This window comes from Kitasatospora sp. NPDC085464 (genome assembly GCF_044541955.1).
Lineage (GTDB): Bacteria > Actinomycetota > Actinomycetes > Streptomycetales > Streptomycetaceae > Kitasatospora.
On the sequence record NZ_JBITTM010000056.1, the window covers coordinates 1 to 55982 of the forward strand.

Sequence of the window (55982 nt, forward strand, 5' to 3'; positions counted from 1 at the left end):
TGGGTTTGGTTGTGTTTCTCCCACAGCCTGGCTGGGCGCGGGGGGGGGGGGCGGGGGGGCGCGCCGCGGGGCGGGGGGGGGGGGGGGGGGGGGGGGGCCCCCCCCCCCCCCCCCCCGCCACCAGGGGGTTGTCAGTGGCCGCACCCGCAGTGTCGGAAGCCGAAGTCGAGGGTGTGGTCGTTCTCGCCGGGGCCGCCGGTGGTCAGGGCCCGTTCGGGATAGTGCTCTCCCGGCGGGGCGATGCCCTTGGAGTTGACGAAGGGATCGTCACCGACGTCGTGCCGGGTGGGCACCCAGCGGTGGAGCGGACCGCCCTCGGCGTAGTCGGACGGGTTGTCCAGCCGGATCGTGTACGCGGTGTGCGGTGCGAGGCCGCCGTCCACGTTCGAGTCGTCGAAGTAGTACTCGCCGCGTGCCGTCGTCGTCGTGGTTCCGACGAGCCCGCCCGACCGGTCGTACAGGTGGACGGTGACGCCCTGCGCGGGGAGTTGGCCGGGTTCCTGGATGCCTTCGCGCTCGGGGTCGTACCAGACCCGGTTGCCGATCTGCAGCGGCGCCCGGTCGCAGAGCACTTCGAGGTCGCCCATCGAGGCGCCCTTGCCGAACGGCGCCGGGACGTTCGCCGGGTTGAGGCGCAGTCCGAACGCCGGGTCCTGCTTGCCGTCCGCCCGCTGGAGGAACGACGTGCCGTAGCCGAAGGCGGTGCTGTTGGGGTCGAACCCGGAGATCCCGAGGGTGCTTTCGACCTTGGACAGCGCCATCCCGGCGTAGGCCGCGTTGTGGTGGAAGCCCATCCGGCTGGTGTCGAAGAAGCGGGTGCCCCGGGGCGAGAGTCCACAGCCGTTGTCGGTGTCCAGCACGTAGGTGCCGTTCACCGGGCAGGCCTTGTCCAGATCACCGCCCGACAGGACCTGCCCGACGGGGGCGCCCGCCGCCGCCTGGCCCGTCGCCCGGTCGGCGAAGCGGTCGCGGAAGGCCAGCAGCATCGAACCGTCCGCCTCGAAACCGACCTCGCCCAGCTCCGGCTCCGGCTGGGCGCGGAAGCCGGAGCAGGTCTGGCCGTTCTGCGCGGTGGGGTAGGTGTCCGTCCACGGGAACCAGCCGGCGCCGTCGCACGGGCCCGCGCCGACGGTCGACTGGCGAGGGTAGTCCAGCGGCTGGTCCAGCACGGCCGGGCGGAACCGGCCGGTGGCCGGGTCGAAGGGCAGCACGACCGCCCGCAGGTCCGACACCGCGCCCGTCGACTCGCCCGAGCAGACACCGCCGAGGTAGCCGGTCCCGTCCTGGAAGCCCAGGCCGAAGGGGCGCCAGTCACCAGCCGAGGGGCAGCCCGGGTCGGGGACGGGGTAGACGGCCTTCGGTGACGACGCGGTCGCCGCGGTGGCGTCGTAGCGGTACAGCCGGCGGTCGTTGAGGTTGACGACGAACAGGTCCCTGCCGTCGTCCGTCACCTTGAGCCCGCCGAGGCTCTCCTTGCCCGGCACCGTCAGGAACGCGTCGTCCGTCCCCGGCCCGTGCGCCGTGCTTCCGGCGTCCGGGACGGTGGTGAACAGCGTGGTCCGCCTCTGCGCCAGGTCGGTCACGTAGATCCCGCCGGAGCCGCCCGGGCCGTAGCCGGTGCTGCGCTTGGCCGCCGCCGAGGAGAACACCCGCCCGTCGGCCCTGTTCCACGCGATGCCGAACAGCGTGCCGGTCTCCGCGTCGGTGGCGATGTCCGTGACGGTCACGTCCACGCCGTCCTGGCCGCGCGCACCGTACGGGAAGGACACCAGCGTGCGCTGCGCGCCGCCCTCCCACGTGGTGTTCTGGCAGGTCGTCACCAGGGGGGCGTTCTTCTGGCAGTAGTCGCCGGGGCTCCACAGGCCCGTGGTGTACGAGACGTTCCGGCCGTCGGAGAGGTCGACGAACTCAAGGTTGGAGCTGAGCCGGTCGGGCGCCCCGTCCAGTCCCTCCCGCGAGGCGAAGGCGGGGAACAGCACGCCGGGCTTCGGATTCACCACCTGCACCCGGTACTTGCCGCCGCGGTCCCGGTTCCGCGGCGGTGCCAGCGTCACCGTCCCGTCGGCTGCGGTGGTGCCCTCGACGTGGACCCGGCTCCCGCCGGTCAGGGTCACCCGCACGCCCGCCAGGCCCGGTTCCAGCGCGGGCGTCCACGCACCCGTGGCGTCGACGGCCCGGACCACCCGGACCGTCACCGCTCCGTCCGCGCTCTGCGGGTACGCCGCGGGCGCCGTCAGCACCCCGCTGACGGTCAGCGCGACGGTGAGCACCGCGGCCCGCGCGACGCGCGTCCTTCGTCTTGTCATCCCCACCTGGGGCCTCACTCTCGTGGTCGGCGGGCGGACGCCCGATCCGGACAGGACCCCCAGGAGAGCGGCGACCGGTCGTACACGCCCCCGCTTCGGGGCTCGTTCACCGGTGGGTGTGACGGAGAACGGGCCGGAAATCGCATCAAGTTCGGACACGGACTCACAGGTTCGTAGGCAATCGGAGACGACGGGGTACCCCGCGTGCGCGCCGCCGGCCGCCCATCGCCCGACCGAAACCCCTCTGGCACAGCCGCGGCCCCGGCTGACACAGTGAGCACCGTGCACGAAACGGAAACCGAGGCAGCCGACCTGACGGCCCCGCAGGTGATGAGCGAACGGTGGGGGAGCGGCCTGCCGGACGAAGGGCTGCAGCAACGGTTCACCGAACCGGGCTGGACCTACCAGGAACAGCTGCCCCGCGCCCCGGCCGACGAAGGCCGCTCCCACGACGACCGTCCGTGACGGTCAGTCGCGGTCAGTTCGACGAGGTGAAGAGGAAGTCGTCCTTGCCGTAGTAGTTCGGTTGGTGGACGAGGGGGAGTCGGCCTTGGCCGGCCCGGGCCAGATGTCGCGGGGCCCGAGCAGGTGCTCGCCGTAGTCGCTGGATCCGACCGGTGGTGCGAAGCGGATGCGGAAGGCACCGGAGTCCTTGTCCGGAAGGACGGTCCAGAGCTGCTCCCGGCGGCCGGCGAGGCAGTCCCGCAGGACGGCGGCGACGGTGTTGCCCCCGCCGCTGGTCCCGTCCAGGCATCGCTCGTCGGCCGCGTGGCGGATCCGGTAGAGACCGTCCGCGTCGTCGCGGACGAGCCGCCAGCGCTGCGCGTCGCCGCCGGTGCAGGTCTCCAGGCGGACGCCGGATCCGTCACCGTCGCCGGGGGTGACGCAGAGGCCGCTGCGCAGGTTGACGAGGCGGAGCCCTGTCGTCCCGGCCGGCTGACCGGTGGGCGGCGCCCCGGAGGAGTCGGCCCGCGCCGACGGTCCGGGTGCGGCACCGGAGCGGCCCGGGGCCGCGGCGGTCGGCGATCCCGGGTGTGACGGTGACGGGGGAGGCGGCACCCCCGGGGAGGCGGGCGGCCGGGCCGGGGACGAGACCGACGGCGGGTTCGATGGCGGGCCCGACGGCGGGTTCGCAGGAGGAGCCGGGTGCGCGGCAGTATCGGGCGGGGCGGGCAGTTGGGGTGCGGCGGCCGCGGCCGCCGCCACGATCAGGACACCGAGGCCCAGCACGATGAGGCCGACCATGATGGTCCGGTCGGAAGGGCGCGGGCGGTGGCCGGCGGCAGCGGGACGGCGTCTTCGCGGAGAGGCCCGAGGGGCGCGGACGGACGTAGCCGGGTGCGACCCCTCCGGAGCCGACTGCGCGGCCGTCGCGGTCGACGGGCCCGGCGCGGGGCCACCGGTCCCCGGCAGTAGCGCGCGCTGGAGCGTGGTGCGCTGCCAGGCGTGGATGGCGGTGAGCTCGGTGCGGGTGCGGGTGCGGTCGCAGTCCGTGCACCGGGCCAGGTGGACTTCGAGGAGGTGGTCGTCCCGGTGGCCGCGCAGGACGGTGTCGCCGAGCCTGGCGACGAGTTGGCGGCAGTCGCGGCGGGGCGTGTGCAGTGCGTGGAACCGCAGGCGGGTGTCGTAGAACCGCCGTACGAGCCGGGGGTCGGGGACGGGGACGGGGACGGGGACGGGGACGATGCGGCCGTCGGCGGACGAGGTGCCGGGGTCCGCTTCGGTCGGCGCTTCGAGGTGTCGCGCCAGCTCGGCCCGGACGGCCTCGGGGAGCTGCCGGAAGGCCTGGAGGATCGGCGAGGCCTTCTCGGCGGTGTTCGCGGCCCGGGTACGGGGGGTGGTGTCACCCGGGCCGGGCGGGCCGTGCTCGCCGTGGTGGTGACGGGTCGTGAGTGCTCTGGCGGGCGACCGGCGGCTGTGCGCGGTGCCCGGGGGCGGGGCGGCGGCTGGTTCTGGCACGGATGGCCTCGATCCTGGGATGGGCGGTTGCTGATCCGCCCGGCGAAGGCTGCTTCGCCGGGGGAGTGGGGCCCGACGGCGGACCGGTGCCGGCCCCGGAGGGGCCGTGGCCGGGTTGCGGTCCGCCGCGGGTCTTCTCGGAGGGGAGGCCCGATCAGTGCTTGCGGTGCTGGGTGCGGCGCCGGCGCAGGAGGACCGCCGTGGTGCCGCCGGCCAGGACCAGCACGCTGCCGGCGAGGGCGGGGACGGTGACCTTGGCGCCGGTGTGGGCGAGCGAGTCGGTGCCGGTCGCGGTGGTGCCGGCGGGCGGCGTCGGCAGACCCGTGGTGCCGATGTCGGCGGCACCGTCGCCGGCGGTCGCGGTCGGGGAGGGTGCCCGGTGGGTGGGCGTCGGTACGGCGGTGCCCGTCGGGGTCGTCCCGGAGCCGGGCTTGGCGGTGGTGGTGCCCGGGGCGGGACCGGTGGGTGTGGCGCTCTGGGTCGGGCCGGGGCTGGGGGTGGTGCCGGAGCCGAACCGGATCTGGACGTCGGCGCCGGTGGCGGTCGCGCCGGTGACGCTGAGGGACAGGCCGGTCGCGGTGTCGGTGAGGGCCACCGTCCCGGTGAACGAGCCGGCGGTCGCCTTGTCGTCCTGCTTGCCGTTTCCGATCATGACGGCGTGGTCGTACTGGCCCTTGGGCACGCGGTAGACGTCGACGCCCTTCGCGACGTCCAGGTCGGGGGTGGTGGCGCCGGGAGTGCGGTACTCGACGACGATCCGGTCGCCGCCGCTTCCGAGGGGGAGGTCGACGGCACGCACCCCGGCGGTGTCCGCGGCGGCGTGCAGGGGGGTGAGGTGCACGGTGGTGGCGGCGGTGGGCGTGGTGACCTGCCCGCCGGGCAGCCACTTCTGCGCGATCAGTTCGGGAGCGGAGAGGCCCTTCTTCTCGCCGCCCGCGCCCATGGGCGTCCGCCTGCTGTAGCCGTCGGCGGTGCAGGAGGTGAAGCTGCCCGGCGTGCACACCTGGCGTTCCTGGTGGGCGAAGCCGAGGTTGTGGCCCATCTCGTGGGCGATGGCGGCCACGTCCTTGACCGCCCCCTCCTGGAACCAGGTCACGTTGCCGGGCTGGTTGCCGAGGCCCCACCAGTCGCAGGCCTTGTTGCTCGGCATGACGATCGACAGGTGGTCGTAGGCCAGGCCGGACGGCAGCGCCTTGCGGGCGAGTTCGGCCATCTTGCCGGTGTCGCAGGTGGAGCCGTCCATGGCGAGGTCGAACGGCCCCAGCACGCCGTCGTCCTTCGCGGGCACCACGCCTAGGAGCCCCCCGGAGTTGGCGGCGTAGTACGAGGCCAGGGATCCGCTCTGCCCGAAGAAGTGGCTGCGGGCGTCCGAGTGGTCCGCATCGGGGCTCGCCAGGCGGGCGTTGGCGAGGTTGACGAGGACGACGACGTGCCGGTCGATCTTCTGCAGCCCGGGATCGGCCGCGGCCGGGGTGGTGGTGAGGGCCGTCGTGGAGAGCGTCAGGACGCTCGCGGCGGTGAGGGCGAGGACGGCGGGCGTCACCCGCCGCGGGCGGCGTGCGGCGCCGGTGAGTTCCTGGGCTGAGTCCGGCGGCAGACTGGTCGAGTGGGTCGGGGACGTGCGGGGTGCCGTGCTCGGCTCTTCGGCCCGGTGGATCGGGCGCCGACTGATCGTCATGACGTGATGCCTCCTGTGTCTCGGTTCCTGAGGGCGAGACCGGGCGGGGCCCGCGACGACCCGCGGCTTTGCCAAGGCTTTACCGAACCGGTTTCCGTCACGCCCGCTCACCGGCGGTCCGTATGCCGACGAGCCCTGCCGCGCGCGCCCCCGGGACGACGGTCCGCTGCGGAGGGCCCCGGCCCCCGGTCGGCCCGTCCCCCACGACCGGGCCGCCGAGCGCCCGCCCCGCGTCCTTCGCGCGGCCTCCGGCAGCCCGACGGGCGTGGCACACTTGCCCGCTATCCGGCCGGGACGACCGCCGGTTCCCCGCGGCGACGAAGCCGCCCGTCCCCACCCGAACGCCCCTCGGCGAGCAGATCGGAGCGAGCGTTGAGCGTACTGACGACGGTCTTTCGGACGGATCTGACCGACCTGACCGATGCCGAGCTCGCCGGACTGCTGCGCGCGCCGGCGGCCGCTGCGGGACCGGCCGTCCCGGACGTCATGGGCGAGGTGTTCGCCCGTCACCACGCGGCCGTCCTCGCCTACGCGCGCACCTGTTGCCGGGACGCCGCCACCGCCCAGGACCTGGCCGCCGAGGCCTTCGCCCGCACCTACCGCTCGGTCACCGCCGGCGGCGGACCCGAACACGCCTGGCGCCCCTACCTGCTGACCTGCGTACGCCACACCGCCGTGGACTGGGCGCGCGAGGGCAACCGCACCCGGCTGTCGGACGACTTCGAGGCCTGGGCCGACACCCTGCCCGCGGGCCAGGACGTCGAGGCCGCCGTGCTCGCCGCCGAAGAGGGTTCACTCGTCCTGCGCGCCTACCGCTCGCTGCCCGAGCGCTGGCAGGCCGTGCTGTGGCACGCCCTGGTCGAGCACGAGCCGGCCGCCGCGACCGCCAGGCGTCTGGGCATCACGGCCCGCGGTATCGGCTCCCTCGTCGCCCGCGCCCGCGAAGGCCTGCGCGAGGCCTACCTGCGCGCCCACCTCGACCGGGCCGCGAGCGACGAGTGCCGTCACTTCGGCGGCCTGCTCGCCGCCTCGATACGCCGACCGGACAAGCGGGCGGCCCGCGACCTCGACCGCCACCTCCGGTCCTGCGCCGACTGCACCCGCGCCGACCGCGACCTGCGGGACCTCAACGGCCGCCTCGGCGCGATCCTTCCCGCAGGCATCCTGCTCTGGAGCCCCCACGCTCTCTGGTCGTCCGCGGCGGGGCACGGGATCCACCTGGCCGCCGCCAAGGCGGGCGTCGTGCGCGCCGGCGCCACCAAGGCGGCCTGGGCGACGGCCGTCGCGGGCGCGACCGCTGTCGCCGTCGTCGCCCTCGCGCCACCGTCGGAGCACACTCCCCGGCAGGCCGACCCCCTGGCGGCCGTCCCGGTCCAGGCGTCGCCGGAGGTGCCCGCGAGCCAGGCCCTCACCCCCCAGGCCCAGCCGCCCGTCAACGCCGCCCCTTCCGTCAACGCCACCCCTTCCGTCACCGTCGTCCCGTCCGTCACCGTTGCGCCCTCCACCACGGCCGGGGTTCCGCTGACGGGCTCGCGGACCATGGTCAACGGCATGACCGGCCTGTGCGCTCAGGCCGACCCCGGCGGCGCCCTCACCCAACGCGCCTGCAACCGGACCGCCGGGCAGGCCTGGCTCCTGCTGCCCGCCGCCGGCGGCTTCCAGATCAAGAACACCGGCACCGGCCGATGCGTCGGCACCGGCGGCAGCACGACCGACGGCGCCCCGCTCGTCCAGGAGAACTGTGCGGACGGGGGCAAGGACCAGGTGTGGACGCTCTGCGACAACGGCATGGTGATCAACGCCGGCAGCGGTCTGCTGTTCGGTCTGAAGCACTGGCCCGAAGCCGATCATCCGGGCCCCGGAGACCAGTTGACGCAAAGTCGGAACTACTACGACAGCCGCGCGTTCCGCTGGCAGTAGCGTCCCCGCAGGTGTGACGGTCGCTCGCATCGCCCCATGGGGTGACACCGGGGCGACCGGGGAGGGGCGACCCGCCGACGCGGTCGGACCCGGACCCGGACTCGGACCCGGACCGCGGCCGGACCCAGGCCCAGGCCCAGGCCCGGACCCCGACCGGCCATCGCCGAGCCGGGCAGCGGGCTCCTCCGACGTCGGAAGGGATCGGAAGGGCCGCGTGATGCCGTCCCGCCGCACATCCCTCCCGTCCGCCGTCGTCGCGGCTCCGCGAAGCCGCGCCGGAAAACGATCTGACGCAGCGTCAGTAGACGTGGTCCGCGCAGACGTCCGCGGCGAGCAGCAGGGCCTGTTCGGCGCGCGGTCCGCGCAGCGCCAGCAGGGTCTGGGCGAGCGCGTCCACGGCGGCCAGGTGGGCGAGCCGGCTGGCCGTGGTCTCCAGGCCGAAGACCAGGTCCTGGCCGCCCGCGATCAGGGCGCAGGTCGCCGTCTCGGTGAGCGGTGAGCGGGCGTAGCTGGTGAGCGCCAGCACCTCGGCGCCGGCGGCCCGGGCGCTGCGGGCGGCGGCCACCACACTGTGGGTGGCGCCGGTGTGGCTGACGGCCAGGCAGACGGCGCCCGCGGGGAGCCCGGTGGCCACCAGCTGGGCGGTCATCGAGTCGGCCGGGGCGTCCACCAGCAGGCCGAGCGCGCGCAGCCGGTAGGCGAGGTCGAGCACCACCGCGCCGGACAGTCCGGTGCCGACCAGGAGCACCCGGGGGGCGTCGTTCAGCAGCTCGGCGGCTGCTCGCAGGTCGTCGGGGCCGAGGGTGGCGGTGATGCCCTCCAGGGCCTCCCGGGCGGCGCGCAGGGTGTCGGCGAGCGCCCGGGCGGCGGGGTCGTCGGTGTCCGCGGCCGGCCCCGGGGCGGGGGCGGCGGGGGCGTGCAGGGCGGCGGCGATCTTGAGCTCCTGGAAGCCGCGGAAGCCGAGCCGCTGGCAGGCCCGGACCACGGAGGAGGGGGCCGTTCCGGCCAGCGCCGCGACGTCGCTGACGCTCAGGTGCACCAGGGCGGTGCCCCGGTCCAGGACCACCTGGGCGACCCTCGCCTCCGTGCCGCGCAGCTCGCCGAGGCGGGCCCGGATCTGCGCGGCCAGCTGGGATTCCAGGGGCGTGAAAATTTCGGAACCTTCTTCCATGGATCTAGGATACCGTGGAATTCGGTTCCAAGCACTGCCGGGAGTCCGGCAGGCTGACGGGAGGGGAGCTTCGCCATGTCAGAAATCGGGTCGGCCGTGCCGCTGGCCGTGCTCACGGCCGCCGTGCTGCACGCCGTGTGGAACGGGCTGGCGCACCGGATCCCGGACAAGATGGTCGGATTCGCGCTGATCAACCTGACCTACACCGCCTGCGCCCTGGTGCTGGTCGCGGTCAATCCGCTGCCGGCCGCCGCGGCCTGGCCGTACCTGCTGGCCTCCACGGTGGTCCAGACGATCTCGACGGTCCTGCTGCTGCGGGCGTACCAGCTGGGCGACTTCGGGCAGATGTACCCGATAGCCCGCAGCTCGGCGCCGCTGCTGGTCGCGCTGCTGTCGGTGACGGTGCTCGGCCAGCACCTGGGGGTGGGCGAGCTGGCGGGTGTGGTGGTGATCTCCTGCGGGTTGATCGGGCTGGCCTTCGCCCAGGGCATACCCGGGCGGGCGCAACTGCCCGCTCTCGCGGCCGCCGCCGGTACCGGCACGATGATCGCCGGCTACACGGTGCTGGACGGCAGCGGCGTCCGGCACGCCGGCACTGTCGGCGGCTACGTGGCCTGGCTGTTCCTGCTCCAGGGGCCGACGCTCGTCGCGGTCGTCTGGGCCCGGCGCGGCCGCGCCCTGCTCACCGGGGTGCGCAGCATGCTGCCGGTCGGGATCCTCGGCGGGGTGCTCTCGCTGACGGCGTACGGCCTGGTGGTCTGGGCGCAGTCCCGGGGCAACCTGGCGTCGGTCGCGGCGCTGCGCGAGACCAGCATCGTGATCGCCGCGCTGATCGCCACCGTGGTGTTCCGCGAGCGCCTCGGGCGGCTACGGCTGACGGCCGCGGTCACCGTCCTCGGCGGGATCGCCGTCCTGGAGTTCGCGCGGGCGTGATCCGCCCGGGCGCTCGACGGGGCGGGGGCGCCGGCCGCGAGCGCCCACGTCCTGGGGGCCGCTTTCGACGCGGGACGCAGGACGTGGGCTCTCGGCGTTCGCCCGCGTCACCGGAGCACCTCCGCGCTTCGGCCGGCCGCGACCACACTGCGGAGGGGGATCGCGAGGAGCAGCGCGACGGCGACCAGGAATCCGCTCGACCACAGCGGCGCGAGGTTCCCGGCTCCGGTGCCGAGGGTGGTCGCGGCGATGAGGGGGCCGGCGGCGGCGCCGACGTTGAGTGCGGCGGTCGCGTACGACCCCGCCATGGAGGGTGCTCCTGCGGCTTCGTAGAGGACCCGGGTGATCAGGGTGCTGCCCAGCGCGAACGACAGGGCACCCTGGACGAACACGAGGGCCAGCAGGGCGACCGGCTGGTCCGCCAGCACGGCCAGTGCCGGCCAGCCGACGAGCAGCAGCGGGCCGCCGACCGCGAGGACCGGCCCGGGGTGCCGGTCGGACAGTCGACCGGCGACGGTGACGCCGCCGAACGACCCGGTACCGAAGAGCACCAGCGCGACGGGGATCCACAGCTCGCTCAGCCCGGCGGTGCCGGTCACGACGGGGGCGAGGAAGGTGAAGCCGGCGAAGGTCGCCGCGTTCACCAGCGCACCCAGCAGCATCACCAGGACCAGCCTCGGCCTTGCCAGTTGGGCGAGTTCCGCTCGTAGGGTCGGCCCGCCGGCGGTCCGTTCCTCCGCGCGTCCCGCCGGGATGCCCTTCAGGACGCCGAGAGCAGCGGGCAGGCAGAGCGCGGCGACGGCCCAGAACGCGGCCCGCCAGCCGAGCAGGGTGCCGAGCACCGAGCCGCCGGGGACACCGGCGATGGTGGCCGTCGTCGTGCCTGACAGCAGCACGGCCAGCGCGCGTCCCTTCTTGTCGGGCGGGACCAACGTGGCGGCAGCCGTCAGGGCGACGGCGAGGAACCCCGCGTTCGCGAGCGCGGCAACGACCCGGGTGGCGAACAGGACCGGGAAGCTCGTGGTGACGGCGCCCACGGCGTGCGCCGCCGAGAACGCGAGGACGAACCCGAGCAGGCCGGCGCGCCTGGGCCAGTTGCGGGAGAGTGCGGCCACCAGGGGGGCGCCGACGATCATGCCGATCGCGAAGGCCGAGGTGAGCGAGCCCGCCGTGCCGACGGTGACGTCGAGATCCGGGGCGAGGTCCGGCAGGAGGCCGGCGAGCATGAACTCCGAGGTGCCCATGGCGAAGACCGCCACGGCGAGCAGGTACAGCGGAAGAGGCATCGAGAGGCTCCGGGGCGAGGAGAGGCACGAGAGGGTCATCTCGTCACCGCGGCCGGCCCCCCTGAGGGCGCACCCGTTCGACCGCAGAACGCGGTTCGACGACGGGGCTTACGAGCTCAGTGGTGAAGGGGGCTGACGGCGTGACCGAAAGCCCCCACCTCGTCTGACTCAGGACTCGACATGATCCGCACGCTACCCGACCACTGCCGGCCGAGGCATCCCGTTTTCACCGTCGTGGCCACCGGCGCGCCGCGGTGGTTCACCGCGCGCCTCCGGGCCGGTGGTCCCGCGCCGGAGTCTGGGCCTGGACCTGCGCCGGGGCCGGGGCCGGGGGCGGCGGGAAGGACGGCGGTGCGTCGGCCGGGTCGCTGCCCCAGGAGGGGGCGGGCGTGTCGGAGAGGGTGAAGGCGAGGGTGCCGCCGTGGCGGACGAAGTCCTCGCTCACCCAGGGGCGGCCGGTGGGACGGCCGTCGGTGCGCAGCGCGTGGACGTAGCGGACGGTGTCGGAGGCGCCCGGGGCGCTGATGTCGATGGTGGGGCCGTCGCCCCGGCGGATGGTGACGGCGGGGAACCGGGGGCTGGCCAGGACGAGTTCGGCCCGGCCGGGCACCTGCGGGTACATGCCGAGGGCGGCCCACACCGCCCAGGAGGACATCTGCCCGAGGTCGTCGTTGCCGGGTTCGCCTCCGGGGGTGTCGGTGAACAGCGTGGTGAGGGCGCGCCGGACCACGTCCTGGGCACGGTCCGGACGGCCTGCGTAGGCGTAGGCCCAGGGCGTGTTCAGGGAGGGTTCGTTGCCGAGGTAGGCGTAGGGCGCCCGGGAGCCGGCGTTGAGCTCCGTGAAGAAGGTGTCGAGCCGGTTCACGGCGGCCGCACGGCCGCCCATCGCGTCGAACAGGCCGCGCTGGTCGTGGGGCACCATCCAGGTGTACTGGGCGGAGTTCCCCTCGGCGAACCCGCTGGGCCGCTCGGGGCTGAAGGGGGGCCAGCTGCCGTCCGCGTCGCGCGGCTGGACGTAGCGGCTGGTGTCGTTGAAGACGTTGCGCCAGTTCGCCGAGCGTCGCAGCAGGACGTCACGGGCGGCGGAGTCCCCGAGCCGGGCGGCCAGTTGGGCCAGCGCGAAGTCCGTGGTCGCGTACTCCAGCGTGATGGACGCGCCTTGCCCTTCCGTGTCCGCCGGGACGAATCCCGTGGTGTCGTAGGCCTCGTGGCCGGGGCGTTGGCGCGGGTCGTCCCTGCCCTGCCGGGCCAGCCGCAGCAGCCGGGCCGCGTCGAAGCCGGTGGCTCCGAAGGCGTGGACGGTGGCGGCCATGGTCGGCAGCGGGTCACCGACCATCACGCCGGTGCCGCCGTTGGCCAGGGTCCACCGGTCGAAGTAGCCGGCCGAGTCGCCCTGGTCGGTGATCGACTGCGCGATGTCGGCGGCCTCGTCCGGGGCGATCAGTGCGATCAGCTGGATCTGCGAGCGGTAGACGTCCCAGCCGGAGAAGTCGGCGTACTGGGCGTGGCCGCGGCGGGTGGTGCGGAGCCGGCCGTCGAAGCCCGGGTAGCGGCCGTCGGTGTCGCTGAACACGCTCGGGTGCAGCAGGGCGTGGTAGAGCGCGGTGTAGAAGACCCGGCGCTGCTCGCTGGTGCCGCCCGCGACGGCGATCCGGCCCAGCAGGTCGTTCCAGCGGGCGCGGGAGCGGGCGCGGACCTCCGCCAGCGGGGCGCCGCGCTGCTCGCTCTCCAGGTTGGCGCGGGCACCCTCGACGCTGACGAAGGAGATCCCGACCCGGGCGGTGACCACGCGGTCGGGGCCGGTGTCGAACGAGACCACGGTCCTGGCGTCGGGCGAGCGGTCGCCGGCGTCCACGTGGCTGAAGGGGCGGTCGAACGCGGCGTGGAAGTAGACCCGGTAGCGGTTGGACGTGCCGCAGAAGCCGCCGCCGTCGGTGAACCCGGAGATGGTGGAGCCCTCGACGGTGAGTTCGCCCGACGCCGCGTTGAAGGCCCGGCCCGCATCGACGGCGAGGGACGCGGTGTGCCCGGCCGGATAGCTGAAGCGGGCGATCCCGGACCGCTGGGTGACGGCCAGGTCGATGCCGATGCCGTTGTCGAGGGTGACACCGTACGAGCCCGGGGCGAGGCGCTCGTTCGCGTGCGAGAACGCGGAGGACGCCGTCGGCGTGCCGTCCAGGACGGGCATGAACGGGGTGGTGCCGTAGTCGCTGCAGCCCGCACCGGAGATGTGGGTGAGGCTGAGGCCGCTCAGCCTCGGGTCGTCGTAGGCGTAGCCGCCGTGCTGGTAGGTGGCGGTGTCGGGGCTCCACTGCATCATGCCGAACGGCGCCGACGCCCCCGGGAAGGTGTTGCCGGCGCCGCCGCCGTGGCCTCGGTCGGGAGCGTCCGCCCGGGTGCCGACGTACGGGTCGACGTAGCCGGCGGGGTCCTCGACCACCACGTGGGCCGGGAGCCGCCCGGCAGCGGGCAGGCCCGCGGCGGCCGATGTGCGCGGGTTCGGCCCGGCGGCCGCCATCGCGGCCCCGAGGAGCAGGACGGCCCCGGCCCGCGCAAGGGAACGGAGACGGAACACGGGGACCTCCCGAAGGCACCTGGTTGACTGCCGATCAGGGCATTCTGTCGGTGTCCGCGCGGCTGACCCGGCCGCGACAGGCAGCTTGTCCCCCGTGTGGCCCGGGGCCGACCGTTCCCCGGCGGCCAACGGCGCGCAAAAGTCCGGTGCACCGCCGGACCGCCGGCCCTAGCATGCGGGGGTGAACCTTTCACATCTCGGCGTGCCGACCGGGCCGATGATCCGCGTCCACGGCGGGTTCGCCAACCGGATGTACCGGCTCGATACCGACCAAGGGTCCTTCGCGGTCAAGGAGTTGAACCTCGCCGACCGCCGCCTGACCTATCACGTCGAGGACGTGTTCAGGTTCGAGCAGGCGGCGTTCGCCGCCGGCATCCCGATGCCGGAGCCGATCTCGGCCGACCACGGCACGCTCGTTCACCGCTGGGCCGAGGGCGAGAAGGTGCCCGAGGCCCCGGTGTCGGCGGCGTTCGCGTTCGAGATCGGTGGGATCCTCGCGCGCATCCACGCGCTCGACGTCGCCTGGCCCCACGTGCCGGCCGAGGACCCGACGCCACGGGACTGGCCCGAACTCGCCGCGCGGGCGCTGGCGACCGGACAGCCGTGGGCCGACGAACTCGCCTCCCATGTCGGGACGTTCCTCGCGATCGCCCACTTCGTCGACTCCTGCGAGCGGCCGGGCCCCGTCGTGCTGACCCACCAGGACATCCACCCGTGGAACCTGCTGGCCCGGGAGGGCCGGCCGGTGGTGCTCGACTGGGAGCTCTCCGGCATGCTCGACCTGTCCGGCGAACTCGGCTCGACCGCGCTGAGCCTCGCGAAGGGCCCCGGCTTCGACGACATCAGGCCCGCCGTCTTCCGCTCGGTCCTCGACGGCTACGCCGCGGGGGGCGGGGCGCTGCCACCGCCGGGTCCGAGCTGGTTCGTGTACACGATCGGGGGCTGGCTGGGACACACCAGGTGGAACATTCTCCGGTGCCTCGCCGGTGTCGAGATGGGCACCGGCCCCGACCTCGCGCTGTCCCACGAGTCCGCACGCGACGGCGTGCGTGGCCTGCCGGAGCTGTTCGGCCGACTCCCGGAGCTCCAAGCGCTGCTCAGGTGAGCGACCCCCGTCCGCGCGTGCACGCGGCGTACCGGGACAGCGGCCACCGCTTCCCGGTCCGCTGCGGTGACGTCCCGCCCCGCACCGTCAGGCGTGTCCGCGTGGTTCGTCGCCCGCCGTCGTCCTGACCTGCTTGCGGTAGGCCCCGGGCGGCGATCCGAAGTGCCGTTTGAAGGCCTTGGCGAAGGCGAACTCCGACGTGTACCCCGTGTGCTGCGCGATCGTGCTCAGCGGGGCCGGCGACCGGTGCAGCAACCGCGCCGCGGTGGCCATCCGCCAGTTGGTCAGGTAGGTCAACGGCGGCTCGCCGACCACCGAGGCGAAGCGGCGGGCGAACGCCGCGCGGGACAGCCCGGCGCGGGTGCCCAGCGACTCCACGGTCCAGGGGTGGCCGGGATCATCGTGGATCGCCTTCAGCGCGGGGGCGACCGCCGGGTCGGTCAGCGCGGCCGCCCAACCCCGGGTCCGCTCCTGCGGCAGTTCGGCGTACCACGACCGGAGGATGTACAGCAGCAGCAGATCGACGAGCGCCGTGACGACCGCGTCCGACCCCGGCTGCGGCGCGTGGAACTCGGCGCACAGCTGATCGACCGCCGAACGCAGCACCGGGTGGCGGCCCGGAACCGCGGGGAGGTGGATGACCTCCGGCAGATCGCCGAACAGCGGATGCGGGCGGTCGACGTCGATCGCGTACGCGCCGCACACCAGCACCGTGCGCGGCCCCGGCCCGTCCACGGTGACCTGGCCGATCGGCGAGGAACGGTCCACGCGCTCCGGGACGAAGTCCACCGACTCACGGCCCGGCACGTCGCACAGGGTGTGCCCGCTGCCGCGCTGCAGGAACACGATGTCGCCGGGCCCGAGCGCGAGCGGTCGGCCGTGCGGTGGCAGCAGGTGGCAGTGTCCCTCCACCACCACGTGGAATCCGGCTCCCGAGACGGGTTGGAACCTCAGGGCCCACGGGGCGTGCGCATCGGTGCGAGTCACCATCGGGCGCCCCGTGCGCAGGACTTCGAGGGTGTCGCTCAGGATGTCCATGACGCCACTCTAGGCCCTGTACGGCGAGACGATGTGACAGGGAATCGAGACTTCAAGGCATTCACCGTCTCGATGGTGGCGGCGTACGTTCGTGCCACGGCGGTCGCCGAACCCCGGCGCCGGATCGAGGAAGGAACGGACCCCATGGACCTGTCCGGCAAGAAGATCGTGATCATCGGCGGAACCTCCGGCATCGGCTTCGCGGTGGCCCGACAGGCCGCGGCGGCCGGCGCGGCCGTCGTGGTCGCCTCCAGCAACCAGGACCGCGTGGACGCCGCGACGAAGCGCTTGGGCGAGCCGGCCGAAGGCCGCCGCCTGGACGTCGCCGACGGAGACGCCATCGCCGCGTTCTTCGAGCAGGTCGGGGAGTTCGACCACCTCGTCTACACCGCGGGCGAATCCCTGCTGATCAAGCCGCTGGCCGACACCACCCCGCAGGAGGCCAGGGCCGTCTTCGAGCGCCGGTTCTGGGGCGCGTTCCTCGCCGCCAAGCACGCCGCACCGCGACTGCGCGACGGCGGCTCGATCACCTTCAGCTCCGGCGTCCTCGCGATCCGCCCCCTGTCCGGGACCGTGCTCACGGCAGGCATCACCGGCGGCATCGAGGCCCTGTCCCGGGCACTCGCCGTCGAACTCGCCCCGCTGCGCGTCAACGTGGTCCAGCCCGGTGTGATCCGCACCGGGCTGTGGGACGGCAGCGTCCCGGACCCGGAGGCCTTCCTCCAGGGCGCCGGGTCCGAGCTGCTCACACGGCGTGTCGGCACCGCCGAGGAAGCCGCGGCGGCCTATCTCTTCGTGCTGTCCAACGCCTACGTCACCGGCACCACGCTCGCGGTGGACGGCGGCGCGGCCCTGGTGTGACACGGGCGCCCCGCACCCGCGCGGCAGGCGGACTGGCGCCGGGGCGCCGGAAAGGCGCAGCCCGCGTTCGGGCTGCCGCGCGGGCCCCCGGGCGCCGACCCACGGGCCCCGGGATCACGACCGAGCCGACTTGCGGGCGGCGCGGCGGCGGGCCAGGAAGACGCCGATCAGCATGCCGACGAGGATCGTGACGGTCAGGACGACCCAGAGCGGCATGGTGACGTCGGAGACCCACAGGGTGATGGTCACCGAGGCGGTGTTCACCGCGATGAACCAGACGGCCAGGACCGCGATGACGGCCATGGCAATGGTGCGCAGTCGAACCTCGCGGCCCTTGACCGTGAGACGCGACGGCTCGTGGTGCGTGCGGGCGTTCTGCGACATGGCTTCAGTATCGTGCGGTTTGCCCGCCGCCGCGCCGCGCGGCGGTCCACCCCCGTCCCCCGCCCCGTCGCGCACGGTGATCGGCCGAGCTCCCGCTGCCCGGGGCGGCCGGGACGTCAGCGCCTCCCGGGGACACCGTCGGCGCCACCGCCACCGCTACCGCCACCGCCACCGGGGCCGGGGCTGGGCGGCCCCTGCGCCCGCACCCGCTCGCGATTGGTCAGCGCCTTGGCCGCGTTGTGGTCGTCGCCGAGTTCGCGGAACAGCGCCGCGGAGCTGCCGAAGGAGTTCAGGGCCGCCCCCGTCAGACCCGCCCTCTGCTGGGCGAGGCCGAGGTTGTTCAACGCGCCGCCCTCGCGGTGGCGGTCGTGGAGCGCACGGTGCGCCTCGACGGCACGGGTGAGAGCGGCGATGGCCTCCTCGATCCTGCCCGCCGCCTTCAGGGCGGCGCCGAGGTTGGTCAGCACGGTGGCCTCGCCGTGGAGGTCCTGGAGCTCACCGAACGTGCTGCCCGCGCCGGTGAGGGTGTCGATGGCCTCGTCGAACCGGCGCATCTCCAGCAGGACGAGCCCCAGGTTGTTGAGGGCCCTGGCCTCGTTCCGGCGGTCGTGGCAGCGGGCGTAGGTCGCGGCCGCCCGGGAATGGGCGTCGACCGCGTCGTCGAACCGGCCCTCCTCGCGCATCGTGGCGCCGAGGTTGCTCAGCACGATGGCCTCGCCGTAGAGGTCGCCGAGTCCACCATAGACGGCGGCCGCCTCGGTCAGGGTGTCGATGGCTTCGTCGAAACGGCGTTCCTCCCGCAGGGCGAGACCGAGGTTGTTGAGTGCCCTGGCCCTGCCGAGGTGGTGGCCGAGCGCACGGAAGACGGCGGCCGCCCGTGTGTGGGCCGCGCGGGCCTCGTCGAACCGGCGCAGTTCCAGCAGGGCGAGTCCGAGGAGGTTCAGTGCGCTGGCCTCGCCGTGCCGGTCGGCGCTTTCCCGGAAGAGTTCCAGGGCGGTGGTGGTGACGTCGAGCCAGTCGTCGAGATGACGACGGTGACTGAGGTACCGGGCCAGGTCCAGAGCGAGGGCCGTCGTGGTCCCGGGCCGCCCGAGGGGTGGGGCGGCGCCGATGAGGGCGACGAGGTTGGGCCGTTCGGCATCGAGCCAGGCCAAGGCCGTCGCGAGGTCGGGAAAGCGGGGCGAGGGCGGACCGGACAGCGTGGCCAGGTGGGAGTCGGCCGCACGGACGGTGGCGGTGAAGTGCCCGTGGAGCCGGCCCTGGGCGGCGTCCCGGTGGTCGGCCGTGGCGTGTACGGGCAGGCGCCCCTGTTCGTCCGCGTAGAGGCGGACGAGGTCGTGCATGCGCCAGCGCCCCCACACGCCGGCCACCTCGACGAGGTGGGCACGGGAGAGGTCACAGAGGAGCTGCTCGGCCTCGACGTCGTCGACCCCGGCCAGCACGGCGGCGGACTCGGTGGCGAAGTCGGGGCCGGGACTGAGGGAGAGCAGGCGGAACAGACGGGCGTGGGCGGCGCCCAGGTGCCCGTAGGAGAGGTCGAACGCCGCCCGGACGGCGCGGTCCGCGTGCTGCAGACGCTCCAGCCGGGTGTGGTCGGCGGCCAGGGCCTCGGCCAGGGAGGACACCGGCCGGTCGGGACTGTCCGCGAGCAGCGCGCCGGCGATGCGCAGGGCCAGCGGCAGTCCCGCACACAGCCGGACGACGGCGGCCGCGTCCTCGGGGGCGTCGGCCACGCGGGTGTCGCCCTCGCCGCGGGCCTGGCGCACGGCGTGGGCGAGGAGGCCGACGGAGGCCCGGTCTCCGAGCTCGGTGAGTTCGTGCAGCCGGGCGTCGACGGCGAGGCTGTCGCGGGACGTGACGATCGCCGCGGTGACGCCGTCGCCCGGCAGGAGCGGGCGGACCTGGTCGGGGCCGGCGGCGTTGTCGACGACCAGGAGGACCGGGCGGCCGGCCTCCGCGTGGGCCGACAGGACGCTGCGGAAGAGCCGGGACCGGTCCTGGACACCGGGCGGGATGTGCGCGGGCGGGACGCCGAGCGCGCGCAGCCAGCCGTCCAGGGCGTGGTCGGGGGGCAGGCGGCGGTCCGGGTCGTAACCGAGCAGGTCGACGAAGAGGACACCGCCGGGGAACCACGTCTTCCTGCGGAGAGCCTCATCGGCGGCCTGGACGGCGAGCTCGGTCTTCCCGATCCCCGCGAGCCCGGCCACCACGTGGACGCGTGGCGACCGCCCGACGGTCTCCGGCGCCAGTCCCGCGAGGAGCGCGGCGAGTTCCTCGTCGCGGCCGGTGAAGGCGGAGGAACGCTGCGGCAGGCCGGCCAGTGCCCGGTCGGGGTCCCGTGTGAGTCGCAGTTCGACGTGCCTGCCCTGGATCACGGTGCCGAAGAAGTGCCCGCCCTCGATGGTGTTGCGCACCTGCGGAGACGCATCGTCCCCGGGCTCGTCCCCCGGTGCCGTCCCGACCGACACGTCGGTCACCGCCCCTCGATCCCTGTTCCCCCACACCCTAGGGAAGGCCGGCCGCCCGCGTGCCGCGTTCCGGCGAACGCAGGACCTGCCCACGACTCCGCGTGACCACCGGCCGGGGCGACTGAAGGCATTCGGACCCGCACACCTGTCCGCAGGGGTCGTCCGGCTCATCCCATCTGCACAGGTCGTCCAGCTCGTCCAGCTCGTCCAGCTCGTCCAGCTCGTTCAGCTCATCCAGTTCGTCCGGCTCGACCGAGACATCCGCCTCCGGCGGCTCCGCCGGCTCGGGCAGGACCACCGCCAAGGGATCCTCGTCATCCAAGCCAGTCCAGCCACGTGAGCGGGGCCAGCGGCAGCAACAGTTCCGATTCCGGCCACGCCGGCACCAAGGCCAGCGCCAGCGCGAGCGCCAGTGCAAGCGCGGACGGAGGCGGCAGCCAGAGCAGCAGCAGCACGGATTCCGAGAGCGGCAGTGCCAGTGCCGGCGCCGACGCGTCGGAAGGCAGCAGCGAGCCGCGAACCCCGGAAGCCGTGACGAGCCCGAGGTCGCCCGGTGGGTCCTCAGGTGACGAGATGGTAGATGCTGCTGGCGGTGAGCCAGAGTCCGGCCAGGAGCGCGAGGGTGATGATCAGCTGGTCCTGGTGCTGTTCGAGCCAGGTTCGCAGCGCGTCGAGCCGGGCGCGGGAGGTTTCCGGAGCCCAGACGGTGTACAGCTCCATCACCAGGAGGCTGAGGGTGGCCAGCAGGCAGTAGCCGGTCAGGTCGAGCCAGGTGTAGACGGAGGAGAGGTCGGCGTCGACGACCGTGGCGGCGCCGGCTCCGACCAGAGCCCAGGGCTGGAGCAGCCAGGCGAGTCCGGCAGCGGTGCCGAGCGAGGCGTTGTCGACGCGCCCCGCCCAGCTCGGTGGCCGGTACGGGCGGGGAGGCTGCCGACTCCGGTAGCCGCCGAACACGACCAGGCCGACGCCGATCGCGAGCTTGGCGGCGAGGGCCGCGCTCGACGGCGAACTGTGGTGGACGGGTGGCGTCCCGCCGGTCAGCAGCAGCACACAGGCGACGACGGCGACCAGGTTGGCCAGCCAGGACAGCAGGAAGGCGAGCCCCTTGTGGACGCCGCGCCGCGAGGACAGCAGGAGGACGAAGGCGCTGTTGTGCAGCGGCCCCAGGGTGATGGCCGTACCGATCACGATCAAGTCGACAACCATCGGATCACCTGCTCCCTCACGTCGACGCTCCGCCCCGCACGCCCGGACCGGCTCCAGTCCACGCAGCGGGCCGACTGCCGATGTCCGCACGGCCGCACCCGACTCTGCGGGGCCCGACCCGACGGGTCAAGCAGGCCACGCCGACAGCCCTCCTCGACGTGGCGGCCCCGTCCGCGGCCCCGTCCGTGGCCCGTTACTGCACCGGACGGAGCCGCCCGACCGCCGCGCTGCCCACCGCCGACGGGTGCGTGCTCGGCTGGAGGCCCAGCAGACCGCCGAACTGCCGTACCGCCGTACCGCCGGACCCGGTTCAGCGTCGTCGGATCTCTTCTCCGGTGGCTCCGGTCAGTGAGGCATCCGGTTGTCGGTCGCCAGCACGTCGCCCGGCACCGTCGAGCCCACCTGGCGCCGTAGTGCGCCGATCGCCGGATCGGAGATGGAGACCGTGAGCCGGTAGGGCGGCTGGCCGATGATGGTGTTGCGCGAGTCGGTCGGCGACATCAGGCGTTGCTGGACGGCGAAGCCGTCGAAGCCCGGGCACAGGGCCCCGGCCGGGAGGGTCAGCTGGACGGATGCGCCGCCCTCGGGTCCGACGTGGACGGTGCCGCCGGCGGCGGACGGGGTGTCGTCGTCGCGCGTGATCGGGAGGCCGTGGGCCCCGCCGACCAGGCCGTCCGGGCCCTCGATCTCCACCGCGACGCCCTGCGGTCCGAGTGGCGCGGACAGGTCCAGCGTGCGGTCGCGGGCGCCCGGACCGAGCAGCAGACCGATGGTGAACTGTCCGGGGTCCTTCGCCGCCCACGTGCTCACCGTGCTGCGCTTCAGGTTCGGGCACCTGGTCATCTCGTACGGGAACCAGTGCAGCCGGTACGACGTGTACGGGGTGAACTCCTGCAGGCTGCTCATGGCGCCGATCTCCGCAGGGATCCGAACGAGGTTGCTGCCGTAGAGGGTGAACTGCTTGACGGCCGTGAGCTTGGCGATGCTGGGCGGCAGGGTGACGATCTGGCGCCGATCCTCGGGGCTCATCTCCATCAGTGGTCGAAACACCTCCCGCCCGTCCGCGGCGGCCTCCTCGATCAGCGCCAGGAGGTGCTGCCAGGCGGGTGAGGAGGTGTCCTGACGCTCATGGCGGAAGCTCACCCGCCGCCGGTTGCTCACCCGCCGCTGGTCGAAGCAGCTGCACGTGTCCTGGCGGGAGGCGGTGCCGTTCGTGGCCGAGTCCGACCTGTTGCCGTGCCTGTCGGTGCGGCGCGATGCCGGCTCCGCTTCATTCGCCATGGCGTACACGATACGAAGGCGCGGGTGCGGCCGGTCAGTTGGGGGTTTCGGCTCAGGAAGGCGCAGGGTCCGATCACGAGACCCGTGGCTTGTCGGGGGAGATGATCGGGGCGGCCGCCGAGAGTCTAGGTTGGGGCCCAAGCAACCCGATCCCGATTGGCACTGGTCAGATGGCTCACAACTCCACCACCGTTCCGGCTCGCTCGTCCTCGGACGACCGGTGGCCGCTCTTCACCACCACGGCGATCCTGGCCGTTCCGGTCGGACTGGCCTGCACCGTCTACGCGTTCTGGGCCCACGGCCACTACGTCGGCGGACTGGTGTGCGTCCCCACCCCCGCGATACCCGTGTCCGCACAGGTCGCCGCATGGGCCGGTCCTGCCATCGGCATACTCGCCGCGCCCTTCCTCGCCGCGCTGCTGTGGGCCGCGGTGCGGGGGCGGAACGCCATGGCGCGGCCCCTCATGCCGCTGCTGATCATCGCGCTCGTCATCGACCTGCTGCTCATCGTGCCGGAGGTGACCAACCTCCACTCGGTGCTCCCGGACTTCGAGCCGCACAAGGTCACCGCCACTTTCTGCGGGAAGGGCTACAGCTTCTGAGCTCCGCGATCCCGCGGGAAGCGGACCGGGGGTTCCGCGTTCCGGTCGGCCGTCCCGGCAGGTGGCCGGGCACTCCTCCGGCATTCGGCGGCAGGCGTCAGGGTCAGGGTCAGGGTCAGGGTCAGGGTCAGGTTCAAGGTCACTGCGGAGGCTTGGGCCGGGTTCGTTCAGGCTCGCACACCGCCGCCGATCAGGTTCTGCGCGAGATGACCAGGATGTATTCGCAGGGGGCGTTCGTAGGGTTGGCGAAGCCGTGGTCCGCGTCGGCCCGGAAGTACAGGGAGTCGCCCGTGTTCAGGGTCTCGCTGATGCCGCCGATCGCGACGGTCACGGTGCCTTCGAGTACCACGAGTTGCTTCTCCACACCCGGCGGGTACGCGGGCAGCAGCCCGGTGGAGACGTGCGGGGGGAGGTGGTGGACGACCATCTCGGCTCGTCCCGCGCCCGGGGCCGCTGACACCATGTGTCGCTCGAAGCCGGTCTCCGGGTCACGGAAGACGGGGCGATCGGTCTTGCGCATGACGAGGGCCACACCGGGTGCGGCGGCCGCCGGCGCACCGATCAGGTCCGAGAGCGACGCGTCGAGCGCGTGGGCGATCCTGGACGCGACGCCGATCGTCGGGCTCTTCTCGCCGCGTTCGACCTTGGACAGCATCGCCCGGCTGACCGACGACCGTTCGGACAGCTGCTCCAGCGTCAGGCCCGCCTCCTCGCGGCGCCGCCGCACGTTGCCGCCGAACGCACCGGCCAGGTCGTCACCGTGCTGCGGTTCGGCCGCGGTTCCGTCTTGCTCGACCACCGTGCTCCTCGATCGATGGGTACTGCGCTGCCCACAGTGTAGTGTTCTTCTAAAGAAGATCTGATCTCCTATCGGAGACGCACGATGTGCGCCCGACATGACGGAGGGGTTCCATGCGTTTGATCTCGTGTGGCCGGCACCACGCCACGTTCGAATTCGGCGACCTGCAGGTGACCTCGCTGCGAGACGGGTACATCGACATGCCGCCGACACGGCTCCGCGGCGAGGACGGGCGCACGCTCGACGTGCTGCCGCCCGCGGTCCCGCTGGCCGGTGACAACCTGCGGCTGTCGGTCAACGCCTTCTTCGTCACCGACGGCACGCGGTCGGTTCTCGTCGACACCGGCGCGTCCGACGTCTGGCCCGACCCCACCGTGGGACTGATCTACGACGCGCTCGACGAAGCGGGAGTCGACCGCGCGCGCATCACCGATGTGGCCATCACCCACCGGCACGAGGACCACGTGAGTGGACTGATCGCTCCGGACGGCTCGGAAGCGTTCGCCGGCCTCGAACGCGTGTGGATCGGCGCCGGCGACGCCTCGGTGTTCACGGGGCGGCTCGATCCGATCCGCGACCGGGTCGTACCCGTGTCGGGGAAGGTCGCGATCAACGACTGGACCACCGCGATCCCGACACCGGGCCACACTCCCGGTCACACCGTCTACGACGTCAGAAGCGGCACCGGGCACCTTCTCGTCTGGGGCGACACCGTCCACGTCCCCACCCTCCAGTTCGATCAGCCGAACGTGGCCTGGGAGTTCGACGGAGACCAGTCCCAGGCGCGCGACGCGCGGGCGGCCCTCCTCGAACGACTGACCCGACCCGACCACTTCGTAGCCGGCGCCCACCTCGACTCACCCGGGATCGCCCGCGTGACCCCGTCCGGCGACGGCGACGGCCACGGCTACGCGCTGGAGTACCTCGCACCACCGATCGGCTGATCGGACCTGTCGGTCCCGAGTCGCGTCCGCGACGGTGGGCGGGGGAGCGCAGGGTCGACCGGCCAGGCAGTCGACCGTCAACTCGACTGCCTGTTGAAGCAGTTGCCGCTCCTCGCTTCCCCTGGTCGTCTGCACTGCACGGCATCCGCGCCGCCGTGACCGGAGACGAGTTCGCCACCCGCCCGGCCGACTCCTACTTCCCCGTCATCCCGGACGACCTCGGGCGGCGCATCCGCACCACCGCGGTGATGGGCGGCGCCCTGCTGGCAGGCACCGGCAAGGTCACCTTCCCCACCCGCGGCGGGGACGCCTTCTGCGCCCGCTACATCGACCGGCATCTGGCCGCGATGGAAGCCGCCGGGGCCGAGGTCGAGGTGAGCCGGGGCCGGGTGCGGGCCCGCTTCACCGGCAAACGGCTTCCGTTCATCACCGACGCCGAGACCCGCTCGTGGGGGCCGAGCCTGGGCGCGACGGTCATCGCGATGCTGCTGGCCGCCCGAACCCCGGGCACCTCCGCGATCCTCAACCCCAGTGTGGAGCCCGAGGTCACCCAAACCGCCGCCCTGCTCTCGCAGGCCGGCGTCGGCATCGAGTGGCGCGGCAGGACGGCACTGAACGTCACCGGCACCGACCACATCCGGGGCGGGGTGTTCACCGTCCCGCCGGACCGGCTGGAGGCCGCCACCCTCGCGCTGGCCGCCGCCATCACCGGCGGCACCGTCCACCTGGACGGCTTCCCGCCAGCCGCGTTCCCGGACGGGCTGGTGTCGGTGTTCGCCGACGCCGGAATCCAGCTCGACCCGCTGGACGGCGGAACGGCCGTCAGCACCCCGGCCGGACCGCGACCGGTACAGATGGCCACCGGCCCACACCCGGGCTTCCCGACCGATGTGCAGCCCCAGCTGACCGCTTTCCTCACCCAGGCCGAGGGCGCCTCCCGCATCGACGAGCGGATCTACACCCAGCGCGACACCCACCTGCCGGCCCTGGCCTCGTTCGGCGCCGCCGTCAACGCGAGCGGCTCGGTGATCACCGTCCGGGGCCGGTCCGCCCTCGCTGGCGCCGATGTGGCCGGGGAGGACAGCCGGGGGGTGACCGCTCTCGTGATCGCCGCCTTGGCCGCCGAGGGCACCTCTACGATCCGAGGGAGATGTATCACCTGCGGCGCGGATACGGCAGCCTGCTGCCGAAGTTGGCCGCGCTCGGTGCCCACCTGACGATCGACCAGGAGTAGCCGTGAGCAACACCGTGCCGTGGACCCCGAACGCGCTCGCCGACCTGCGCGAGTGCCTGGACCTGATGACCGCAGACGGCACCGTGCCCGGCGGGGTCATCGCCCACGGCACGTTCGACTCCGAGCCCGGTTACCTGGCCTCCGGCGTCGTCGCCCCCGAGTGCGGCGACGCCCGGCCGGGGCCGGGCACGGTGTACGACGTGGCCTCGCTGACCAAGGTTCTGGCCACCTGGCCGCTGGTCGGCACCTCCCTCATGGATGGCTTCACCCTGGACACCCCGATCCGCGAGCTGCTGACCGGCATCCCGACCGAGGCACCCGGAGGCCAGATGACGGTTCGCCAGGTCCTGGCCCACACCTCCGGCCTGCGGGCCGACACCCGCCTCGACCAGTACCGCAACCGCCCCGAGCCGCTCGCCGAACTGATCTGCGGCGAGGACCTGATTGCCGAACCAGGAGCCGGACACCGCTACATCAACCGCGGCTTCATCCTCCTCGGCCTGGCCCTGGCCCACTACCGCTGCCGGCGCCTGGACGAGCTGGCAGCCGAGCTCTGGCAGCACCTCGGCATGGCCAGCACGACCTACGGACCGGTGCCCCGCTCCGCACAGGTCGCCCCGACCGAGCAACGGTTGACCGGCGGGCCCCGGCTGTGGGGGATGCCGCACGACGACAACGCCGCCCTGCTCGGCGCTACCTTCACTCGCTCTACCAAGGCCTCTGAGGACACCGACTTCCATGCAGTGATCCACGAGCTGGAGCGGCAGGACCCAGTTGGCCTACGGATGGCCGCCATCTTGGTAGAAGCCATGCACAGAGTGATCGACGGGCCCCGCACCGGCCGCTTCCACCTCGGCCAGATCTCCGCTCTGGAGCGGTCATCTCTTCACGCCATCACTGCCAACCTGATTCAAAACGAATTCGACTTCCCAGACGGTCACCCCACCGACTTCCTCGTCGCAGGCGTCCAAGTCCGCTACTGCTTCAGCACAATCCAGGGGTGGGGTATCCCGGCAAGCGCGATGAATCAGATCTGCCTCTTGGTCGAAGTGGGCGAAGAAGGTCGCCACTGGAATATGGGGATCGTGCGGGCAACTCCTGAGCACCTGGGCCCTTCCGGCAACCGTGACGGCAAGCGTCACCCAAGTGCCACAGGAGTGTCGGCTGTTCGCTGGCTGCACCGCGAGGCCAAGCTGCCGATCAGCGTAATGGCTGACCTGCCAGCTGCCACCCTGGAGAACATCACGTCCCATAAGAACGCCCAAGTCCGGATAGAGAGGCTGTTCCGCTCGGTCCAGGGGAGCCCGATCGACCGACAAACCATTGTTGCCCTTGCCCGGTCTGTTATTCATGGAGAGCGCCGAGCCCGTGAAAGCCGCGATCGACTCACTTCTCAGGGAATTCTGCTTCTAACCCACCACGATGATCAGCTGATCAGTGATCTCCAACTCCCCGCGCTCGGCCCGTCGCAGTGGCTATCCATCCGTGTCGTGCGAATGCAGCGTCACCACGGGTCCACGCCGTCGACACTGCTGGCGGGGGAGCCCTGGTGTGTCGCCCGCCTCCAAGACCCCGTTGAGGAGCTACCGATCCGCCGCTACTGAACCAGCGCACTCAGCTGTGGTCTCAGACTTGGTCTCGTTCACCCCCGTCCGGCCAGATCTGACTGCCGTCCAGCGGCTCGCTCCGCCGCAGGTCAGAACTGGTATGGACCCCCGCGAACAGCGTCGAGGCGAATTGGAAAGTGTGTTGGGGCGACCCCTCACGAGTTCGAATCTCGTTACCCGCCGCCCCCGCCCGCCATGGCGAACGAGGGCCCGGACCGCTCTGCGGTCCGGGCCCTCGTCACACTCACCCCCGTCGGTACGTCATCCTTGTGCTCTCGGCCGACTCCGGCAGGGCGTGATGTCCTCCTATGTGGTGAGGTGCACCATCAGCAAGAAGAGCGGATCGGCACTGGCCGCGTGGCTGCGCGGTCTGGACACGGCCGGGTTGGAGCGGGTCCTGGCTGCGCGCCCGGACGCCGTGTCGGCTCCGGAACCGCGGTCGGTCGGCGAACTGGCGGACCGCCTCCAGCGCCCGGCGTCAGTGGCCCTGGCCCTGCCTCGCCTCGCGCTGCCGTGCCTGCAGGTGGCGGAGGCCGTCGCCGCGCTGACGGGCGTGTCACGGGACGATCTGGCGGGCCTCCTCGACGCGACGCACGGTGACCGCGCCCACGGGTTGGATGCCGTCCTGGAGACGCTGGCCGATCGCGCTCTGGTGTGGCCCGACGGCAACGGCCTGCTGCACATGGCGGCGCCGCTGCGGAACGCGTGGGACGCGCCGCTGGGGCTCGACGCGCCGCTCGCGCGACTGCTCTCGGGCTCGAACTCTGACGCACTGGGCCGCATGTTGGCGAAACTCGACGTCAAACCTGCCGCCAACAGGAAAGAGATGCGACTGGCGGCACTGATCGACCACCACAGCGATCCGGCTCGGGTCGCCGCACTGGTGGCCAAGGCGCCCGCAGCCACTCGGAAGCTCCTTGAACGGCGGGCGCATGAGGTTCCGGAGCAACCGGGCTTCATCATGTTCGGGGCTCCGCGGACCGACTCCAAGCCCGGCGAACAATGGGCGGTGGAGCGGGGGCTGCTGATCCGGGACCAGCACCGGTACGGGCCGGCCCGCATGCCCGCGGAGGTGGCACTCACGCTGCGCGGCTCCGACTGGCACGCCCCGTTCACACCCGTCCCGCCCGGCGTACGGTCGGTGCCCGCCACCGTCTCGGACGTCGACCGGGAAGCCGCAGCCGCCTTGATGGCGTTCGCCGCCCACGCCGTGTCCGTCCTCGGGGTGTGCGCCGCCGCCCCACCGGCCCGGCTCAAGGCCGGCGGGGTCGGCGCCCGCGAGCTGGCCAGGATCGGCAAAGCGGCGCGGTGCGACGAGATCCTGGTACGCCTCGTGCTGGAGACGGCGAGCGCGGCCGGACTGCTGGCCCGGGACGGCGACCGGGTCGCGGCGACCGCGTCCTACGACAACTGGGCCGAGCAGGAACCGGCCGCCCAGCTCGCCGTGCTGCTCCGGGCGTGGTGGGCGCTCCCGCTGGCCCCCGGCGGGAGCCGCGACGAAGACGGGAAGGCTCTGCCGGCGCTCGCCGGGGCAGCGCCCTGCGGAGGCTGCGTGCAGGCCCGGCACGGGCTGCTCACAGCCGCGTCGCAGCTCCCCGCCAGCGAAGGCGCGGCGAACTCGGCGGACCTGGGGGTGCTACTCGCGTGGCTCCGCCCGCTCGCCGACGAACTCCCCCAGGACACCATGCCGTTCGCCACCCTGATCCGGGAGGCGGAACTGCTCGGCGCACTCGCCCTCGGAGCCGTGTCCCCGATCGGGGCCGCCCTGCTCGCCGAGGACGCCGAAGCCCTGACCGACGCCTGCCGGCGACTGCTGCCCGCCGCCAGCGGAACCGCCCGTTTCGGCAGCGATCTCACGGCCGTGGTCGCCGGCACGCCGTCGGCCCGCATCCTCGCACTGCTGGACTCCGTCGCGGACCGGGAGACCGCCGGTGCGGCGTCCGTGTGGCGGTTCAGCCCGGGAAGCGTCCGCCGTGCCCTCGACGCCGGCCTCACCCCCGCAGGCCTCACCGCTGACCTGGCCGCCATCGCCGTCGAACCGCTTCCCCAGCCGCTCTCGTACCTGATCCACGACACCGCGCGCAGCCACGGTCGGATGCGCGTCGTCTCCGCGGCCTGTGTGATCCACGGCGAGGAGCCCGCCCTCCTCGCCGAACTGGCCGCGCACCGCAAGCTCACCCAGCTCGGCCTGCGGCTGCTGGCACCGACGGTGCTGATCAGCCGCACCCCACTGGACAAGACGCTCACGGCACTGCGGTCCGCGGGCTACGCCCCCGTCGCCGAGAAACCCGACGGGACCGTGCGGATCGAACGGGCCCAGCACCACCGCGCGGCGAGCCCCGTTCCGTCCCCGCGCCTGCCCGGCGGCAGGTCCCGCACGCAGCGGACGGACGCCCGCACCGCGAACGCGGGAGCGCCCGTCGATCTGCGCGCCCTCGCCACCCGGCTCCGGGGCGCCCCGCAGGACATCCCGGAGCCCGACCCTTGGGACGGTCGCCCCTACGACAGCGACACCGAGGAGATCATCGCCGGGTACGCGCGCAATCTACCCTTCACCGACGTCCGCCAGCTGGCCCATGCCGTCAACGACGGCCGGACCATCACGATCGAGTACGTCGCGACCTCGGGCAACGCGACGGTCCGCACCCTCAGCGAGCTCGAACTGGATGCCCCCTACCTCCGCGCCTGGTGCCACCTGCGGGACGACGAGCGCGTGTTCACCATCTCGCGCATCCACGGGGTGATGCCCGAGTAGCCCGCCGAACGAGGAGGGGACATTCAGCGCCCCGGTCTGATGCGTGGGCTCGTTCGCACCTCCGCCGCCGCCCGCCAGGGCAGACGAGGGCCCGGACCGGTTCACCGGTCCGGGCCCTCCGCGTGTCCGGTGGCGGTGCCCGCCGAGACTGTGCACGCCCGGTTCGGCCGCTGGGCCGCGGTGGAGCCCGCGGCCTTGCCTTGCCTATCGATATTCGATAGCTTTCCATCGTAAATCGATGCAAGGATGGGTCATGGGAAAGCTGGCAGTACGCGCGCTGCGCGCCGTGCTCGTGGTGGTGCTCACGGGCACCGTGTTCGTGCAGGCATTGATGGTGTGGACGTTGGTCACCGGGAGTGACCCGGAGGACGGGTCGATCCCGCTGACCCCGCTGCGCGTGATCACGATCCTGGGCATCGGGGCGGCCCAGGTCACCATGGTCTGCGTCTGGCGACTGGTGACGATGGTGCGACGCGGAACCGTGTTCTCCCACGCCGCCTTCCGGTACGTGGACGTCATCATCGGCGCGATCGCTTCGATCGCTGTCCTGTGGCTGGCGGTCACGGCCGTGAACGCGCCCGGTCAGCGGGACGACCCGGGCGTCACCCTCATCATGGGCGGGATCGCCGTGGCCATCCTGGGAGTTGCGCTCATCGTGCTCGTGCTGCGGATGCTGCTCGCCCAGGCCGTCGCCCGCGATGCCGAAGCGGCGCTGATGCAGGCCGAGCTGGACGAGGTCATCTGATGCCGATCGCCGTCGACATCGACGTGATGCTGGCCAAGCGGAAGATGTCCGTGGGCGAACTCGCCGACCGCGTGGGGATCACGCCCGCCAACCTGGCAGTACTCAAGAACGGCCGCGCCAAGGCGGTGCGCTTCGCGACGCTCGCCGCGCTCTGCGAAGTGCTCGGGTGCCAGCCGGGCGACCTGCTTCGCTGGGAGGCCGAGGACACCGCGGGCGAATGAACCGTGCCGGCCGGGCCGTCATTGCCGAGCCCGGGTGCCTTCGGTACAGCGCCCGGCGGAAGGCAGGCGCAACCGGCCACGGGCAGGCCCACCCCGGACAGCGGCTGCGCCCAGCACAAGGATCGTGGCTCGGGACAGGCGAGGAGGGTGTTTCACGATGACTCCTTCAGAAGTCGCACGCTTCCTGACACCCCCGCTGGGGACCGCACGCCCCGGAGTCCCGTCCCGGCGGCACCCGGCACATCGCCACCCCGGGGCGGCCGGTCAGGCCCGCCGCAGGAAGGGGGCAGGGGAACATCTCAACGGAACCGGCGCTCCGAGGCGTGGCCAGTAGGCGCGGGATCGACCAGGCCGGCACCACCGAGGCGGGTCCGATTCACAGGCGTTACGAAGATCTGCTGCTGAAGCGCAGTAGGGTTCGGGTCCGGTGCAGGGGGTCATCACATGGAACGAATCCGGGTCCTCCTGCCGGACGCGGCTCCCGGCGAGCTGCTCGACCGGGAGTTGCAACGTCTGCTGGGCCATGGCCTGGCCGTCACGTTGAACCTCCGGCGGGTGACCGACAAAGCCGAGGCCCGGGCCACCTGGGACGGCCGCGTGGACTTTGCCGATTTCGACGCCTTCGACGAGCCGACGTTGATCGCCGAGACCGTCCGGGACGGGGTCGGCTATCACGCGGTCAAGTCCCGCGGAGGCGTTCCGCTGCGCGCAGCATTCCTCACGGCAGCCACCGACCCCACGCTGGCCAACCGGCTTCGGGTGGTCGGCCGGGCCGGGGCGGGCACCGATCATGTCGAGCTGGCCGCCGCCGTCCGCCACGGCGTCGTTGTCACCCACACCCCGGGCTCCAACGCGAACGCCGTCGCCGAGTTCGCCCTGGCTCAGCTCCTCGCCCTCACCCGGAACCTTCCGGCACACAACGAGGCCGCGCACCGGAGCCGTTGGACCACACCGGCCGCCCCCGCAGTGGAGCTGTCGGAACTGACCCTGGGCGTCGTCGGGTTGGGCCGGATCGGCCTGGCGCTGGCCGAACGAGCCGCCGCCCTGGGCATGGCGGTCCAGGGCCTCTCACGGCGCCCGACCGGGAGCTCCGTCCCCCGTGCCGAGTCCCTCGACGCGCTGCTCGCCACCAGTGACGTGGTCTCCCTGCACCTTCCGCTCACCCCGCAGACCCGGGCGATGATCGGTCGGGATGAGCTGGCAGTCATGCGGCCAGGGTCGGTCCTGCTGAACACCGCCCGGGGCGGGATCGTCGACGAACAGGCACTGGCCGACGCCTTGCGCGACCCGGCACACCCGCTCCTGGCGGCAGCCGTCGACACCTTCGAGCACGAGCACGCCGCCTTCGCCTCGCCGCTCTTCGGTCTGCCGAACGCCCTGCTGACGCCGCATGTCGCCGGGATGACCAGGGGCGCCATGGCGACGGCGGCGATCCGGTGCGCGGACCACATCGCGTCGCTGCTCGACGGCCGCCCGGACGGCGTGCCCGTGGTGACCGGCTGACGCCGGCCCATCGCCAGGGGAACGCCATCGGACGCGCAGGCTTCTCGGACGGGGTCTCCCACCCGATGGCAGGTCGAGAGGTGCCCCGGCCGGGGCACGTCCGGTGTCCGCGAGCCGAGCCATGTGGTCTCGAAAGCTGCGCGGATGCCCTACTGTTTACCCGATCTCACAAGGGGCGGGGGGTCCGATGCAGGGCGTGCTGGTCGGCGAGCGCTACCGGATGGCCGAGCTTCTCGGCGCGGGCGGCATGGGTGCGGTGTGGAGTGCCCATGACGTCCGGCTGGAGCGGGACGTTGCCGTCAAGCTCGTCCTGCCGCGCTTCGACGGTGAGGACGGCGCCGCGGCGCAGGCGCGCTTCGAGCGGGAGGTGCGGATCACCGCGCGGCTCCGCCATCCGAACATCGTGGGTGTCCACGACTGCGGGACCCACCAGGACGCCGGGCGGTCCGTGCCGTTCGTGGTCATGGACCTCCTGCCCGGGCGGTCGCTCGACGCGGTGCTGAAGTCCGGTCAGCGCGCGGGAGTCGGGCAGGTCGTGGACTGGGGCGTGCAGGTCTGCCGGGCGCTGGCCGCGGCGCACCACGAGGGTGTCGTGCACCGCGACATCAAGCCGGCCAACCTCTTCCTGACCCGACGTGCCGACGGCACGGAGGCCGTCGTCGTCCTCGACTTCGGCATCGCCGCCTACCTGCAGGGGGACCACACCCAGCTGACCGCCGACGGTCACATGATCGGCACCGCCGCCTACATGGCCCCCGAGCAGGCCATGGGCGAGAGCGTCGACGGCCGCGCGGACCTGTACGCGCTCGGTTGTGTGCTGTACGAAATCCTCACCGGTGCACCGCCGTTCGGCACGCGGAGGCATCCGCACGTCCTCGCGGCCGCCCACGTCGACGAGGCGCCGGTTCCGCCGCGGCAGCACCGGCCCGACCTGCCCGGCGGCCTCGACCGGTTACTGCTCCAGCTCCTGGCGAAGAGCCCGGACGGGCGCCCCGCGTCGGCGCTCGCGGTCGCCGAGGCGCTCGGGGGCGTCACCCACCACCGGCCGGTCACCGCGTACGCCGCCCCGCCCGTCACCGACACCAGGCTCGCCACCGCCGTCGACGGTCGTCTGCCCACGGCCGGAGAGCTGACCGCCGCCTACGACCTGGCCAACGCCACGGCCCGGGAGGGCCGCCACGGGGAGGCGGCGGCGCTGCTGGAGCGGGTGGCGGCGGACCGGGCCCGCGTGCTGGGCGCCGACCATCCGGACACCGTCAACGCCCGGCACAACCATGCGTACAACCTGGGCGAGGCGGGGTGGTTCCAGGAGGCAGCGGGCCTGTTGGAGGGGGTGGCGGCGGACCGGGCGCGCGTGCTGGGCCGCGATCATCCGCGCACGCTGACGGCCCGGCACAACCACGCCTACTACCTGGGTGAGGCGGGGCGGCGCGCCGACGCGGCGGTGCTGCTGGGGGCGGTGGCGGCCGATCGGGCGCGCGTGCTGGGCCGCGATCATCCGCACACGCTGACCGCCCGGCACAACCACGCGTACAACCTGGGCGAGGCCGGGCGGTACGCGGAGGCGGCCGGACTGCTGGAGGGGGTGGCGGCCGATCGGGCGCGCGTCCTTGGGGCGTCCCACCGACTGACGGTCATGTCCCGGCGGAGCCAGGCGGTCTACGCCGGGAAGATCCGGCGGTTCGGCTGACCTTCGGCCGGGCTGACTCTCGGCCCGGCTGATCCTCGGCCCGGCCGCCACGGTGGTTCGGCCCTGGGGCCTCCCACCGGCCGGTCCCGGGAACACATGTGCGCTCCCGGGACCGGCCTGTCTGCGTCCGGTGCGTCCGGACCCGTGGTGGGGCGGTCCCGGCCCGGCGCTGGAGAAGGCGTCACGACTGATCTCCCTGTCTCCCGAGAGCACGAGGAGGCAGAATGATCGCCATGGCGACTTGAAGAGCACCGGCCGGACGCAAGTCCTGGCGAAGGGGCGCAACCGGCTGGTGCGTTCGCGACGGTGAACGCGCGGTCTGCACGGTGTGCCGGGAGCCGGTCCGTTCGTACCAGTACCGCGTGCATCCGCCCGAGTCCTCCGGCTTCGAGCGGTGTATCGCGTTCGGCTGGTGCTCGGGGTGCCGGATCTACTCGGGCACCATGGTCCACATTCACCGCAAGCGGGTCTTGATCGACGCGCTTGCGTCGCTGTCGGCCGATGACCGCGAACGGTTGCTGCGCAAGGAGGCCGCGCTGATCGACTACCTCGACGGCCAAGGCGTCGGCCGGCACTGAGCCGAGCACCTGGTGAGCCCAGGTGCAGAGGGTTCGGGCGAGCGAGAAGCCGTCAAGGCCCGGGCGTCGTCGCCGGCCGGAGAGCAGGGGCAGGACGAGGGAGTCGGCCTCGGCGGTGATCGCTGCGCCCGCCTACTTGAGCAGGAAGTCGTAGACCGCCTGCCGTCCGGCCGGGTTCGCCGCCCGGTTCTGCACCGAGTGCGCCGCCCCGGACACGATCACGATCGTCGGGTCGTGTGCCAACTCTGCCTGCTGGTACAGCCATTCGTACGGCGTGGCCAGGTCGCGGTCCCCGCCGAGCAGCAGGACCGGCACGTCGGGCAGCTTGCGGTGTGCCGGCGGGATGGGCGGTACCGGCTCGCTGGGCCAGTCCAGGCAGACCAGCAGGCTGCCGAGCCCGGTGGCGGTCGCGGCGTCGTACGGCCAGGTCTGCTCGGCGGTCAGCCGCTGCCGGGTGCGCTCCAGCGCCGCCGCGCGCCCCGCGACGGGGGTGTCGGTGGTGCCCCACGGGAAGTGCGAGTCGGCACACAGGGCGGCGGAGTGCAGCCCCTGGCTGAGTTCCTCGGCCGAGGCGGAGTCGACCTCCCGGTGGATGACCGCGAAGAACTCCTGGAGCTTCGCGGGCTGCCCGGCGGCGGCCTCGTGCAGGATCTCCGGGACGCCGCCGTAGTCCGGGTCGATGAATTGGTAGCCGGTGAGCGCGTTCAGGATCTGCGTCCCGTTGCCGTACCGCCGGACGGTGGCGGCGAGGTCGGCGGCCGGGTCGGTGGTGCAGCCGGTGGCCCGGCAGGCGGCCCGAAGGACGCGGGCGGTGGCGGGCAGTGCGGCCAGGTCGAGGGGGTCGAAGCCCTGTGGCGGGGCCACCGAGTCGAGCACCAGGCGGGCCACGTGGGCCGGGTACGCGAGGGCGTAGCGCTTGGCGACGACGGTGCCGTAGGAGACGCCGTCGAGGGTGAGGCGCCGGTCGCCGAGGGCGTGGCGCAGCAGGTCGATGTCGGCGACGGTGTCCGCGGTGCCGTAGTAGCGGGCGTTGGGGCCGAGGGCGGCGGCGCAGTCGGCGATGGACTGCCGGCGCGGCACGGCGAGGTCGGAGGAGCCCATGTCCTCCTGGAGCCCCGGGCACTGGAGCGCGCCGCCCCCGGTGCCGCGCTGGTCGTACATGACCAGGCGGTAGTCCCTGAGGACGGGTTCGAGCTTGCTCGCGATCCGCTTCATCGACGGGACACCGGGCTGGCCGGGGCCGCCGGTGAGGAACAGCAGGTCGCCCTTGGGCGCCTTGGCGTTGCCGGTGACGGCAACCACGAGGTCGAGGGTGCCGGGGGTGGCACCGCTGTGGTCGAGCGGGACGGTGAGGGTCCCGCAGGTGAACTCGGGCGCGTCCGGGCAGGGCGCCTGCCCGGTGATCCCGCCGCCGACGCGGGCCGGTTCGGCGGCCGCCGGGAGGGCGGGAGTGGCCAGGGTGGTGCCGGCGGCCACCGCGACGGCTCCCAGCAGGGCGGCGACGCGGCCACGCGGGCTCGTCATGTTCGTCCTTCCGCTCAGGCCGCCTCCGTACGGACACGGACACGGACACGGACACGGCCGGGCACCGGCACGCTCGCTACGGGACCGCCCGGCCGCGTTCGTCGGGCCAGCCCGGCCGCCACCTCGCCAGGTACTCGTCGAAGTCACCGGTCACGAACTGAGGATCCACCGCCTTGAGGCGGACCTGCTGCCGCTCGTCCGCCCACCACAGCTCGAACTCCGTGACCGTCCCCACGGCCGGCCAGCGGTCGGCTTCCACCGGCAGCAGACGGCAGTCCACGAAGCCGCCGACCGGGAGGCCGATGTCGACGAAGACGCCGATGGCGCCCGGGTTCGGAACGAGGGTCACCGTCCCCTGGAAGCGCTGCCCGAAGCGGAGGTCCCGGCGGATGCAGTCCCATTCATCGGTGGTCAGCATCCCGGCATCGTTCCACAGGGCCACCCGCCGGCGCACCGGAGCAGGCGCCCGGGTGGCGCCCGTCGCGGCACGACGCCGGCCGTCGGGGCCGACCTTCACCCCCCGGGTGGGCGGACCGCGTCGCCGCGGGGGCCTCGGCTGTCGGCGCCGAGGCCCCCTGCGGGACCTGCGGTTACCTGTCGACGGCGACGGTCACGCCGTTCCAGTCGTCCAGGTCCGCGGTGCGGGCCTCCAGGGCGGTGCGCATGCCGGTGGCGCTGGGGGTGCCGAGGGCCAGGCGCAGCGGGGGGTTGGGGCTGTCGACCGCGGTGGTCTCGCCGCCGAACTCGTCGTGCTCCGCGATCCGTTGAAGCTGTGGCCACCCGTGTGGGCTTGCCGGGCCCAGAGGTGAGCCGCTTCCACAATGGAACGTTGCTCCAAGTTGGTGCAGCGATCTAATTTGGTGCAGCGATCCAACCGTGTCATATTCGAGGCATGCCGACACGAGCGCGCCGGACCCAGCGGCGTAACCAGGTGCTCTCCCGGGAGCAGATCATCGACACCGCGATCGACCTCCTCGATGCCGGCGGCGAAGGCGCCCTGACCGTCCGGGCGATGACCGACCGTCTGGCCACCGGGTCAGGGGCGATCTACTACCACGTCGGTAACCGGGACGAACTGCTGGACACGGCGACGGAGACCGTCATCACCGCGGCTCTGGCGACCAGGCCCGCCGGGGCGCAGGCCGGACCCGAGGACGAGATCCGCGTCGTCGCACTGGCCCTGTTCGACGCCGTCACCGAACACCACTGGCTCGCCACGCGGTTGACCCTCCAGATCATCCGCAACCCCGTCGGCCCGGTGACGGTGGGGATCTTCGAACGGCTCGGCCGGCCGGTGGGCGCCCTGGGCGTTCCCCGAGCCCGTTGGTTCGACGCCGCCTCGACGCTCGTGCACTACATCCTCGGCGCGATCAGCCAGAACGCCCGCGTCGAAGGGGACACCTCGGGCGTCGACCCCGGTGCGGACCGCGAGGAGTTCTTCGATGCGGCCTCGCAGGCGTGGCAGGGCCTCGACGCCGAGTCCCACCCGTTCATGCACGCCATCGCGGGCCAGATGAGGGAGCACGACGACCGCGAGCAGTTCCTCACCGGCATCGCCGTCGTCCTCGACGGCCTCATCCGCCTGCGCTGACCCCGCTCCACCGGGTCGGGCGGGGCCGGGCGGGGTCGAACCGGGCTGGCTGGGTCGGGCCGGGCGGCCAACTGGACTTCCCCGAAGGGAGATTGCTCATGCACGACATAGTGATCGTCGGCGCCGGCCCGGTCGGCCTGTTCCTGGCCGGCGAACTGGCCCTGTCCGGCTGCTCGGTCCTGACCATCGAACGGGACCGGGAACCCACCTCGCCGCTGAAGGCGCTCCCGCTCGGCCTGCGCGGCCTGAACGCCGGCTCGGCCGAGACGCTCCACCGCCGCGGCCTGCTCGAAGCGATGACGGAGGCCTCCGGCGTCGACGGGAAGGCGGTCGGAGCGGACCCCGACGCGAGTGGACCGCCCGCTCCCCGCAGCGTGTCCCACTTCGCGGGCATGGGCCTGGACGCGGGTGGCATCGACGTGTCCGCTCTGCCCTTCCGGCTGCCCGGCCCGGCGACGGAAGGGTTCATGACGAGCCTGGAAGCCGTCTCGACGGTGCTCGCCCGGCGGGCCGCCTCGCTCGGCGTGGAGATCGTCCGGGGTGTTCCCGTCACCGCCGTGACGCAGGACGACGACGGCGCGACCGCCACCGCCGGCGGACAGGAGTACCGCGGGCGCTGGCTGGTGGGCTGCGACGGCGGGCGCAGCGCGGTGCGCGTGCTCGCGGGCTTCGACTTCGTCGGCACCGACCCGCTGTTCACCGGCTACGCCGCCAAGGTCACCTTCGCCGACCCCGAGCAGCTGCCGCTCGGCTTCAACCTGACGCCGACCGGCATGTACCTGCGCACGCCCTTCGAGGGCCACCTGGGCATGAACGACTTCGACGGCGGCACCTTCGACCGCTCCCGGCCGCTGACCCGCGAGCACCTCCAAGCGGTCCTGCGCCGCGTCTCCGGCACCGACGTGACGCTGACCGACGTCGAGCTGGCCTCCAGCTTCACCGACCGCGCCATGCAGGTCACCGGCTACCGGAAGGGCCGCGTCCTGCTCGCCGGTGACGCCGCGCACATCCACGCACCGCTCGGCGGCCAGGGCCTCAACCTCGGCATCGGCGACGCCGTCAACCTCGGCTGGAAGCTCGCCGCCACCGTCCACGGCACCGCGCCCGAGGGCCTGCTCGACACCTACACCGCCGAGCGGCACCCCGTCGGCGCCGCCGTCCTCGACTGGTCCCGCGCCCAGGTCGCCGCCATGGAGCCGGGCCCCAACGCCCCCGCCCTGCGCAAGCTGCTCCTCGACCTGATGAGCACCCCCGACGGGGTCACCCACGTGCACCGGCAGACCTCGGGACTGTTCCACCGCTACGACCTCGGCAGCGAGCAGCCGCTCGTCGGCCGCAGCGCCCCCGACTTCCGCTTCCGGGACGGCACCCACCTCGGTGAACTGCTGCGCCAGGGCCGGGGCGTGCTCCTGGACTTCAGCCCTGACCGTGCGCTGCGGACCGCGGCCGACGGCTGGGCGGGCCGGATCCGCTACGCGGCCGGACCGGTACGCGACGACCTGGGATTCACCGCCCTGTTCGTCCGGCCGGACGGCATCGTGGCGTGGGCGGACGACCACGCCGACCCGGAAGCCTTCCGGCACGCCGCGACCCGCTGGCTCGGCCAGCCGCGGCCCTAGCGGGAGCGGGCGGCGGCGGGGGTGAGGTGGCGGGCCAGGGTGTCGAGGGCGGTCGCCACCTCGTGGAACAGCTGGGGGTCCGGGGCGGTGCCGTCGGGGGCGGTGAGGGCCGCGGTGAGGGCGTCGTCGATGGTGGTGGCGCGGACCTCCGCGACCCGGGCGGACGGGTGCGCGGCCGGGTGGACGAGCCGGCGGCGGCGGTCGGCCGGGTCGGGTTCGGTGGCGACGGAGCCCGTCTCGACCAGGCGGGCGACGTCCCGCACCTGGCCGACACCTTCACCGTGGTCACCTACGACCGCAGGGGCCTGTCCCGCAGCGTCCTCGACGACCCGGCCGCCCCCGTCACCATGGCCGACCACGCCGACGACGTCGCCCGGCTGCTCGCCGTGGTCACCGACGGGCCGGCCCTGATGGCCGGGTTCAGCATGGGCGCCGCGATCGGCCTCCAGGTCGCCGCCCGCCACCCGGGCGCACTGGACACGCTCATCGCCCACGAGCCCGTCGCACCGAACCTGCTGCCGGCCGGCGAACGGGCCGAACACACCGGAGAACTGCTGCACATCCAGAAGGTCCACGCCGAGGGCGGCATGGCGGCCGCCTTCCCGGCGATCGCCCGCCACCTCGGGATCGACCCGGCCCACGACCCGGCCGAGGACGGCCTCACCCCGCAGCCCATGACGCCCCGTCGGCTGGCCGACTTCGGGTTCTTCATCGCCACGGAGTTCACCGCCGTCACCACGGACCGCTTCGGACCGGCGGAGATCGCCCGCGCCGCGGCGACCGCCGGCGCCACCCGGATCGTCCCGGCGACCGGCGAGACCACCCGGCCGACGGTGCACACCTACCGCTGCGCGCTGGCGCTGGCCGAGCTGCTGGGCACGGAGCCGGTGGTCCTCCCCGGCGGCCACAACGGGAACACCGCCTTCCCGCGCGCCACCGCGCGAACGCTGAAGGCCGTCCTCGGCGTTGACCGTCGCCACCCCTGACGGCACCGCCCGCCCCTGACAGCACCGCCGCCCCTGACAGCAGCCCGACGCGGAGGTTAGGGTGCGGAGCATGCCGCTCGTCGAAGTGACCTACGCGCCCACGGTGCCCGAAACCCTCCTGCGCGAGCTGGGCTCGGTGCTGCCGCACCTGGTGTCCCTGGCCGTGGAGTGCCCCGAGGAGCCGTACGACGGCGATCTGCAGCCCGGGGACGTCGAGATCCGCTTCCGGGCGCTGAGCCCGCTGGACCGCAGCGGCCTGCCGGTGGTGATCGAGATCAAGTCGAAGTGGACCGCGGCCAGGGAAACCAACCGCCAGGAGCGCATGGACACGCTCCACGCGCACCTGCGCGCCGCGACCGGACTCGTCGACTTCGGCGTCTACCTGTCGATGCCGACCGCCGCCTGGTCCCAGGGGGACTGACCGCCCGGCCCCGGCTCGGCCGGGCGGCCGGCGGGCCGGGACGGCCTGGGGTGACTTGTCGGTGGCGGTTCGTAGGATGCCCGCATGAACGTCGACGATCTTGTGTGGCAGGCGCGCAATCACGGCGGCGTCTCGCCGCGGATGGTGCAGACCTTCCTCGACCTGGGGCAGTCGGACCTGCTGATCCGGGCGGCACAGGAGCGCGGTGACTGGAACTGCGCGCAGGCGGCGGCGCGGGAGCTGTGCGCCGCCGCGGAGTTCGAGCGGGCGCCGGCACTGCTGGAGCCGTTCACGGACGTCGGCTGGCGGGCCGCCGAGTGGGCCACTGCCGAGATCATGATGCCTCGCGCTCCTCCGCTCCTCCACCCACTACCTGGCCGACCTCGACCTGGCCGAGATGCTGATCAGACAGGGCCGCCCCGCCGAGGCCCTGGCCTCCATACCCACGATCGCCGAAGAGCGGGAAGTGGGCGAGCCCACCCAGAAGGCCCCGGTCTGACGGGCGCCGCACTCCGACGCCGTGAAACGCACCGAGCAGCAGGGACGGGCCCGTTCTCAGCGGAACGTGTCAGGACGGAGCGATTCGATCCAGGACGCGAAGTCCGCGGACTCGACGCCGAAGTCCCGGGCCGACTCTCACCGCTCCGGCGTGGGGCCTGCGGTGTCGGACGGTGTGGCTACCCTGCCGGGCATGGGATACACCACGGAGTTCACCGGTCGGATCGCGGTGGAACCGCCGCTCAACGAACAGGAGATCGGCTACCTGCGGAGGTTCGCCGGCACCAGGCGCATGGACCGTGACAACGGTCCCTACTTCGTCGACGGCACCGGCTACGCGGGACAGGGCCATGATGCGGACATCCGCGAGTTCAACACGCCCCCGGCGGGGCAGCCCGGCCTGTGGTGCAGTTGGGAACCGACCGATGACGGGGCCGCGATCGAATGGAACCGGCAGGAGAAGTTCTACGCCTCCGCCGAGTGGATGCGCTACCTGGTCGACCACTTCCTGAAGCCCGGCGCCCATGCCCAAGGCGAGCCCGGGTTCGAGGAGTTCACCTTCGACCACGTGCTCAACGGGGTGATCGACGCACAGGGCGAGGAGTCCTGGGACACCTGGCAGCTGATGGTGCGTGACAACGAGGTGACCGTGTCCGGGCCCGTCGAGCCCGAGACGGCGTGGCACTGCGGGGGCTGCCTTGAGGTGATCGCCGATGAGGACACCGTCTGTTGCCCGGGTTCGGAGGCGGTGCCGGCGGACGTCGAGTAGTGGCATCCCCCACGCGGGCGCACCCGGCCGGCAGCCTCGTGCGGCCGCAGTCGCACGAGGCTGCCCGGGTGGTGCGGTGGTGCTGCGCCTCAGCGGAACGCGGCGATGTTGCGGGCGACCCAGTCGTCGAAGGGGCGCGGGGCGCGGCCGAGGACTCGTTCCGCGTCCGGGCTGATCCGCAGTTCGGCCGGGTTCGGGGCGGAGACGATGTCCAGGGTGTCGTCGGCGAGTTCCGCCGGTACGTGCCGGGTCATCATGGCCTTGGCCTCGCCGCGGGTGAGTTCGTGGAACCGTACGGGGGAGCCGAGTGCGGCGGCGATCGCCTCCGCCTGCTGGCGCGGAGTGATCACCTTCGGCCCGGTCAGCTCGTACACCCTGCCGGTGTGCCGCTCGTCCAGCAGGCAGGCCGCCGCGACCGCGGCGATGTCCGCCGGGTCGATGACCGGCACCCCGACGTCGCCGAAGGGCGCGGCGACCGTCCCCTGTGCGCGGACGGACTCCGCCCAGGCCAGGGCGTTGGAGGCGAAGCCGCCCGGGCGCAGGACGGTCCAGTCCGGGCCGGAGTCCCGCAACGCGTCCTCCACCGCGCGCATCGCGACCCGCGACGGGCCGAGCGGCCTGGTCGCCACGCCCTGTGAGGACAGCAGGACGATCCGGCGGACCCCGCGGGCCGCGGCCAGGGCGATGATGTCGGCCGGCCTGGCTCCGGGGGCTTGCAGGTCGCCGGACAGCAGCAGGAACAGCGCCCGCGCCGCGTCCAACGCGGGTGTCAGGCTCGTCGGGTCGGCCAGGTCGGCCGCCACGTGCCGGACGCCGTCCGGCACCGGCACCGCGTGCCGCGACACCGCCGTCACCTGCTCGCCCGCCTCGGCCAGGGCCTGCGTCAGAGGCCGGCCCACGTTTCCGGTAGCCCCGGTCACCACGATCATGTTCAGCTCCTCGTCGGTTGTGTGCTGAGGCAGCTGACGCTAGGAGTCGGGCTTACTTTTCGTAAGAACATACCGAAAGGTAAGCTCCGAACATGAGGGAAGGTGCGCAGCTGAAGCAGGCCGGGGCGGGCGAGCGGTATGAGGTGTTTCACACCGACTGCCCAGCGCGCGGCATGGTCGACCACGTGACCAGCAAGTGGGGGGTGTGGGTGCTGATCTCCCTGCGGAGCAACGACCTTCGGTTCCACGAACTGCGCGACAGCATCCGGGGCATCAGCGAGAAGATGCTCACCCAGACCCTGCGCGCGCTGGTCCAGGACGGCCTGCTCCGGCGGGAGGTGGAGCCGACCACGCCGCCCCAGGTCACCTACGGGCTGTCCGAGTTCGGTCGGGACGTCAGCGAGCCGCTGACGGACCTGCTCGACCGGATCACGCAGCGCCTGCCAGCGGGCAGCCCGGGGTAGTGCGGTCCCGGAGGAGGTCCGGGCCGGCCGGGCGAAGATCCCTGGAACGGCCGATGCCGGGCGCGGTGCTGCCTGTGATGCTGGTCCTGGCGGCGCGGGCCTTCGGAACGGCCCCGCCCGTGCCACGGAAGCGAGGGCGATGGCCCGATGAGCACGATGCGTGCGGTACGCGCCCACCGGCGCGGCGGCCCCGAGCAGCTGGTCCACGAGAGCGCGCCGCGTCCCGAACCGGGGCCCGGTGAGGTCGTCGTCGCGGTCCGGGCCGCCTCGGTCACCGCGGGCGAGCTCACCTGGGACGCCACCTGGACCGACAGCTTCGACGGTTCCGGGCGGGACCGGACGCCCGTCATCCCCGCGCACGAGGTGTCCGGCGTCGTGGTCGAGCACGGAACCGGTGTCACGGCCCCGGCCCTGGGCGCCGCGGTGTACGGACTCATCCCGTTCCTGCAGGACGGGGCCGCCGCCGAGTTCGTCGCCGTGCCGGCCCGGGTCCTCGCCGCCAAACCGGCCCGCCTGGACCACCGCAGCGCGGCAGCCGTCCCCCTGGCGGCGCTCACGGCCTGGCAGGCGCTGGTCGACCACGCCCACCTGGAGCCGGGCCGGCACGTCCTCGTCCACGGCGGCGCCGGAGGCGTCGGCTCGTTCGCCGTCCAGATCGCGGCCGCCCTGGGCGCCCGGGTCACCGCGACCGCCTCGGCCCGCGACGCCGACTTCGTGGCCGGCCTCGGCGCCCGCAACGTCATCGACTACCGGGACGGCCGGTTCGAGGACCACGTGGCCGACGTGGACGTCGTCCTCGACACGGTGGGCGGCGACACCCAGACCCGGTCCTGGGCCGTGCTGCGCCCCGGTGGTGTCCTGGTCGGCATCGTCGAACCGCCCGACCCCGGCGCGGCCCGGGACCCTGCCACACGCGGCGTGTTCTTCGTCGTCGAGCCCGACCGCGACGGGCTCGACTCCATCAGCGAGTTGATCACGAGCGGACGGCTGCGCCCCCACGTCGACCGGGTCGTTCCCCTCGCGCAGACCCGCGCCGCGTACGAGGCGCTGGAGAAGGAACACCGGCGCGGCAAGGTCGTCATCGAGGTCACGGACGGCTAACCGACCGCAGCTCCGGGGCGTCCCGCCGGGGCACCGGACGCCGGATGGTGAGGCCGTCGGGCGGCCGGAGTCCGTGGGCGGCCCCGCCACCGGCCGCGGTGGCCGGCGGCGGGAGTGTCGCGGGGGCGGGATCCGTGCTGTGCTGGAAGGGTCCGAGGGAGTGCGTCATGCGTACGATTCAGCGGCCGATCACCAACGACCATCCGTTGCGGCCGGGGGTGCTGCTGCCGGCCCGGGAGCTTGCCGTCGCCTGGTCACTCATCGTCCTCATCGCCGTCCTGGCCTGGGTGCTCACCGTGGGCCAGGCCCTGGACATGGGCATCGAGCCCGGCACGATGGGGATGGCGCTGCCGCTGTTCCTGGTGCTGTGGCTGGCGATGATGGCCGCGATGATGCTGCCCTCCGTCGCACCCGTCGCGGTGACCTGGGCCAAGGGGATCGCCCGGCAGTCCAGCGGCGCCACCCGGGCGCTCCGCACCACCGAGTTCATTGCCGGCTATCTGATCGCCTGGACGGTGTTCGGCCTGGTCGCCTACGGTGCGCTCGCCGTCACCGGCGACCTGGTCGACCGGGATCCGGACGCGGGGAAGTGGATCGGCGCGGCCGCCTTCGCCCTGGCCGGCCTGTACCAGCTGGGCCCGCTCAAGAACGTCTGCCTGCGGCACTGCCGCAGTCCGATCGGCCAGCTGTTGCACTACGCCTCGTACCGGCCGCGGATGCGCGACCTGCGGGTGGGGCTGCACCACGGCGCGTACTGCGTCGGCTGCTGCTGGGCGCTGATGATCGCGCTGATCCCGCTGGGCGTCATGAACATCGCGGCGATGGCGGGACTGGCGGTGCTGATCTTCCTGGAGAAGCTCTGGTACCGGGGGCCGCAGCTCGCCCGGGTGGCCGGCATCGCCTTCCTGGGGCTGGCCGCGCTGGCGCCCTTCCAGGACTGGCTGCTGCCCGGTCTGCAGCCGTCGATGATGTAGTCGGCTGCTGCTGCTGCCGCCGCTGCCGCGGTCGGGCCGGGCGAGGACGTCGGGACGTTCACTTGTGGGTCGGGGGCGTGCCGTCCTGCATGAAGGTCACGGTGGTGACCTCGTCGGTGTTCGCGGTGTCCAGGAAGAGCTGGTACAGGTCCACGCCCTGGTAGGTGCCGTTGATGATCTCGACCAGCGCCAGGTGGAGGTGCGCCGCGGTCGAGGCGACCTTGTAGACCGTGCCGAGGTAGTCGCCTCTGCTGATCGAGGATCCGACCGCCAGACCGGACGGAACGGCGGTGAGGTGGGTGTAGAAGCCGCCCATCAGATCGTTCGGTGCCCGCATGAACAGCTCGGCACCGTACACCTTCGGCGTGTCCTGGGCTGGGTCGTGCGCCTTGTACTTGGTGATGTGAGCGTCGAAGGCGGCGTAGACGTCCGTTCCGCCGGGCGCCGCCAGGTCCATGCCGAACTGGATGTACCAGTGCGGCGGTTGGTGGTCGCCCGTGTTGGGGCCACCGAGGCCGCCGGTGCAGCCCGAGGGGAACGGATTGGACATGTCGATGTCGAACGCGGGCATGGAACTGCTCCTCTCGCCTGTACGGCCCGGGGCACCTGTACGGCCCGGGCGGGCACGGAACCGTCGGTGCCGACGGGAAGACGGGCCCCGGTTCAGTGGGCGCCGTGGCGCGGTCCGCTGTGTTCGAGCTGCCGCTTGCGGCGGCGGGTGGCCTTCCGGTCCGTCTGGTCGGGGTGGGACGGGTCCAGGCAGGTGGCCGAGTCGAGGTCGACCTGCTGGAGGCGCTTGGGCGTTGCGGAGTCGGTCCAGTTGAGGTTGACGGATCCGCTGAGACTCATCCGGTACTGCCAGACGAGTGCGCCGGCGAAGCCGGAGTTGGCCGGGTCGGGAGGGTTCTCGGTGGCGAGGTCGATCTGGCTCGGCCCGGCGTCGACGGGGTGGAAGACCCAGACCGGGATGCTGCCCACCTCGGCAGTGATCTGAGCGGCGGTCTGGGAGAACGAGCAGTACACGCCGGGGTTGTAACTGGTGTCTGCCGTAACGGAGTTGGCCCAGGCGGCGACATAGGCGAGGTGGTCCGGGGTGAGCCGTCCCCCGATTTCGACGTCGAGGTAGACGACCGCGCCGGGAGCCAGGCCGGCGGTCTGGCCGAGGCTTTCGGTGGTCTGCGCGTCCACTGTTCCCTGGGCCGCCGTGAGCACGTGGGATCCCGGGCCGCCCGGGGCCTGCTGGCCGACGAAGACGGGGGCCAGGCCCCAGCCCATGCCCGTCAGGGTGGGTACGGCCGACATCCACGAGGTGTTGGGGTGACTCGGGGCCGGGGCGAGGTAGGCGGCGGCGAAGGCCAGCGGGGTGTTGTCCCAGAGGGACTGCATGACGGCGTCGCCCGGGTAGTCGGATCGATCGAATCCGAGATGCATGATCAACAACTCGATTGCAAGGAGTGATTCGGCGGGATGCGCGGATCGGTCGCAACGGCGATCGGTCGCAACCGCAGTGCCGACCGGCGCGGAACCCCGTCAGCCGGCTACCGCGTGAGAGCGGACTGCCCGGCCGTGGCGCGGGCTCCACCCGTCCCGTTCCTGGAGGCTCGGGTGCACACAGGGACCCGAGGCCGACTCGATTCTAGTCGCATTCGCCCGCAAAGTCGCTCCCCCGCCTGACGGTTCGACACGCAACCATGCAGCCGACGAAGGTGATTTCACAGAGCGTCACGACTGACCGGCACCCAGGACGGCGAGGCTTCCGGCCGACGGGCGGAGCGGTGGCCGCTCGCATCGCCACGGGCGCGTCGGGCGGGGAGACTGGCCGGAGGGGGATGCCAGGGAAGTACCCGCAAGGACGGGAGATGGTCATGCGAAAGAGTTCACTCGCCGTGCTGTCGCTCGCGGCGGCCGGTGCGCTGGCGGCCGGGGTGTGCGCGGTGCCGGCACAGGCGCAGACACCGCCACCGGTCGTCAGCGTGCAGAGCCCGGGCACGTCACCGTCGGTGAACGCGGCACTGGCGCTCAAGGCCGTCCAACGGCTGTTCCCGGAGGTCACCCGGGTCGTCAGCATCGGTCCGGACAGCACCGCCGTCGGTCGGCCCACGGCCACCATCGCCGTCGTGCTCGCCGACCCGACCGGAACCAAGAAGGTCACGCTCTCCGTCGACGTCTACGACAGCTCCTCCGCCGCAGCGGCCGCCTTCCGGCAGGCCGCCCGGGCAAGCCGCGCCGTCCCGGGCTTCACCCCGCTGATCACGCCGCGCCTCGGCACGGCGACCACCGGCGGCACGGTCACCATGGGAGGCGAGACGCACATCGGCATCGGCGTCCTGGACGGGAACCACCTCGTCGGGGCGACCATCGCCGGCTTCGACGCCACACCGGCCAACACCGCCCGCCTCGTCGCCCTCGTCCGCGTCCAACTCGCCGCTGTCGACGCAGCCCTGGGCGCCGCCACGCCGGCCGCACGGTAGCCGACCCGAGGGGCCGCGGGCCCGCCCAGGGGCAACCCCGGCCGGGGACAACCCCGCCCAGGGCGCCCGCGTGCCCCTTCAGAACGTCTGATGGGACGTCAGATCCCGGCCCGACGCCGAAGGCCCGCGCGTCAGCGCGGGCCTTCGGCGTCGGGCGGGAGGCGGGGAATCAGCTGCCGGGCGGGGCTCCGAAGGTACGTCGGTAGGCCGCGCGGTTGCCGCAGGCTCCCTTCGGGGCCGGACGCCGCCGTCATACCGCAGTGCTACAGGAGGACTTGGCACCCCGGTATGACGGTTTCCGTTCCTCCTCGCCCGTACCGTCGCCCGTGGTGAAAGCGAAGGCGGAACCCCACGAGGAGGAACGGCGATGAACAGGCGAGGACGGGTCGTGGCGGCGGTGCTGCTGGCGGCGACGGTGACACTGGGCGCGGCCGGCGCACCGGGCGCGGTGGCGGCATCGGGCCGGGGCACCGAGCAACAGGCCGGGGCCCGGCTGCCGCAGGCGACCGGGCCGTACCCGGTCGGCACGACGTCGCTCCAGCTCACGGACGACACCCGGGACGACCCCTGGAAGCCCGGGCAGCACCGCACACTGATGATCAGCTTCTGGTACCCGACCACCCGGCCCGCCACCGGCGACGACCGCGCGCCGTACATGGCCCCCGCCGCCGCCGACCACTTCGGCAGCGCCGGGAGCGTCGCCCAGAGCGACTACGGCTTCGAGCCCGGCCGCACCGACTGGGCGGGCATCCGCACCCACGCCCGCGCCGACGCGCCCGCCCTCCCCGGCGGCAAACGGCCCGTCGTGCTCTACTCGGCGGGGTTCGGCGACCCGCGCACCTGGGGCACCGGCCTGGTGGAGGACCTCGCCTCGCGCGGCTACGTCGTCGTCACCGTCGACCACACCTACGACGCCTCCGAGGTCGCCTTCCCCGACGGGGACCTCGCCACCTCCGTCTTCCCCGCGCTGATGGCCCAACCCGGGCTCGACATCGGCGCCCTCCTGCGCAAGACGCTGCAGACCAGGGTCGACGACACCCGGTTCGTCCTGGACCGGCTCGCCGGGCTGCGCCACGACAAGCAGCTGCCGGCCGGCCTCGCCGCAAGCCTCGACCTCGACCGGATCGGCATGGTCGGCCACTCCGGAGGCGGCTCCACGGCCCTCCAGACCATGCACGACGATCCGCGCCTCAAGGTCGGCGTCAACCTCGACGGCCAGCTGCACTTCCCCGGCCCGGACGGCACCGGAGTCCACCTGCCCACCGTCGCCGAGGACGGCCTGACCCGCCCCTTCCTGCTCATGGGCACCCAGAACCCCGACTCCGGCAGCTACCACCAGCAGCCCGGCTGGGACGCCCTGTGGCAGCACAGCACCGGCTGGCACGCCGATGTCACCCTCACCGGCTCCCGCCACAGCTCCTACACCGACGCGCAGTCCCTGCTGCCCCAGCTCGCCCGCCAGGGCGCGATCAGCGGGGAGAAGCTGACCGAGGACGTCGGCGACGTCCGCCCGGACCGCGCGGTGCTCGCCACCCGCTCGTACGTCGCGTCGTTCTTCGACCGCTGGCTGCGCGGCCAGGACGACCACCTCCTGGACGGCCCGTCGCCGCGCTTCCCCGAAATGGTCTACGAGCGGTAGTGCGCATGGGGAGACGCGTGTGACGGCCCTCGGCCCCGGTCGCTTCCGACCGGCCCGAGGGCCGACGGGCGGCCGCGACGGGGGGTGCCGTTAACGACCGTGTCATGAGTCGCAAATGCGGGTGATCTTTGGTTGTTTGTCCGTGTTGACCTGGGGTTGTCCGGCATGATGCGAGGCCATGGGGCGGCAGCCGGTGGGCATGGACGAGCTGGTGGAGCACTGGACGGTGCTCGATGACGAGGCGGACCTGGTCGCGGGGAAACGCGGTGGGACGCGGGTGGGCTTCGCACTGCTGCTGAACTTCTACACCCGGCAGGCCGGTTCCCTCGGGGCCGGGTGGACTTCCCGGACGAGGTGGTGGAGTTCGTCGCCCGGCAGATGAACGTGCCGGCCGCCGACTTCGAGTTCTACGAGTGCTCTGGGCGGTCGATCGAGTACCACCGTGCCCAGATCCGCGAGCACCTGGGCTTTCGGGTGTGTTCGGTGCAGGACGCGGAGAAGCTGACGGCTTGGCTGGCCGGCAACGTCGCGCACGCCGAGCGGAATCCGGACCGGGTGCGCGAGGAGCTGTTGAAGCGGTGCCGGGAGGAGTTCATCGAGCCTCCGGCGCTGGACCGGATCACGCGGATGGTCCGCTCCGCCCTGCACACCGCGGAGGAGACCTGGTTCACCACGGTCTTCGCCCGGTTGCCCGAGCCGGTGCGGGAGCGGGTGCTGGCCCTGGTGGCGACCGCGCCGGAGGCGGCCGAGGACGCGGACCGCGCCGTGGGCGACCAGGACGAGGAGTCGGTGCTGGCGCTGGTGAAGGCGTTGCCGGGCAACGTGAGTCTGGAGTCGATGCTGCGGGAGATTCGCAAGCTGACGGCGATTCGGGCGATCGGCCTGCCGGCCGGGCTGTTCGCGGACGTGGTGCCCAGGGTGCTGACCGGCTGGCGGCAGCGGGCGGTGGTCGAGTCCCCCTCCCACCTGCGTCGGCGCTCGCCGGAGTCGGCGGTCACCCTGCTGTCCGCGCTGCTGGTCGAGCGGGAGCGGGAGGTGACGGACTGCCTGGTGGGCCTGCTGATCGCCACCGTGCACCGGATCGGCGCCCGCGCGGAGCAGAAGGTGACCAACGAGCTGATCAACGCCTTCAAGCGGGTCTCGGGCAAGGAGAACCTGCTGTTCCAGATCGCCGAGGCCTCGCTCGCCAAGCCGGGCGGCGAGGTCCGCGAGGTGGTGTTCCCGGCGGTGCGCGGGGGCGAGCAGATGCTCAAGGAGCTGGCTCACGAGTACCGGACGAAGGGCCCGGTGTACCGGCGCACGGTGCAGACCACGTTGAAGGCGTCCTACACCAACCACTACCGCAAGGGCCTGATCGAGCTGCTCGGAGTGCTGGAGGTTCGCTCCAACAACTCCGCCCACCGGCCAGGGACCGACGCGCCCGCCCTGGGTCATCGCGCACCACCGCCGGCCATCCCGAGTCCGCCCAGGTCGGCGCGGCCGATCTCCAAGCGGGAGGCGAGGTTGAGACAGCAGGTCGAAGTCCATCGGGCACAGCGGAAACCCTGCGCGAACGGCACTCGACGACACCGCTCCGCAGCCAAAGACGCGCCGGGCATGGAAAGCTGATCCGGACCAGGGTGGCCGCCTCGGCGAGCCCCTTACTCTTTAGCGGGTTTCTGGATAACGGGCATGCCGCCCTCGCGGTCGCGTCATGATCCCCATCGCGCCGGTGCGGCAGCAGGAGGGACAGGAATGTTCGAAACGGGGGAGGCCTGACGATGCAAGACCAGCTCCTCGGGGACCGCTACCGGTTGGTGCGGCAGCTCGGCGCGGGCGGCATGGGACAAGTATGGGAGGCGCAGGACGAGACGCTGGGCCGGAACGTCGCGGTCAAGGTGATCTCCCTACTCGCCGGTGGCGGAAGCCTCGGAGACGAGGCCCGCACCAGATTCCTGCGCGAGGCACGGATCACCGCCCAACTGCAGCACCCCAACATCGTGACCATCCACGACCTCGGCGAGACCGGCGCAGGAAACGAACGGGTCCCGTTCCTGGTGATGGAGATGGTCCGAGGCGAGGGCCTGGAGGCAATACTGCGCCGAGGTGTCGTCACCTTGCCGGACGCGGCCCGATGGGGCGCACAAATATGCGACGCGCTTGCCGAGGCGCACGCAGCCGGAATCGTGCATCGGGACATCAAGCCGTCCAACATCCTCATCACGCCTTCCGGCACCGTGAAGGTCCTCGACTTCGGCATCGCGAGGGCGGCCGATCCCTACGCGACCGCGGACCGCCTCACCCAGACCGGTTTCATCGTGGGCACTCCCCCGTACATGGCGCCCGAACAAGCACGTGGATTCCCGGAACCGCGCAGCGACCTGTACGCCCTTGGCTGCCTGCTCTACGAGCTGATCACCGGTCGGCTGCCGTTCCAGGCTCCCGACGCCATGGGCTACCTCTCGGCCCACCTCAACGAGGAACCGCCTGCCCCCAGCTCGGTGTCCACGGGCGTCCCATTCGCGTGGGACGATCTCGTGCTGAGGCTGCTGCACAAGGACCCTGCCTTGCGGTATGCGGACGCAGCCGACATCGCCCAGGCCCTGCGACGACTCGACCATTCACTCGGGCACACGCCACCAACAGGCGAATCCACCCCACCCCCCACCATGCCAGCCACGACTCCGCTCCCGTCCGTCGGCCCCTTCGACGTGTCCTGGACCGGCATGGAGCTCCTGTCCACCTACACCCGTGCGCCGGCGGAAGACGAGCCGGACTGGGTGAAGTGGGCCGGAACGTCCCTGGGGGTGGTCGCAATGGTCCTCCTCGTCGTGGGGGCGGGTTCCGGCTGGGGGCGCGACGAGGGGGTGCTGGAACGCTGGGGTTGGGGGATCACCGTAGTTGCGGGCTCGGCTTGCCTCGTGTTCATGGCCAGCAGCTACTTGGTATGGGCTCGGCGGAGGGACGACCATGCGTTGAACAACAGGGAGGGCTGGAAGCTGCATGTCGGTCCGAACTACCTCGTGACCACCAGTTCCACCGAACGCCGTGAGTTCACGTGGGATCAGATCCAGCGCGTCACCATCGAAGAGATCCACAGCAACTACGGACCGGTGCACACCGGTATCCACGTAGAGCTTGCACCCGGGGTCGCCCCGCAAGGGAGACCGCACCCGGCGGGATGGCCGCCCTACCCCGGAGGAAATAACATCACGGTTCGCGACGACGGCCGCCTGCCCGTCTGCGTGCTCGGACCGATGGCTGAGCAACAACGCACCGAATTGAACCAGGCGCTCACCATGTACGGCGGCCAACGCTGGTCAACACCCGACGGCTGAGCTTCCGACGCCCCGGACGACGTCTATGTCACTCCGCCGGTGGACGAACACCTCCCAGTCGAATGGCAGCCGGGGGCGGAATCGGTCGATTCCGCCCCCATGTGCCGATCCATTGGCGAGAGGTGGACATACTGGGGCATTTCGGGGCGTCGATCCAATCCGCTCCGCTCCGCAATTGCGCCTCCCCATTCCGCCCCCCTTAAGGTCACGTTCTGGCGTCCGCTGGAACGGCTTGGAGGGGGACGGAACATCACAGACCGTCTGTATCTGCGGCATTCCACGGATAAGCGGACCACTGCCCGTCAAGTCCGTGCTCTGGACAGTCTGCTCAAGTCCGGCGCTCCGAAGTACGAGGACCCGGCACGTCGTCCCGGGTCTACGCGATCAACCGCTCCGGGTTCCGCCGACTGCTCGATGAGGCGGCGGTCGGCGACACCATCCGCATCGCCGACGCGGCCAGGTTGTTCCGCTCGACCAAGGACGTCATCCAGATCCGGGAAGCCCTCCAGCAACCGGGCTGCACCTGCAGATCGCCACCGACGCGTGGTCCGGCTTCGACCTGGCGGCCGACGACCCGCAGACCAAGCCGTTCGTCACCATGCTCGCCGGGGTCCTGGAGTTCCGGCGCGACATGATCTCGGAGAACTCCAAGGAGGGCGTCGCCGCCGCGGAGGCCGCCGGCAAGACCCTCGGCCGTCCGGCAGCCCTCGATGAGAAGGCAGTGGCCGAGGTGGTCGAGGCGTACGGGGAGGGGACTGCGGTCAAGGCGCTGGCACGGCGGTACGGGGTGGCGCCCAGGACGATCCGCCGCGTTCTGGACGCCACCAGCGCCCGCGAACTTCCCAAGCAGCTCGACGCAGCCCTGGCCGACCTCGGCGACCAGCAGCCCACACCGGCGCCGAACCCGGCGGTGGTGCTCGACCTGCCCGGCCTGCTCGCCGACCACCTGCGCGCTGCCGGCGACGAGACCGCCCGGCAGGCGCTCGCCACCGGCCGGACCATCCGCCGCGGCCAAGGCCACTCGATCCGCCTCGCCGCCCCGCTCGAACTCCACCGCGCGGCACTGCAGCAGAGCACCGCCCTCGCAGCCGACAGAGCCAGCCCGGCTGAGCGAAAGGCCCGCCGGGTCTACGCCACCCGCATCACAGCCGCCGAGTAGTCAGGAGCCCGTTTGCGGCTCCTGACACGATCGTTAACGGCACCCGACGGGGGTGCGGCCGCCCGCCGCGCGGACACCGCCGTGCCCGTGCACCCGGTGATGGACAGGCAGGACCAAGGGCACTGAGAACCGCTGAAGGCTCCTCCGGTCGTACCGGGGGAGCCTTCACCGTTCACCCCGTCATGGCGGCGCGGACGCCGGCGCCGGAGCGCCGGAGCTGCCGGGTGGACGGTCCCGCGTGCGGTCAGTGGCCCAGCACGCCGCGGATCCAGCCGTCCACCGTGCCGGTCAGGTCGTGTTGGCCGGCTGCGTGGTCCAACAGGAACGTGCGCACCGAGTCGCCGCTGTGGAACATGCCGCGCTTGTCGAACTCCAGCACCACCTCGACCCGGTGCGGGTCGGTGACGAAGGACAGCTCGATCTCGTTGCAGCGCCGGGCGAACTGCGCCGCCGCCTTGTACTCGATCTCCTGGTAGAACGGCAGCGTCTGGCCCGTGCCGTGGATCCGCCCGGCCTCCAGGTCGGCCCGGTGGAAGTGGAAGCCGAGCGCCGCCAGCGCCTCAAGTACCCGTTGCTGCACCGGGAGTGGCTCCACGGCGAGCGGGTCGGTGTCCCCCCGGTCCAGCTGGCCCGCGATGTCCACGTCGGTGCGGACCCCGAGCACCATGCCCGCCAGGTGGTGGCCCCCGATCGCCGTCAGCGGCGTCTCCCACGGCACGGGGAAGGCGAACGGGACGGCGCGCCGCTCCCCGGCGGCCAGCCGCATCGGGCCGCAGACGGGCACCCGGGCGAACTCCTTGACGGTGTGGCTCTCGCCGTCCTCGTGCTCGACCTCGACCCGGGCGGCCAGGCACAGCGTGATGCCGTTGATCTCGGCGTCGCGGTCGCCGCCGACCAGGTCGACCTGACCGTGCACGGTGCCGCCGGGCCGGACGGTCGGCGTGGACAGCACTGTGTCGACGGTGGGTCCACCGACGCCGAGGGCGCCGAGAAGCCGCTTGAACACCATCCGGGTACTCCTGACAGGGTCGGGGACGCGAGCGCACCGATCGTACTTTGCCTGCGCTTTGCCTCCGGCGGGCGGTCCCCGCCCGGGCGTCTCTCGCCGGCCCATCACCCCGAACCCCGCCTAAGCACAGATATTTGCTTCCAGGGGCACGGGGGTCTACAGTCCTCTTCGCAAGCACAAATCTGTGCTTGCGAGCGAAGGGGAGTGTGCGTGATGAAGCAGCTGCTGTTCCCGGACAACATCCAGTTCTGGTACGAGACCCTGCGCTCGATGAGCCACATCGCCTACGGCGGCGCGGACTTCGGCGAGGTCGTCTCCACCGCCGAGCGCATCACCGAGGGCGACTACGGAAGCTGGTACACCGAGTGGCTGGCCACCGCCGACCGGGTCTCCCACGACGCCGGGAAGGCACTGGCGGCCGGCCACACGGTCAGCGCCCGGGACGCCTACCTGCGGGCCTCGAACTACTACCGCTCGGCCGAGTTCTTCCTCCACGGCCACCCCTGCGACCCCCGCCACGACCACGCCTACGACCGCAGCGTGGCCTGCTTCCGGTCGGCGGCCGCCCTGTTCACCCCGGTCATCGAGCCGGTCGAGATCCCGTACGAGGACACCACCCTGCCCGGCTACCTCTACCGCGCCGACGACTGCGGCACGCCGCG

The 55982-nt window shown here is 72.6% G+C and carries 51 protein-coding genes and 2 pseudogenes; 31 read left to right on the forward strand and 22 right to left on the reverse strand.

The window, feature by feature from the left end; all coding sequences use genetic code 11:
- Positions 1-131 precede the first annotated feature (131 nt).
- Positions 132-2306, reverse strand: coding sequence for an SdrD B-like domain-containing protein (locus tag ACIGG8_RS35815; RefSeq protein WP_396552800.1), 2175 nt, complete (start codon positions 2304-2306; stop codon positions 132-134).
- Positions 2307-2588: 282 nt separating this feature from the next.
- On the opposite strand from ACIGG8_RS35815, the gene ACIGG8_RS35820 reads away from it, so the two are divergent.
- Entirely contained in the window at positions 2589-2771 is a 183-nt protein-coding gene (locus ACIGG8_RS35820; protein ID WP_396552801.1) for a hypothetical protein, read from the forward strand.
- A gap of 3 nt (positions 2772-2774) precedes the next feature.
- On the opposite strand, the gene ACIGG8_RS35825 is transcribed toward ACIGG8_RS35820, so the two are convergent.
- Together ACIGG8_RS35825 and ACIGG8_RS35830 are read right to left on the reverse strand one after the other, a co-directional pair.
- Complete coding sequence (locus tag ACIGG8_RS35825) at positions 2775-4265, reverse strand: RICIN domain-containing protein (RefSeq protein ID WP_396552802.1); 1491 nt, start codon at positions 4263-4265, stop codon at positions 2775-2777.
- A gap of 154 nt (positions 4266-4419) precedes the next feature.
- Entirely contained in the window at positions 4420-5943 is a 1524-nt protein-coding gene (locus ACIGG8_RS35830; RefSeq protein ID WP_396552803.1) for a hypothetical protein, read from the reverse strand.
- A 372-nt stretch (positions 5944-6315) separates the two neighbouring features.
- On the opposite strand from ACIGG8_RS35830, the gene ACIGG8_RS35835 reads away from it, so the two are divergent.
- The gene (locus ACIGG8_RS35835; protein ID WP_396552804.1) at positions 6316-7863 is read left to right on the forward strand and encodes a sigma-70 family RNA polymerase sigma factor; all 1548 of its coding nucleotides are present in this window, start codon (positions 6316-6318) and stop codon (positions 7861-7863) included.
- Between the two features lie 298 nt (positions 7864-8161).
- On the opposite strand, the gene ACIGG8_RS35840 is transcribed toward ACIGG8_RS35835, so the two are convergent.
- Positions 8162-9034, reverse strand: a complete 873-nt coding sequence (locus ACIGG8_RS35840) for a MurR/RpiR family transcriptional regulator (RefSeq protein ID WP_396552805.1) — start codon at positions 9032-9034, stop codon at positions 8162-8164.
- Positions 9035-9109: 75 nt separating this feature from the next.
- Between ACIGG8_RS35840 and ACIGG8_RS35845 the strand changes: the two genes are divergently transcribed.
- Positions 9110-9967 (forward strand): EamA family transporter, encoded by an 858-nt coding sequence (locus tag ACIGG8_RS35845; RefSeq protein WP_396552806.1) that lies wholly within the window; start codon positions 9110-9112, stop codon positions 9965-9967.
- 107 nt (positions 9968-10074) lie between these two features.
- On the opposite strand, the gene ACIGG8_RS35850 is transcribed toward ACIGG8_RS35845, so the two are convergent.
- Complete coding sequence (locus ACIGG8_RS35850) at positions 10075-11253, reverse strand: Cmx/CmrA family chloramphenicol efflux MFS transporter (RefSeq protein ID WP_396552807.1); 1179 nt, start codon at positions 11251-11253, stop codon at positions 10075-10077.
- Between the two features lie 259 nt (positions 11254-11512).
- Positions 11513-13828 carry a GH92 family glycosyl hydrolase gene (locus ACIGG8_RS35855; RefSeq protein ID WP_396552808.1) on the reverse strand — a complete coding sequence of 772 codons (2316 nt, stop codon included), beginning with the start codon at positions 13826-13828 and terminating at the stop codon, positions 11513-11515.
- 181 nt (positions 13829-14009) lie between these two features.
- Here ACIGG8_RS35855 and ACIGG8_RS35860 point away from each other — a divergent pair, with 181 nt between their 5' ends.
- Positions 14010-14933 (forward strand): phosphotransferase family protein, encoded by a 924-nt coding sequence (locus tag ACIGG8_RS35860; RefSeq protein WP_396552809.1) that lies wholly within the window; start codon positions 14010-14012, stop codon positions 14931-14933.
- A gap of 87 nt (positions 14934-15020) precedes the next feature.
- Here the strand turns inward: ACIGG8_RS35860 and ACIGG8_RS35865 are convergent, their stop codons facing one another.
- Positions 15021-15971, reverse strand: coding sequence for an AraC family transcriptional regulator (locus ACIGG8_RS35865; RefSeq protein ID WP_396552810.1), 951 nt, complete (start codon positions 15969-15971; stop codon positions 15021-15023).
- A 144-nt stretch (positions 15972-16115) separates the two neighbouring features.
- Between ACIGG8_RS35865 and ACIGG8_RS35870 the strand changes: the two genes are divergently transcribed.
- A complete protein-coding gene (locus ACIGG8_RS35870) occupies positions 16116-16832 on the forward strand; it encodes an SDR family oxidoreductase (protein ID WP_396552811.1) in 717 nt (238 codons plus the stop codon).
- Between the two features lie 114 nt (positions 16833-16946).
- Here the strand turns inward: ACIGG8_RS35870 and ACIGG8_RS35875 are convergent, their stop codons facing one another.
- The 6 genes from ACIGG8_RS35875 to ACIGG8_RS35900 all read right to left on the reverse strand — a co-directional run bounded on the left by ACIGG8_RS35875 (position 16947) and on the right by ACIGG8_RS35900 (position 22171).
- The gene (locus ACIGG8_RS35875; RefSeq protein WP_350522402.1) at positions 16947-17216 is read right to left on the reverse strand and encodes a LapA family protein; all 270 of its coding nucleotides are present in this window, start codon (positions 17214-17216) and stop codon (positions 16947-16949) included.
- 116 nt (positions 17217-17332) lie between these two features.
- Positions 17333-19693: an ATP-binding protein gene (locus ACIGG8_RS35880; protein WP_396552812.1), complete on the reverse strand. Its 2361-nt coding sequence runs from the start codon at positions 19691-19693 to the stop codon at positions 17333-17335.
- A 28-nt stretch (positions 19694-19721) separates the two neighbouring features.
- Entirely contained in the window at positions 19722-19982 is a 261-nt protein-coding gene (locus ACIGG8_RS35885; protein ID WP_396552813.1) for a hypothetical protein, read from the reverse strand.
- A gap of 16 nt (positions 19983-19998) precedes the next feature.
- Positions 19999-20139 carry a hypothetical protein gene (locus ACIGG8_RS35890; RefSeq protein WP_396552814.1) on the reverse strand — a complete coding sequence of 47 codons (141 nt, stop codon included), beginning with the start codon at positions 20137-20139 and terminating at the stop codon, positions 19999-20001.
- Between the two features lie 106 nt (positions 20140-20245).
- Positions 20246-20890 carry a GAP family protein gene (locus ACIGG8_RS35895; protein ID WP_396552815.1) on the reverse strand — a complete coding sequence of 215 codons (645 nt, stop codon included), beginning with the start codon at positions 20888-20890 and terminating at the stop codon, positions 20246-20248.
- A gap of 345 nt (positions 20891-21235) precedes the next feature.
- Positions 21236-22171 carry a hypothetical protein gene (locus ACIGG8_RS35900; RefSeq protein ID WP_396552816.1) on the reverse strand — a complete coding sequence of 312 codons (936 nt, stop codon included), beginning with the start codon at positions 22169-22171 and terminating at the stop codon, positions 21236-21238.
- Positions 22172-22341: 170 nt separating this feature from the next.
- Here ACIGG8_RS35900 and ACIGG8_RS35905 point away from each other — a divergent pair, with 170 nt between their 5' ends.
- Positions 22342-22773, forward strand: coding sequence for a hypothetical protein (locus ACIGG8_RS35905; protein WP_396552817.1), 432 nt, complete (start codon positions 22342-22344; stop codon positions 22771-22773).
- A 190-nt stretch (positions 22774-22963) separates the two neighbouring features.
- Here ACIGG8_RS35905 and ACIGG8_RS35910 read toward each other — a convergent pair whose 3' ends face one another.
- Positions 22964-23572, reverse strand: a complete 609-nt coding sequence (locus ACIGG8_RS35910) for a helix-turn-helix domain-containing protein (RefSeq protein ID WP_396552818.1) — start codon at positions 23570-23572, stop codon at positions 22964-22966.
- Positions 23573-23685: 113 nt separating this feature from the next.
- Here ACIGG8_RS35910 and ACIGG8_RS35915 point away from each other — a divergent pair, with 113 nt between their 5' ends.
- The 9 genes from ACIGG8_RS35915 to ACIGG8_RS35955 all read left to right on the forward strand — a co-directional run bounded on the left by ACIGG8_RS35915 (position 23686) and on the right by ACIGG8_RS35955 (position 34849).
- Positions 23686-24516 carry an MBL fold metallo-hydrolase gene (locus tag ACIGG8_RS35915; protein WP_396552819.1) on the forward strand — a complete coding sequence of 277 codons (831 nt, stop codon included), beginning with the start codon at positions 23686-23688 and terminating at the stop codon, positions 24514-24516.
- A 155-nt stretch (positions 24517-24671) separates the two neighbouring features.
- The gene (locus ACIGG8_RS35920; protein WP_396552820.1) at positions 24672-25733 is read left to right on the forward strand and encodes a hypothetical protein; all 1062 of its coding nucleotides are present in this window, start codon (positions 24672-24674) and stop codon (positions 25731-25733) included.
- Positions 25734-25752: 19 nt separating this feature from the next.
- On the forward strand, positions 25753-27354 hold the full coding sequence (locus tag ACIGG8_RS35925) for a NaeI family type II restriction endonuclease (RefSeq protein WP_396552821.1): 1602 nt from the start codon (positions 25753-25755) through the stop codon (positions 27352-27354).
- A gap of 316 nt (positions 27355-27670) precedes the next feature.
- Entirely contained in the window at positions 27671-30112 is a 2442-nt protein-coding gene (locus ACIGG8_RS35930; RefSeq protein WP_396552822.1) for a helicase C-terminal domain-containing protein, read from the forward strand.
- Positions 30113-30365: 253 nt separating this feature from the next.
- Positions 30366-30857 (forward strand): DUF2975 domain-containing protein, encoded by a 492-nt coding sequence (locus ACIGG8_RS35935; RefSeq protein WP_396552823.1) that lies wholly within the window; start codon positions 30366-30368, stop codon positions 30855-30857.
- Complete coding sequence (locus tag ACIGG8_RS35940) at positions 30857-31078, forward strand: helix-turn-helix domain-containing protein (protein ID WP_396552824.1); 222 nt, start codon at positions 30857-30859, stop codon at positions 31076-31078. Before ACIGG8_RS35935 ends, ACIGG8_RS35940 begins: the two co-directional genes overlap by 1 nt.
- A 444-nt stretch (positions 31079-31522) precedes the next feature.
- On the forward strand, positions 31523-32581 hold the full coding sequence (locus ACIGG8_RS35945) for an NAD(P)-dependent oxidoreductase (RefSeq protein ID WP_396552825.1): 1059 nt from the start codon (positions 31523-31525) through the stop codon (positions 32579-32581).
- A 187-nt stretch (positions 32582-32768) separates the two neighbouring features.
- Positions 32769-34271: a protein kinase gene (locus ACIGG8_RS35950; RefSeq protein ID WP_396552826.1), complete on the forward strand. Its 1503-nt coding sequence runs from the start codon at positions 32769-32771 to the stop codon at positions 34269-34271.
- A 362-nt stretch (positions 34272-34633) separates the two neighbouring features.
- Positions 34634-34849, forward strand: coding sequence for a hypothetical protein (locus tag ACIGG8_RS35955; RefSeq protein ID WP_396552827.1), 216 nt, complete (start codon positions 34634-34636; stop codon positions 34847-34849).
- A 132-nt stretch (positions 34850-34981) separates the two neighbouring features.
- Here the strand turns inward: ACIGG8_RS35955 and ACIGG8_RS35960 are convergent, their stop codons facing one another.
- Entirely contained in the window at positions 34982-36373 is a 1392-nt protein-coding gene (locus ACIGG8_RS35960) for an alpha/beta fold hydrolase (protein WP_396552828.1), read from the reverse strand.
- Between the two features lie 76 nt (positions 36374-36449).
- Entirely contained in the window at positions 36450-36791 is a 342-nt protein-coding gene (locus ACIGG8_RS35965) for a hypothetical protein (protein WP_396552829.1), read from the reverse strand.
- 474 nt (positions 36792-37265) lie between these two features.
- Between ACIGG8_RS35965 and ACIGG8_RS35970 the strand changes: the two genes are divergently transcribed.
- Positions 37266-37964, forward strand: a complete 699-nt coding sequence (locus ACIGG8_RS35970; RefSeq protein WP_396552830.1) for a TetR/AcrR family transcriptional regulator — start codon at positions 37266-37268, stop codon at positions 37962-37964.
- Positions 37965-38062: 98 nt separating this feature from the next.
- Positions 38063-39583 carry an FAD-dependent oxidoreductase gene (locus ACIGG8_RS35975; protein ID WP_396552831.1) on the forward strand — a complete coding sequence of 507 codons (1521 nt, stop codon included), beginning with the start codon at positions 38063-38065 and terminating at the stop codon, positions 39581-39583.
- Here the strand turns inward: ACIGG8_RS35975 and ACIGG8_RS35980 are convergent.
- Positions 39580-39846, reverse strand: coding sequence for a hypothetical protein (locus tag ACIGG8_RS35980; protein WP_396552832.1), 267 nt, complete (start codon positions 39844-39846; stop codon positions 39580-39582). The two genes, ACIGG8_RS35975 and ACIGG8_RS35980, sit on opposite strands and share 4 nt — an antisense overlap.
- Before the next feature lie 18 nt (positions 39847-39864).
- On the opposite strand from ACIGG8_RS35980, the gene ACIGG8_RS35985 reads away from it, so the two are divergent.
- A complete protein-coding gene (locus ACIGG8_RS35985) occupies positions 39865-40569 on the forward strand; it encodes an alpha/beta fold hydrolase (protein ID WP_396552833.1) in 705 nt (234 codons plus the stop codon).
- Between the two features lie 70 nt (positions 40570-40639).
- Positions 40640-40990, forward strand: coding sequence for a hypothetical protein (locus ACIGG8_RS35990; RefSeq protein ID WP_396552834.1), 351 nt, complete (start codon positions 40640-40642; stop codon positions 40988-40990).
- A 119-nt stretch (positions 40991-41109) separates the two neighbouring features.
- Here ACIGG8_RS35990 and ACIGG8_RS35995 read toward each other — a convergent pair whose 3' ends face one another.
- Complete coding sequence (locus tag ACIGG8_RS35995) at positions 41110-41328, reverse strand: hypothetical protein (protein ID WP_396552835.1); 219 nt, start codon at positions 41326-41328, stop codon at positions 41110-41112.
- A gap of 353 nt (positions 41329-41681) precedes the next feature.
- Between ACIGG8_RS35995 and ACIGG8_RS36000 the strand changes: the two genes are divergently transcribed.
- Positions 41682-42257: a hypothetical protein gene (locus ACIGG8_RS36000; RefSeq protein ID WP_396552836.1), complete on the forward strand. Its 576-nt coding sequence runs from the start codon at positions 41682-41684 to the stop codon at positions 42255-42257.
- Positions 42258-42346: 89 nt separating this feature from the next.
- Here the strand turns inward: ACIGG8_RS36000 and ACIGG8_RS36005 are convergent, their stop codons facing one another.
- Complete coding sequence (locus tag ACIGG8_RS36005; protein WP_396552837.1) at positions 42347-43186, reverse strand: SDR family oxidoreductase; 840 nt, start codon at positions 43184-43186, stop codon at positions 42347-42349.
- A 92-nt stretch (positions 43187-43278) separates the two neighbouring features.
- Between ACIGG8_RS36005 and ACIGG8_RS36010 the strand changes: the two genes are divergently transcribed.
- The 3 genes from ACIGG8_RS36010 (at position 43279) to ACIGG8_RS36020 (ending at position 45725) form a co-directional block, all read left to right on the forward strand.
- Entirely contained in the window at positions 43279-43650 is a 372-nt protein-coding gene (locus tag ACIGG8_RS36010) for a winged helix-turn-helix transcriptional regulator (RefSeq protein WP_396552838.1), read from the forward strand.
- Positions 43651-43797: 147 nt separating this feature from the next.
- Complete coding sequence (locus ACIGG8_RS36015) at positions 43798-44751, forward strand: NADP-dependent oxidoreductase (RefSeq protein ID WP_396552839.1); 954 nt, start codon at positions 43798-43800, stop codon at positions 44749-44751.
- 167 nt (positions 44752-44918) lie between these two features.
- Positions 44919-45725, forward strand: coding sequence for a DUF2182 domain-containing protein (locus ACIGG8_RS36020; RefSeq protein ID WP_396552840.1), 807 nt, complete (start codon positions 44919-44921; stop codon positions 45723-45725).
- Between the two features lie 58 nt (positions 45726-45783).
- Here the strand turns inward: ACIGG8_RS36020 and ACIGG8_RS36025 are convergent, their stop codons facing one another.
- Both ACIGG8_RS36025 and ACIGG8_RS36030 read right to left on the reverse strand, forming a co-directional pair.
- On the reverse strand, positions 45784-46296 hold the full coding sequence (locus ACIGG8_RS36025; RefSeq protein WP_396552841.1) for a peptidoglycan DD-metalloendopeptidase family protein: 513 nt from the start codon (positions 46294-46296) through the stop codon (positions 45784-45786).
- Positions 46297-46388: 92 nt separating this feature from the next.
- A complete protein-coding gene (locus tag ACIGG8_RS36030) occupies positions 46389-47156 on the reverse strand; it encodes a glycoside hydrolase domain-containing protein (protein ID WP_396552842.1) in 768 nt (255 codons plus the stop codon).
- Between the two features lie 434 nt (positions 47157-47590).
- On the opposite strand from ACIGG8_RS36030, the gene ACIGG8_RS36035 reads away from it, so the two are divergent.
- The 7 genes and pseudogenes from ACIGG8_RS36035 (at position 47591) to ACIGG8_RS36065 (ending at position 54311) form a co-directional block, all read left to right on the forward strand.
- Positions 47591-48196 (forward strand): hypothetical protein, encoded by a 606-nt coding sequence (locus ACIGG8_RS36035; RefSeq protein ID WP_396552843.1) that lies wholly within the window; start codon positions 47591-47593, stop codon positions 48194-48196.
- A gap of 367 nt (positions 48197-48563) precedes the next feature.
- Positions 48564-49835 carry an alpha/beta hydrolase family protein gene (locus ACIGG8_RS36040; protein WP_396552844.1) on the forward strand — a complete coding sequence of 424 codons (1272 nt, stop codon included), beginning with the start codon at positions 48564-48566 and terminating at the stop codon, positions 49833-49835.
- 178 nt (positions 49836-50013) lie between these two features.
- Positions 50014-50217, forward strand: a complete 204-nt coding sequence (locus ACIGG8_RS36045; protein ID WP_396552845.1) for a hypothetical protein — start codon at positions 50014-50016, stop codon at positions 50215-50217.
- Entirely contained in the window at positions 50172-51443 is a 1272-nt protein-coding gene (locus ACIGG8_RS36050) for a DUF4158 domain-containing protein (protein WP_396552846.1), read from the forward strand. The genes ACIGG8_RS36045 and ACIGG8_RS36050 overlap by 46 nt, the downstream gene beginning before the upstream one ends.
- A 152-nt stretch (positions 51444-51595) precedes the next feature.
- On the forward strand, positions 51596-53152 hold the full coding sequence (locus ACIGG8_RS36055; protein ID WP_396552847.1) for a serine/threonine-protein kinase: 1557 nt from the start codon (positions 51596-51598) through the stop codon (positions 53150-53152).
- A 407-nt stretch (positions 53153-53559) separates the two neighbouring features.
- A pseudogene (locus tag ACIGG8_RS36060) lies at positions 53560-53777 on the forward strand (recombinase family protein); the annotation flags it as partial.
- 6 nt (positions 53778-53783) lie between these two features.
- Positions 53784-54311: a helix-turn-helix domain-containing protein gene (locus tag ACIGG8_RS36065; RefSeq protein WP_396552849.1), complete on the forward strand. Its 528-nt coding sequence runs from the start codon at positions 53784-53786 to the stop codon at positions 54309-54311.
- A 244-nt stretch (positions 54312-54555) separates the two neighbouring features.
- Here the strand turns inward: ACIGG8_RS36065 and ACIGG8_RS36070 are convergent, their stop codons facing one another.
- Entirely contained in the window at positions 54556-55320 is a 765-nt protein-coding gene (locus ACIGG8_RS36070) for a sporulation protein (RefSeq protein WP_396552848.1), read from the reverse strand.
- A gap of 213 nt (positions 55321-55533) precedes the next feature.
- Between ACIGG8_RS36070 and ACIGG8_RS36075 the strand changes: the two are divergent.
- Positions 55534-55982, forward strand: a pseudogene (locus ACIGG8_RS36075) (dipeptidyl aminopeptidase); the annotation flags it as partial.

Excerpts from the sequence above, each read along its gene's own strand:
- ACIGG8_RS36055 (WP_396552847.1), top strand. The coding sequence starts at position 51,596 with ATGCAAGACCAGCTCCTCGGGGACCGCTACCGGTTGGTGCGGCAGCTC.
- ACIGG8_RS35995 (WP_396552835.1), bottom strand. The coding sequence starts at position 41,328 with ATGATCTCGGCAGTGGCCCACTCGGCGGCCCGCCAGCCGACGTCCGTG.
- ACIGG8_RS36045 (WP_396552845.1), top strand. The coding sequence starts at position 50,014 with ATGGGGCGGCAGCCGGTGGGCATGGACGAGCTGGTGGAGCACTGGACG.
- ACIGG8_RS35905 (WP_396552817.1), top strand. The coding sequence starts at position 22,342 with ATGGCTCACAACTCCACCACCGTTCCGGCTCGCTCGTCCTCGGACGAC.
- ACIGG8_RS36065 (WP_396552849.1), top strand. The coding sequence starts at position 53,784 with ATGATCTCGGAGAACTCCAAGGAGGGCGTCGCCGCCGCGGAGGCCGCC.
- ACIGG8_RS36040 (WP_396552844.1), top strand. The coding sequence starts at position 48,564 with ATGAACAGGCGAGGACGGGTCGTGGCGGCGGTGCTGCTGGCGGCGACG.
- ACIGG8_RS35960 (WP_396552828.1), bottom strand. The coding sequence starts at position 36,373 with ATGACGAGCCCGCGTGGCCGCGTCGCCGCCCTGCTGGGAGCCGTCGCG.
- ACIGG8_RS35935 (WP_396552823.1), top strand. The coding sequence starts at position 30,366 with ATGGGAAAGCTGGCAGTACGCGCGCTGCGCGCCGTGCTCGTGGTGGTG.
- ACIGG8_RS35865 (WP_396552810.1), bottom strand. The coding sequence starts at position 15,971 with ATGGACATCCTGAGCGACACCCTCGAAGTCCTGCGCACGGGGCGCCCG.
- ACIGG8_RS36070 (WP_396552848.1), bottom strand. The coding sequence starts at position 55,320 with ATGGTGTTCAAGCGGCTTCTCGGCGCCCTCGGCGTCGGTGGACCCACC.
- ACIGG8_RS35830 (WP_396552803.1), bottom strand. The coding sequence starts at position 5,943 with ATGACGATCAGTCGGCGCCCGATCCACCGGGCCGAAGAGCCGAGCACG.
- ACIGG8_RS35940 (WP_396552824.1), top strand. The coding sequence starts at position 30,857 with ATGCCGATCGCCGTCGACATCGACGTGATGCTGGCCAAGCGGAAGATG.
- ACIGG8_RS36000 (WP_396552836.1), top strand. The coding sequence starts at position 41,682 with ATGGGATACACCACGGAGTTCACCGGTCGGATCGCGGTGGAACCGCCG.
- ACIGG8_RS35870 (WP_396552811.1), top strand. The coding sequence starts at position 16,116 with ATGGACCTGTCCGGCAAGAAGATCGTGATCATCGGCGGAACCTCCGGC.
- ACIGG8_RS36015 (WP_396552839.1), top strand. The coding sequence starts at position 43,798 with ATGAGCACGATGCGTGCGGTACGCGCCCACCGGCGCGGCGGCCCCGAG.
- ACIGG8_RS35900 (WP_396552816.1), bottom strand. The coding sequence starts at position 22,171 with ATGGCGAATGAAGCGGAGCCGGCATCGCGCCGCACCGACAGGCACGGC.
- ACIGG8_RS35875 (WP_350522402.1), bottom strand. The coding sequence starts at position 17,216 with ATGTCGCAGAACGCCCGCACGCACCACGAGCCGTCGCGTCTCACGGTC.
- ACIGG8_RS36010 (WP_396552838.1), top strand. The coding sequence starts at position 43,279 with ATGAGGGAAGGTGCGCAGCTGAAGCAGGCCGGGGCGGGCGAGCGGTAT.
- ACIGG8_RS35990 (WP_396552834.1), top strand. The coding sequence starts at position 40,640 with ATGCCGCTCGTCGAAGTGACCTACGCGCCCACGGTGCCCGAAACCCTC.
- ACIGG8_RS36035 (WP_396552843.1), top strand. The coding sequence starts at position 47,591 with ATGCGAAAGAGTTCACTCGCCGTGCTGTCGCTCGCGGCGGCCGGTGCG.
- ACIGG8_RS35840 (WP_396552805.1), bottom strand. The coding sequence starts at position 9,034 with ATGGAAGAAGGTTCCGAAATTTTCACGCCCCTGGAATCCCAGCTGGCC.
- ACIGG8_RS35965 (WP_396552829.1), bottom strand. The coding sequence starts at position 36,791 with ATGCTGACCACCGATGAATGGGACTGCATCCGCCGGGACCTCCGCTTC.
- ACIGG8_RS35895 (WP_396552815.1), bottom strand. The coding sequence starts at position 20,890 with ATGGTTGTCGACTTGATCGTGATCGGTACGGCCATCACCCTGGGGCCG.
- ACIGG8_RS35815 (WP_396552800.1), bottom strand. The coding sequence starts at position 2,306 with ATGACAAGACGAAGGACGCGCGTCGCGCGGGCCGCGGTGCTCACCGTC.
- ACIGG8_RS35950 (WP_396552826.1), top strand. The coding sequence starts at position 32,769 with ATGCAGGGCGTGCTGGTCGGCGAGCGCTACCGGATGGCCGAGCTTCTC.
- ACIGG8_RS36025 (WP_396552841.1), bottom strand. The coding sequence starts at position 46,296 with ATGCCCGCGTTCGACATCGACATGTCCAATCCGTTCCCCTCGGGCTGC.
- ACIGG8_RS36005 (WP_396552837.1), bottom strand. The coding sequence starts at position 43,186 with ATGATCGTGGTGACCGGGGCTACCGGAAACGTGGGCCGGCCTCTGACG.
- ACIGG8_RS36030 (WP_396552842.1), bottom strand. The coding sequence starts at position 47,156 with ATGCATCTCGGATTCGATCGATCCGACTACCCGGGCGACGCCGTCATG.
- ACIGG8_RS35970 (WP_396552830.1), top strand. The coding sequence starts at position 37,266 with ATGCCGACACGAGCGCGCCGGACCCAGCGGCGTAACCAGGTGCTCTCC.
- ACIGG8_RS35845 (WP_396552806.1), top strand. The coding sequence starts at position 9,110 with ATGTCAGAAATCGGGTCGGCCGTGCCGCTGGCCGTGCTCACGGCCGCC.
- ACIGG8_RS35945 (WP_396552825.1), top strand. The coding sequence starts at position 31,523 with ATGGAACGAATCCGGGTCCTCCTGCCGGACGCGGCTCCCGGCGAGCTG.
- ACIGG8_RS35850 (WP_396552807.1), bottom strand. The coding sequence starts at position 11,253 with ATGCCTCTTCCGCTGTACCTGCTCGCCGTGGCGGTCTTCGCCATGGGC.
- ACIGG8_RS35975 (WP_396552831.1), top strand. The coding sequence starts at position 38,063 with ATGCACGACATAGTGATCGTCGGCGCCGGCCCGGTCGGCCTGTTCCTG.
- ACIGG8_RS35915 (WP_396552819.1), top strand. The coding sequence starts at position 23,686 with ATGCGTTTGATCTCGTGTGGCCGGCACCACGCCACGTTCGAATTCGGC.
- ACIGG8_RS36020 (WP_396552840.1), top strand. The coding sequence starts at position 44,919 with ATGCGTACGATTCAGCGGCCGATCACCAACGACCATCCGTTGCGGCCG.